This is a genomic window from Psychrobacillus sp. NPDC093180 (assembly GCF_044754065.1).
Taxonomy (GTDB): domain Bacteria; phylum Bacillota; class Bacilli; order Bacillales_A; family Planococcaceae; genus Psychrobacillus.
In genome coordinates, this window is record NZ_JBIVOJ010000019.1 from 1 (window position 1) to 57671 (window position 57671).

The window sequence follows — 57671 nt, forward strand, 5'->3', positions numbered from 1 at the left end:
TACCCGCACTACCAGTCAGCTATACACTTCCGCCACTACGGCATGTTAGGGACTTTCACCCGTTAGAGAAAAGCGCTGCCAAGCGCACAAAAGAAAAGAATGAGCGATATGCTCATTCTTTTTTCTGTGCTCGAAGACGTGCAATCTTCTTCTTCGTTTCTTTGAAAAGCTCGTCCAATTGCTTAAAGGCTGTATAATTATGTTTATTGTTTCGAATAAAAGTAAAGCGCTCCGCAAAATTAATAGGAGCTGCCTCCCCTTCTCTATCTACAATTACTTCTAGTAGCTGAATTCCCTGCTCCATCAGTTGCAATCTAGCAGTATCTTTTTCTTTAAAGAGTACTACTAACTGAATTTGCAAATCATTCCACTTGTCAAACTCATTATGCAGTGACAATTTTCTTCATCCTTTTTGCACCTTCTCGACAAACAGATAACAAAGGACATTCAGGACAATTTGGATTTTGAGCCTTACAGTGATAACGACCAAAGAATATAAGCTGGTGATGTGCCTTTGACCATAATTCGATCGGTGTTTTTTTCATGAGTGTTTCTTCGACTTGGAGTACTGAATCTTTCCATCTGCACAGTCCTAATCGTTTTGTCACCCGCTCTACATGTGTGTCTACTGCGATAGCGGGAATATCGAAGGCAACAGAAACCACGACATTCGCCGTTTTGCGACCGACACCTGGAAAAGTCGTAAGTAGATCTCTATCTACCGGTACTTCTCCATCATATAAATCAATCAGTTGTTGACTTAATGCTTGAATGTTTTTTGCTTTGTTGCGATATAGTCCAATGGATCGGATATCGTTTTGTAATTCTTCAATTGAGACGGCTAAATAATCTTCGGGCTTTGTATATTTTTGAAATAAGTCTTTTGTTACTTTGTTCACTAGTACATCTGTACATTGAGCGGATAATAAGGTTGCAACTAATAGCTCAAATGGATTTTTATGAACGAGTTCACAATGCGCATCTGGGAACATTCGCTCCATCTCATCTAGGCAATAATGCCATTGTACTTTTGTAAGCAAAATTCTTCCACCTACTCTCTTTCTTCTAACCAGTTATAAAAGGAAACTTTTGCAGTCCTTGTTGGCAATTCCATTTGTTTTTGAACTGGTATTTGCTGTCTAAATTGTGCAGACTGATTTTCGGCTGCTTCTACTGTCTTAATATTTTTCTTTTTCCATTCAAACAAAATCCGATCAATATAACGCAGGCTAAGTTTTTGCGATAACACCGCTTCTTTTAATGCTAATCGAATTAAAGCAGCTGAGTGCTTATCTTGGTCGAACCACATACCAATTGTTTCGTATTCCATTGGTGATAACAGCCTGCTAAATTCTTGTTCAAATAATTTATAGATTTCGCCTTCTTCTTCTTTTACCTGCTCGTTTTCGACTCGATTTTCTTCTTGTTCCACATGATCTACTAAAAGCTCCCATAAATGATGGAAAGCATAATATTCATAGTGAACCCCATCTGCGTCCATATGCTGATCAATTTGCACAAGCCCTTTTTGGACGAGACGTTGTAAGATAGTGACTACTTTATTTTCATTGAAATGCGTACGATCTGCTAAGTTTTGTGGCGTTGGAAAATGATTTCCTGCTTCTCCATAAGCGATTAAATGCAATAAAAGAATCGCTTCTTCATCTTTAATATTAATCGCTTTGTAATGACTAAAAAAAAGCTGGGAAATGGTTACATTTCCCTGCTCAGTCCAGATACGGAGTCGATCTCGCTTTTGCATACCCATCGTCTCCTTTTTCTTAAATTGCAATGTGAATAAATTATTACGGATATAAACGGTTTAACAGACGTGGGAATGGAATCGTCTCACGAATATGCTCCACTCCACTTAGCCATGCTACTGTACGTTCTAAACCTAGTCCAAATCCAGAATGCGGTACAGAACCTTGCTTGCGAAGATCTAAATACCAAGCATAAGCAGCTTCATCTAAACCATGCTCTTGTATACGTTGTTTTAAAAGATCATAATCCCAAATACGCTCGGAACCACCAATGATTTCTCCATATCCTTCTGGAGCGATTAAGTCGGCACATAATACAACATCATCGCGTGTTGGATGTGGTTGCATATAGAATGGTTTAATCCCTACTGGGTAATGTGTGATGAATACTGGTTTATCAAAACTTTCAGCAATTGCTGTTTCATGAGGAGCACCGAAATCATCTCCCCACACAATGTCATCGAACCCTTTTTCATGTAAAAGTTTAATCGCATCATCATAAGTAATACGAGGGAACGGCGCTTGAATATTTTCTAATTTCGATAAATCGCGACCAAGACGCTCTAGCTCTATTTTACAGTTTTTCAAAACAGCTTGCGCGATAAATGCGACATATTGTTCTTGTATTTCTAAGTTTTCTTCTAGTTCACAAAAAGCCATTTCTTGTTCAATCATCCAGAACTCGATCAAATGACGACGTGTTTTCGATTTTTCTGCACGGAAAGTTGGTCCGAAAGAAAATACTTTTCCAAGTGCCATTGCGGAAGCTTCTAAATATAATTGACCAGATTGAGAAAGATATGCATCTTCGTCAAAATATTTCGTATGGAATAATTCGGACGTTCCTTCTGGAGATGATCCTGTTAAAATCGGCGGATCTGCTTTAATATGACCACTATTATTAAAAAACTCATACGTTGCACGAATAATTTCGTTACGGATTTTCATAACTGCATGTTGTTTTCTTGAACGTAACCATAAATGACGGTTGTCCATTAAAAATTCAGTTCCATGCTCTTTTGGTGTAATAGGAAAATCAACAGCAGCTTGGATAACTTCAATTTCTTTTACTTGTAATTCATAACCAAATGAAGATCTTTCATCTTTTGTTACTTCTCCAATTACATACATAGAAGTCTCTTGCGTTAACCCTTTTGCTTTTTGGAAAATATCTTCTCCCACTTCTTCTTTTACTACTACGCCTTGTACAAAGCCAGAGCCATCACGCAATTGTAAAAAAGCAATTTTTCCGCTTGAACGCTTGTTAGCAAGCCATGCGCCAAGTTTAACTGTTTCGCCTACATGGTTAGACATCTCATTAATCATTATTTTCTTCATAGTTTCCTCCACAAGTCAAAAGTTTAGTTATAAATTTGAGATTTTCTTCCACCAATCTCCATTATCAAATAGTAGATATACATAGTTGAGATTGTTTTTTTCGTTTACATACGTTATTTCCCATACAGGACCAACTTCTTCTACGCCGAGCTTTGCATGCAATAATTCGCCATTTTTTTCATTACTCATTGCAAGTTCGATTGCTTTCTCTTTCGATATGCCATCCTTTAATTTTACTTCCATTATCGCGTCATCTGTTTTTTTCTCTGGAAGAAAGAACGCTTTTTCTTCTCCCTTTGCTGTTTTACCGATAACGGTATGGAAAGTATTTGTACTATTATACACATAGGAATCATCTACTTGAGCGAGTAAATGGTTTTTCGTTACATAAGTTTCTGCGTTTTCATTTGCTTCTTTGAATGGTATTTTCGCTTGAAAATAAATAAGTAAACTAAGTATCACGGTTAAGCTTAATGCAAATACAACGATAAATAGGAGCCATCTTTTAAGTACCATATGTTAAGTCCTATAAATTGTAAAAACGCACTTTTCTTGGTCTTCTTTATCAAGTGCCAAGCCAAACATCAAATCTTGCTGTTTTAATGTTCGATTTAATGCATCTACTAGTTTGTATAAGTCCGATTGATAATTGACAGTCACAGTAGATAGCACTTCAATTTTGTTTTCCATATTTCTACCCGCTTTCTAAATCTCATCCTTCATTAGTATACCAATTTTCAAGCTCTAAGACCATATTTTCGAGCGTAACTTTCTTAACAGGAATATTAGGAATTGCCTGTAAAAAGTCACTTCCATAGGATTTTGTTTCTATTCTTCTATCTAAAACGATAAATACTCCTTTATCATTCGATGAACGTATTAAACGACCGAAACCTTGTCTAAATCGTAATACGGCTTCTGGCAACGAATATGCGGTAAACGGATTTTGACCGTTAACACTAAGCAATTCTGCACGCTTTTTATATAAAGGATCATCTGGTGATGAAAATGGCAGACGAACCATAATAATAACCGATAGAGCATCTCCCGGAACGTCCACTCCTTCCCAAAAACTGTTCGTGCCAAATAAAACAGATTTCGAGAAGCGTTGAAATGATTTTAATAGACGCATTCTACTTCCTGAAGTCATCCCTTGAGCGAATAACATATAGTCTTCAAGTAAATTAGTATCTTGAATGATTTCTACTGTTTTCCTTAACATATCTTGAGATGTAAATAAAACAAAGCATCTGCCTTCCGTTATAAGTACAGTTTGAACAATTGCTTCAGCCACAGCCTCAATATAATCACTTTGAGAAACTTGCTTAATATCTGGCATATCTTCCATGATCAATAGCTCTGCTCCATTGTAATAATCAGCAGCCGCTCTATATTGCTGAATCGGAATATTCGTACTTAACCCTAATTGAGACGTTATAAAATGACGATTAGATGGCACAGTGAGCGTACCAGAAGTCCAAATAACTGCACCAGATAGTCTCAATGGGTCAACTGCTTCTTTAATATCTTTTTGGTAATTTAGCGGTCTTTTAATAATGGTCAAACTGCCCGGAATACTTCTTGTATCAATTTCTAACCATTTAGCTTCCACCGCTTCATCTATTAAGAAGATTTCATCCCATTCGCTTACTTTAATCTCAAGCTCTCTTATCCAATATTCCCACTCGTTTAATAGCACAATAGCTTGATCATCCAGCTTATTTTTTGCATAAGTAGCTAATATTGATTTGGCAGAGAATATATACGTTTGCATCGCTGTAGCAACTGCACGGAAAATCGAAGTGTCCAAGCTCAAATCTTCTAAGATCGCCGTTCTTTTTGTACTTTTTGAATAGCCATTTGTAGGCGGTATAGCATCTGTAATAGATGAAATAGCTTGATCAAATGTCTCAACTACATCTACATATTGTTTTTCCAGACGAATTCGCAGCGCTAAAGGTATATGTAGAAGTGCCAGCCTACTTAGCAGTTGGTCCGTATCTAGTGTTCCAAACTGGCCTAATACATATTTCCATGTTGTATAAGAAAAAACGCGTTCTTTACGGGACATACTTGCATGAATGACTTGATGAGCTTCGTCTATAATTGTTGCACAGCCGTGTGCCAATAATTTTTTCTCTCGTTCTCGGTCTGCCATAATCATGGCATGATTCGTTACTAAAATATCACATTTTTCGCTTTTACGAAGCGCTCTTTCATAGAAGTCTAATTCCCGCTCTTCCAATACTTTCGAAAGCGACGTTTTTCTAATCTTATCTACGAATAATTGTCCACCGCCAGAAACATTTAACTCTGTTAAATCCCCTTCATCCGTTAACGTCAGCCAAACTAATATTTGCATAATCGTAAATGTTTCGTCGTACGATTCATCGTCTAGTTGTACATGCTGCCAGAATCGATACAAGTCTATATAATGTTGCATTCCTTTTAGTTTTGCTACACGTATTGGGGTACTTAAAATAGATGTTAATTTCGGGATTTCCTCTAACACTAGCTGGTCGATTAAATGAGTTGTATAAGTACTTATAACGACTGGCTTTTGATGACTCAGCCCGTATATGGTAGCAGGTAATAAATACCCTAAAGTTTTACCGATGCCAGTCTCTGCTTCACATACCGTTTCTGCTTTATTATCTAGCGCATGTTGAATTTCGTCCATAAATGCAAACTGCCCTTGTCTTTCTTCAAAGCGGGAAAGTCCTTTTTGAAACAAGTCAATTTTTAGCTCTTTTGTTCGTGGATAAGAAATCGATATATGACTTGCAATATGTTCTTTTTCTACTTCTTTTAATGGTATTCCTCGGTACATCAGATAGTTAGTAGCATCATATTGCTTTCTTTTCTCCGCTAATACATCAAAAAATAAAATCGATAAATTTGATTTTAACTGAAAGGATCTTTTATGTAATAATTCGATTGTTTTTATAGGCAAGCTTTCTAACCGCTCGATACATTTCAATAATAAATAGGCAGTAGCTAACGCATCGTCGTCCGCCCGATGTGCTGCCTCTAATGGTATATGTAATTCGGTTGCAATATCTTGCAGTTTATAGCTATACAGATTCGGAAACATAAGTTTAGCAAACTCTACTGTATCCATCGTCTTGCATACAAGCTTTGGAAGCCCTACACGTTGTAATTCTTTCTGCAAAAAGGGCAGGTCAAAGTGAATATTATGTGCAACAAAAATATGATCTTGCAGTAAATCTAACACTTTTGATCCGATTGTTTCGAACAATGGTGCATGCTGTACATCTTTGTCTTTAATTTTCGTTAAATCTTGTATAAAAAAAGGGATTGGTTTTTTCGGATTGATAAAGGTTGTAAACGTATCCACTATGTTGCCATTTTCAATAAATACAATTGCAAGTTGAATAATACGGTCACCACTCGTCGATGAATGGCCTGTTGTTTCAATATCAACAACTGCATATTTATGATTTTCCATTATTCCTCAACTCGCTATCCATTATGTTCTAAAAAAATTGTACCACATTCGGGAAACAGAAACGAAAAATATGCGAAAAAGAAAAGTAGGTTTTTTAATGATTTAGGAATAGATAATTCCATAAAATGGTTAAGGGCAACTAACCTAATGTTGAAAGCAACCAGTTGAAGTCTGAAAGCAACTAAATCAACTCTGAGAGCAACCAAAATACTCGTGAGAGCAACCAGCTGGTTAAAAAGCAAGTTTACTTAGATTGAGACGAGGATAACTGTTACAACGTTGCGCAAATGGCCGACAATGTTGCGCGTTTGAAGAAAAACGTTGCGCATATGCATTTCAACGTTGCGCGTTTATAAATCGTTGTTTACCATACGCCGCATTATTCTATAAAGTAAATCTAAAAAGCTCCCGAAATTTGATCTTCGGGAGCCTACTTTAGCAATATTACATTACTGTCGCTTCTGGTTCATAATGAATTATCTGTTTAATGGTGTTGTCTTCATTCATTATCGCAACAGTTGGTTGATGGGTTGACGCTTCTTCGTTCATCACATAGGCATACGATAGTATGATCACAATATCTCCTCGTTGTACGAGACGAGCAGCTGCTCCGTTTACACAGATTACTCCGCTACCTCTTTCTCCAGCAATAATATACGTTTCAAAGCGGGCCCCATTATTATTGTTAACGATATGCACTTTTTCATTTGGCAGCATGCCTACCGCATCTAAAATATTTTGGTCAATCGTAATACTTCCAACATAATTTAAGTCCGCTTCGGTTACAGTTGCACGGTGAATTTTACTGTTTAACATCATTCTTAACATAGCTTACACTTCCTTTACATCTACAAGAATATTATCGATCAAACGCGCTTTTTCAAAGAATACAGCCGTTGCAAACAAAAGCTGGTCCGCATGCTCTGAAACTTGCTGCAATAACGGATATGCTACAACTTCAAAATAATCTATTTTACCAGATGTATTTTCCACGATATGGGCTTTTCCTACCTCAATTGCTTCAGCCACATTCTTTGTTTGCTTCCAGTGCTCCGTTGCTAATGTAAGGGCTTGGTTTAAATGAATAGCCTCTGCTCTTTCCACTTCACTCAAAAATACATTTCGAGAGCTTTTCGCAAGTCCATCTTCTTCACGAACTGTGGGAACGCGAACAATTTGAACCGGGAAATTATATGCTTGCACAAATGTTTCGATGATGGCTAGCTGCTGCGCATCTTTTTGACCAAAATACGCATTTGTTGGTTGGATAAGATTAAATAATTTCGTGATAACTTTTAATACACCGTCGAAATGACCTGGTCTACTTTCTCCACATAGTTTGGTAGAGAGCTCCCCTACTTGAATTGTAATCCCACTTTCAAATGGATACATTTCTTCTGGCGTAGGGTTAAATATAAGATCTACACCAGCTTCTGTTGCGATTTTCAAATCGCGCTCAAAATCTCGTGGATATCTATCTAAATCCTCATTTGGTCCGAATTGGGCCGGATTGACGAAAATGGTCGCAACTACGAATTCATTTTCTTTTCTTGCTCTATTTAATAATGCTTGATGACCTTCGTGTAAATAACCCATAGTTGGTACAAGGCCGATTGTTTGATGTTTATGTGCTTCTAGAATAGTTTTTAACTCATCGATTGTTTGAACTGTTTGCATGAGTGGTGCCTCCGTACAATTGGTTTAGTTGCTCTTCTTTCATTGTAAAGGAATGCTCTAAAGCAGGAAAAATTCCGCTTTTCACTTCTTCCACATATTGCTGGATACCTGCTGCGATCGGTTCCCCGACATTCGCAAATTCCTTTACAAATTTCGGAATATGATGCGTGCCGTATTTTACTAAATCGTGAAATACCAATACTTGACCGTCGGCTGTAGCACCGGCCCCGATACCGATAGTCGGGATGATTAGCTCTTCCGAAACTTTTGCAGTTAGCTGATGCGGAATACATTCTAAAACGACGGCGCAAGCACCCGCTGCTTCACATTTTTTTGCGTCTTCTATTAATTTTTCTGCCGCTTCTGCAGTTTTTCCTTGTACTTTATATCCTCCAAGCACTCCTGCCGATTGAGGCGTTAAACCGAGATGCGCTACAACTGGAATTCCTGCTGAAGTCAGCTTTTCAATAACTAATAGAACATCGTCTGCACCTTCGACTTTTACTGCCTGTGCTCCTGTTTGTTGCATAATTTTCACAGCATTCCCAAGAGACTGATCTAGTGAGCCATGATACGTACCAAAAGGCATATCCACTACTAAAAACGTATTCGGTGCCCCTCTTCTTGCTGCTTTTCCGTGATGGATCATATCATCCATTGTAACTAATACAGTAGAGTCGTATCCTAGCACAACCATTCCAACAGAATCTCCAACCAATAGCATGTCGATTCCCGCTTCTTCCGCAAATTTGGCAGTCGGATGGTCATACGCTGTCATCATCGTAATCTTTTCTTCTTTTTTCTTCATTTCTACAAAATTACTCGTCGTTTTCAATGAAATTCCTCCTCTTTTTAAGTGGAGAGAAAACCAACTAAAAAGCCCTCTATTCCAAAAGTGAACAGAAGGGCAGAAAATGTAGATTCATAGGTTTTCTCCGTCCCTGTCATATGCAGATCAAGGCAGACTATTCAATTATTTGCTCGCCTGAAACTGGTGCAGTTCAACAAAGGATACTGCCCAACGGTTATAGAATAACAGAAAATGAGTTTGGCGTCCAAGTGATTTTACTTAATCTAAAATTTGAATACATAAATGGAAAAAGACCAATATATGTTCAACCAATTAAAAATGAGGTGAAAAAATGAATACCATGTTACTAACATTCATATCCTTAAGTTCTTTTCTTTCCTTTCAACCACTAGCATCCAACCAAGGATTATTAGACTCTGAAATCTTCTCTTTTCAAGTCGAATATCCGGATAACCAGAGTAAAACTTTTGCAAGCGAGGATGAGTTTTATGCCAAGTTAGATAAGAAGCTCTACACGGAATATGAAAATGCAGCTTACAGTATGCGAAAAAAGATTTTCTTTCATGAGGTACCGGATGCAGAATTAATATTTCGTACGAAAACAAATCTACCCGGAGAAAAATGGAACATTTCCAGCTTTCCTTTTATCCATCCTAATAGGCAAGTATATTTTCTGGCATCTTTTCAACAAAACGAAAAGGAAGAATTTCATAAATATACTATAATAGACGCAGAAACAAATACCGTACTTCTTGGTGGGAATCACTATCATCTTTATGATAACCCATATAAATAACCTTTTTGGCCTGCCTTTCCTAACGCGAAAAAGCTCCCGAAAATATATTTTCGGAAGCTGCTTGGTCTATTTATTCATTAAATGGATATCTGCCGAGTAAATGCCGCGTATTTCGCCATTATCTAGTTTAAGCTCTAGCACGCCATCATTGGTAATGCCCATTGCCACACCCTCTAAAGTCTCGCGTAACATATTGGCGCGAATTCGTTTACCGATAGTACAATTATAGCTTTCCCAAAGTAATTTAATCGGCTCGAAGCCATTTTCCACATATATATCTGCGTACTTCTCCAAATAATATAGTATTTTAGCAACTAGCTCCGCACGGTTCACTTCCTGTTCAGTTTCCATTTTTAATGAAGTCGCAATGGATTGAATCGATTCATCGAATGCCTCTAAATCTTGGTTGACATTTACGCCGATACCGATAATTATTGCTTGCACACGGTCCATATCTGCTTGAAGTTCGGTCAAAATGCCAGTCACTTTTTTGCCTTTGATCAATAAATCATTTGGCCATTTGATTGCTGGAGAACAATCTGTCATGTCTTCTATGGCGCGTGTAATCGCAACTGCTGATACTAATGTAAATTGAGCCGCATACTGAGGACTGATTTCAGGGCGGATGATCACACTCATCCATATTCCTTTACCCGCAGAAGAATCCCACGGACGTTCTAGTCTACCGCGACCTGCTGTTTGCTGTTCGGTAATGATGACTGTTCCATGAGCGGCATGATCACTTGCTTTTTCGGTTGCAATCGTTTGTGTAGATTCACAAACAGGATAATAAATTATATTTCTTCCAATAGACTTCGTATCTAAATAAGAGGAGATACGTTCTGACGACACAATGTCGGGTATAGACTGCAAAACATACCCCTTTTTCTTAATTGCCTCAATTACATATCCGTCTTCCTCAATGCCTTTTAAGTGTTTCCAAATCATCGTACGGGAAATGTTTAATTCGTCCGCAAGCTTCTGACCTGAAATTGGTTCACCATTTGCATGAATAAGTTGGGAAAGTATCTTTTCTTTTATGGACATGTTCACGAAAAAATCATTCCTTTATCTGTTTATATTGTCAAATCATCAAGACTTTAACCTTATCTTAATGATGAATAATCCTTTGTCTCATGCACAACCTATTTCCGTGTATGAAAAAATTTCTGCTGTTATCCATTACACATTATTTAAAAAACAAACGGAAAAGAGGAACACTAATTGTATTACTACAAAGAAGAATTAATAAATGTTATCGCACCAGACCGACCAGATCCCGCAGCTGCTAAAGTATTACAAGAGACATTAGGTGGACATTACGGTGAAATGAGAACGATGATGCAATATTTTTTTCAAAGTTCAAATTTCCGCGGGAAAGAAACTCAATATAGAGACTTAATTCGTGGGGTTTTCCTGGAAGAAATCGCTCACGTTGAACTTGTCCAAAACACCATCAATCAATTACTAAATGATTCAGGTGAATCTGCTGTTCCGGGTAACGCTGGTATTGACGGGGCTCCACTAAACGACGCCGTAAGACATGCAAACCCTCACCACTTTATTATTGGAGCACAGGCTTCCCTTCCTGTTGACGCAGGTGGTATGCCTTGGAACGGATCTTGGGTCTATGCACATGGAAACTTGATCGCAGATTTAATGGATAATCTTGTACTTGAATCGACTGGTGTACTGCAAAAAACCCGTATTTATGAAATGAGTTCCAATAAAACACTTCGAGAAACGCTTGGTTTTCTAATCGTCCGTGATAATGCCCATCAAAATGCCTTTGCTAAAGCCCTAGAAACACTCGGTGTAGATTGGGGTAAACTATTCCCAGTTCCGAATTACGATATAAATAAGTATCCAGAGTGTAGAAAATATGTCGAGATGGGTTATCATAATGCACAATTTAACTTTAGATTGGACCCTACTCGAATCGGTGAAATCTTCCAAGGCCAAACTCCTAGTAGAAATAATGAAACACTTTCCGTAATAGATCCTCCAGCAGGTTTTCCGGTACCATTAATGCCCGAAATGCCAAATGAACATAGCCCTGGTCTTCAAGATATGAATAACTAACTATTTCATTAGCTCCCTAATTGCCTTCGGTGATTAGGGGGTTTTTAATTTAATTCAAGCATACAAAGAAATTTTATCGCTATTTTTAAAATAATCAAAAAGTTATAGTTTTATATGGTATGCTAGTATAAATGATTTTTTAATCAATTTTTTATCTAAATAGAAAGTACTAGTTTTTTCTAATAGAGGTGAAATATGGGCGTACTATCTGAATGTGAATATAAAAAAATTTCTATGGGGCATATTTTTTATCGTTTTATGGATGAAAAAGCTTACATGGATAATATTTTTTCTTTTATTCAAGCTGGTATTGAAAATAAACAACAAATACTTATTATCGAAAATATGCGAAACCTACCAAAGGTACAAGCATTTATTGATGCGTCTTTTAAAGAGAATAAAAATTCTAATATTAGGTTGGTTAATAACTATGAGTATTATTTATCTAAAGGAGATTTTAGTACACACAACATCGTTAGCCATTTTGCAAAAGATCTTTCCTATTTAAATGATTGTAAATCAACGATTCGGACTTGGGCACATGTAGAATGGTCTTCATCAAAACCAACTGAAGAGTTGGTCAAAGAATTTGAATGTGTTGCAGATAACTTTGTAAAAGATTCAAAAATACTTTCTGTTTGTGCATATCCATCTGCAAGGCTAAACTCAAATTTAAATTTAGCACTTGAGGAATTTCATCAATATGTTATGACTGACAGTACTTTATCTTTATCGTCCATCTATCGCAATCTTTAACAAAGTTTCGACTGCCGTTTTACATATTTATACAAATAATATACTTAAGTAGTCTAGAAGGAGTCTATCCCCCTTCTGTATCATTTATAAAATTCATTGGATAATAAAAGTTTAAATAGCTAGTGACAAGAAAGCGATTCAACAGATTGTAATCTCTTTCTTGTCACTTGCCCGATCATCCATTGTTTAAATTAAATTTGAAGGTCATCGTCAATATATTCCTGAAAAAACCATTCCATTATCTCAGCCTTATCATTGACCAACTTATCGTTTACAATCATCACTGTTATCTTTTCCATAGCTTCCCGAATCCATGGACCTCTTTTCTTCTTTGTCCACTCCATTAGATCATTGCCATTTACGACTACTTCTTTCGTGGATGAAATAGGAAGCGTAGCTTTTGTTTGCTGAATTTGTTCTGCTGTGTATACTACTTCCATGTTTAATAGCTGCCTAGCATAGCTTGAAGCGGCAATAAGCACCTCTTCTGTAAACTGAAAAAAGCTATAAAGATTCCAGCAGCCTTTTTCTAGCTGTTCAAGTGCCTCTAACACCTGTTTCACATGTGTTTTTTCTGCGTTTGAGCATTTATAATAAGACAGAAGAGATTCAACTTCAGCATGTGGCTGCATAATTGCAAAAAAAGCCCAGCCGTTTGCAGTGTTACCGAAGCTCGAAAAACCTCTCCAGCAATTTTGATACGTTTCCCAATCGCCGGGAAAATTATTCGCCAAATGACTGGAAACAAATAACTCCATGCCATTCCCCACAAAGTCACTGATCCAAATTTTTTCTAGTTCCACTTTCACACGCTCCATGGAAACATGTGCAACCAAATGATGCAACGATTGAATGGCTTCCATTGTTTCTTTTTCAAGAGAATAATTCAGTTGCGCGGAAAAACGAATAGCTCGCAGCATGCGAAGTGCATCCTCTGCAAAGCGCTGCGCTGGATCTCCCACAGCTTTTATGATTTTATTTTCAATATCTTCCCTGCCGCCAAAATAGTCGATCAGCACGTCCGATTTGGTTAGTGCCATTGCATTCATTGTGAAATCACGACGCTTAAGATCTTCCTGAAGTGAACGAACAAACGTAACGGCATCCGGTCTTCGAAAATCGGTGTATGTAGTTTCGGATCGAAACGTTGTTACCTCAATAGTCTCACTTAAAACGACAAGGACGGTACCATGTTCGATACCTACATCAATTGTATGCGGAAATAACTGTTTGACCTCATTCGGTGTAGCATTCGTTGTCACATCCACATCATTTGCATCCACTTTTCGAATAAAATCACGGACTGCACCTCCGACAACATAAGCTTCAAAACCAGCATTCTCAAGTTTCTCAATTACTTTATAAGCTTCTGGCCACCGAGTTTTCATCATCTTATTTCTTCGCCACTCTTTCGTACATCGCTTCGTACTGTTCTACTATTTTTTTCGAACTAAATCGTTCTTCGATAAACATTAACGAAGTTTCCACCATTTGTTTATGTAAAATAGGATCTTGCAGCAATCGAATCCCATATTCCGCTACTTTTTCAACATCCCCAAGCTCTGCTAAATAACCGTTTTCACCATGAATAATTACTTCAGGGATACCTCCGACATTGGTGCCAATACATGGTACTTCACACGCCATCGCTTCTAATAACACTAAACCAAATGATTCCTTTTGTGACAGAAGGAGCATTAAATCCGAAATAGCATAGAGCTCTGACAAATTTTCTTGTTTTCCAAGAAATAGTACATCGTCTTCAAAAGAAGTTCCTTTTACATATTCCATTACTGGATGTTTTTCAGGGCCATCCCCTACTAACAGAAGTTTTGCCGGCATTTCTTTACGGATCAGTTCAAAACTTTTCACGATATCTGGAACGCGCTTCACTTTTCTGAAGTTAGAAACATGAATGACTACTTTTTCATCGGGACGGATCCCTAATAATTCTTTCAAATTTCCCGCATCTTTTTTGGAATATTCTTGTTCATCAACAAAATTGTAGATTGTTTCAATTTCTTTTTGTGGAGCGATTAGTTCCATCGTTTGACTAACTAATGAATGTGATACCGCTGTAACAATATCCGATTTTTCAATACCATACCGAATAGCTCCAGATAAGGAAGAATCATCTCCTAAAACAGTAATATCTGTTCCATGCAAGGTCGTCACAATACCTATATCCGATTTTGCCATATCCTTTGCCAAAATAGCACATACAGCATGGGGCATTGCGTAATGCACATGCAGTACGTCTAATTCTTCATCAACTATTACTTCTGCCATTTTATTTGCCAAGGCAATATCATACGGTGCATATTGAAACACAGAATAACTATTTACTTCTACTTGATGAAAAGTGATGGATGGATACATTTTGTTCAAACGAAAAGGCATACTGGAAGTGATGAAATGTATTTCATGTCCTTTTTCCGCAAGCATTTTACCAAGTTCTGTGGCGATTACACCGGATCCTCCTACAGAGGGATAACAAGTAATACCAATTTTTAATTTACGCATATAATCACTTCCTTAACGAGCACGTCTTTCTTCCAATAAACGCCAATCTAAAAATCCTTCTTCAATTCCTTTTAATAAAATCTCCGCTGTTCCCATATTCGTTGCAAGCGGAATCTGGTATACATCGCAAAGACGGATAAGTGCAGATACATCCGGTTCATGTGGCTGCGCAGTTAAAGGATCTCGGAAAAAGATAACCATATCCATCTCATTGTTTGCGATTGCCGATCCGATCTGTTGATCTCCACCGAGTGGCCCAGATTTATATCTAAAAACTGATAATCCAACCTCATTAATAATGCGCATTCCAGTCGTTCCTGTTGCAAATAATTCATGCTCTTCTAAAATAGATTTATAGGCCGTTACAAATTGGACTAAATCTTCTTTTTTCTTGTCATGTGCTACTAATGCAATTCTCATACCTTCACTCCTATAAAATAATCTCTTCTAAGCCGTATATAAGTGTATTTCGCTTCATTACTTCATGAATCGACAAAACTACACCCGACATGAACGAAGTACGATTGAACGAATCGTGACGCAGTGTGAGGAGTTGCCCATCTCCACCAAGCAAAACTTGTTGGTGTGCGACTAAACCAGGCAAACGGACACTATGAATATGCATCCCCTCAATATTAGCTCCCCTTGCTCCAGCAAATATTTCTTCTTCCTCCGGGTGACCCTGTTCAAATGGATTTCGAGTATCTTGAATCATTTGCGCGGTTTTAATCGCCGTGCCGGACGGAGCATCTACTTTTTGATCATGATGCATTTCGATTATTTCTACATCTGGTAAGTATTTTGCTGCTGTTTGAGCAAACTTCATCATAAGAACCGCCCCAATGGAAAAGTTAGGAGCAATAATACATCCAACTTGCTTTTCTTCTACCTTGGTGCGTATCTCGTCTAATTGTAAATCAGTAAAGCCCGTAGTACCAATAACTGGCCTTACTCCATATTGTAGAGCAGTCATAGCATGCCCATAAACAGCTGTGGGAATCGTTAAATCCACCAACACATCCGGCTCCGTTTGTTCAATAAGCTCCTCCAGCGAGGTAAAAATAGGAATCATATCTCCCAAATATTCTTCTTCTTTTTTATGATCTAATAAACCGACTAAAAGAAATTCCTCGTTTTCAATAACGGTTGCTACCGCTTCTTTCCCCATTCTACCTCTTGGTCCTGCTATTGCTACTTTGATAACCATAGTTAGTCCTCCTTTTTAGTCCATCGATCTTTATCACGTGTATTGTATTTATGTAAAACGTTTTGTAAAGATTGCTGTAAATCTATACCCTCCGCATTGGCTAAACATATTAGAACAAAAAAGAAATCTCCCATTTCATCGGCAAGTTCTTTCTCTACTTCTGTATGCTTCTTTTTCTTCGTGCCATACTTATGTTGAACTTCTCGTGAAAGCTCTCCGAGTTCTTCCGTTAATCTCGCTAAAAGTTCCATTGGAGGAAAGTATCCTTCTTTAAATTGACTTATGTATGCATCGACTTCATGCTGAAGTGCAGATAATGTTTTCTTTTCCGACATATTTTTCACTCTCCTCTCTTCATCGTAATAAATTTACACACCAGTTGTCAAAAGCTATTAAATAAAAGATAATAACTTTAGTATGGACTATTGAAAGAGGTGGGACAATGGGGCTTGGCTTAAAATTAAAAAATATTATTATGATTGTAATTGGTTCTGCCATTTATAGCTACGGATTTGTTCATTTTAATATGCAAAATGAACTCGGAGAAGGCGGTTTTGCAGGGATCACGTTAATCTTATTTTTCGTTTTTAAATGGGATGTAGCTTTGATGAACTTGTTATTAAATATTCCGATGTTCATCTTAGGGTGGAAGCTTTTAGGTAGAAAAGTGTTTATGTATACAATCATCGGCACTGTGGCTGTCTCTATATTTCTGAAAATATTTCAGATTTACGAAGTACAAATTGGGCTACAAGATGACATGTTTCTTGTTTCTTTATTTGCAGGGGTATTTGTCGGGGTTGGATTAGGTATCATTTTCAGATTTGGTGGAACTACTGGTGGCGTAGATATTCTTGCGAGACTTGGGCAAAAGTATCTCGGCTGGAGCATGGGGAAAACGATGTTCATGTTCGATGCAATTGTCATTTTAATTTCCTGGCTCACGTTCTTAGATATTAGATCGGTGATGTATACGCTAGTTGCAGTTTTTGTCGGAGCACGTGTGATCGATTTCGTACAGGAAGGCGGCTATGCAGCGCGTGGAGCATTTATCATATCTGAACATCAAGATGCGATTGCAAACCGTATAACGAACGAAATGGATCGTGGAGTGACTGTGTTAAAGGGTTATGGACATTACACAAAGAAAGAACGAGAGATTTTATATTGTGTTATTGCTAAGAATGAAATCGTTCGCCTTAAATCGATTATTACAGCAGTCGATCCGCATGCTTTTGTATCTGTAACGGAAACGAATGATGTGATGGGTGAAGGATTCACCCTTGATGAAGAGAAAAGGCCGATTGATTGAGAATTTGCTAGAACAAAACCTGTATTATATCTTTCTCAAAGGTCTTCGGACAAATTTATCGCTATATAATTAACGTTGGTTCTTTAGATAGGCTGGTCATGACTATAGTCACGACCAGCCTATCTTTTATCGGTAATCTTATGGTGTATTTATGTCCTGCGTCCTCCTTCAACTATATGAATAAGGTTAAGATCTTTTGGGTAATAAGTGAAAAGATACTTTCTAATAATAAAGTAAGCACCTGAAGATGAAATTTCAGGTGCTTTATCGCTGCTCTATCCAATAGTTGCTAACTATTTTTCTGGCTTAGACTCTTTTATAAGGAGATGAAAAACAGCTCAAATGTCTTCTTAATATAATCTAGATACATACAGCGAAGGCGCAGGTGGCTATTTATTTGTAAAAGTGGTTTTCGTAAAATGGTAATATATTGGCGCACTGTCATCCAGTTAATGGCTAAGAGTAATCAATTATGAAGGAAAGCAACCATTTCTTTTCGAAAAGCAACTAAATCAGTATTAGAGCAACCAAGTTCCTGGTGAAAGCAACTATCTTCAATAGTTTCCAAACCAACAAAAAAAGGATTGCTCAACATCTATTGAACAATCCTTTTTCTTTATTTTAATCGTTTCTTGACATACCTGTGTAGATTAATACTAAACGCAGTAATTCAAGTACAGCGACTGCTGTAGCTGCAACATATGTTAACGCGGCAGCACTTAATACTTTCTTCGCATGACGCTCTTCTTCGTTACGAATAATTCCTAACGAAACCATTTGGTCCATTGCGCGATTCGATGCATTAAACTCAACTGGCAGGGTTACAATTTGGAATACAACACCAGCAGCTAATAACAAAATACCAAGTAACAATAATCCGCTCATAGAAGCAAATATCCCAATCATCACGAAAATCCATGATGCGTGAGAAGAAATATTCGCAATAGGTACTAGTTTATGGCGTAAAGTTAAGAAGGAATAAGCTTCTTTATGTTGAATCGCATGTCCAACTTCATGTGCAGCGATAGCAGAACCTGCAACGGAAGCTTCATGATAGTTATGGGAAGACAATGCGACAATCTTAGTCATTGGGTTGTAATGATCACTTAAAAAACCGCTACTTTCCACTACCTTCACTTCATATAAACCATTTGCATCTAAAATAGTTCTTGCTACTTGTGCACCTGTCATACCTGAAGTGGAGCCTACTTTTGAATATTTTTTATACGTACTTTTTACTTTCATTTGTGCATATATCGGCAATAACAAAATTATTGCAAAATATATGATATAAGAAATCACGAAGCATTTCCCCTTTCTTATCTATACTTATTATTTTAATAGGTTATCCATTCTCATTCAACTAATTCGCTTTGACCTTTTTTGATAAACAACAATCGCAATGCTAATACATGCTATCGATAGCCAGAAAGTAAAATAGCCAATTTGGCTAGCATATTCGCTTAAACTACGATATACGGGCATCTGGCCGAACACATAGTCGATAACATCGTTATGCAATGTCCAAACTGCCGCAATAAAAATATGTACGAATGTAAATCGGTAAAAAGGGATATAAAGAATAGCCTGTAATGCCATCGCAAAATGAGAAACGACAAGCATCCATCCCATCCATCCAATGGAACCAGTCTCCATATATGTCCAAATGTTCATGACAACTGCCCATACTCCGTATTTAACCAATGTAATAAGCGCAAGCGCCTCTATTAACTTCCAATTTTTCTTCATTAACCAACCAAGTAATGCAATTGTAAAAAATAAGCTAGCTGTTGGACTGTCGGGAACGAAAAGAAGAAATTTAGGTTCTGTTACAGAGAGCTGGCTTTCATACCAAATATACCCGTAAATGGTTCCTAACAAATTCACTATGAACAATAACCACATAAACGACTTATTAAAAAGCACTAACTTCCCATACGCTATCAGCTCTTTCATCAAAACGCTCCTTTATTGGGTAAGTAAAAAAAGAGAGCCAGTTACCTGACTCTCTTAACTTTTATTATATCTAGCTTGCATGAATTATTATTCCGTTGGTTGAAGCGTTGTAATAAACTCCGCTAATTTGTGAAGCTCTTCTTCCGTACCTTGGTAAGTGCCACCTGGCATCCCACCTAAACCTTCATGTGCAATGTTAACGATTTCATCAGCAGTATATTCTAAACCAATTAACGGCTTACCTAAACCACCTTCGAATGCATTACCATGACAGCCTATACAAGACGATGCTTGGTATAGTTGATAACCTTCTGAAGTTTCATCAATTTCAACTGCAACTTCTTCTCTAATCTCACCATATGCTTTAGCTTTTTCCCAGTCATGGTTTACAACAGATTCCCATGTTAAGAAAATCATTGCAGCGATTGCTAAAAGCATAAAACCAGTTGGTAAAGGACGTTTAAATGGACGTCTTTCTTTACTTGTGTCTAGGAATGGTACTAATAGAAGTGCACCAAAAGCTAAACCTGGCATGATAATTGCTCCGATAACGTTAAACGGACCTGAAGCAAACTCATATTTTAATAACTGGTATAAGAACAAGAAATACCAGTCTGGTACTGGAATATAGCCAGTGTCCGCTGGATCAGCAGGACGTTCCAGTGGAGACGGATGTGCTACAGTTAGAACTAGATAACCTACTAAGAAAACAGCACCGACTAACCATTCCTTCAATAAAAAGTCTGGCCAGAAAGCTTCTGTTTTACCCGGATACTCAGAATAGTCTTTCGGAGTTTTCTTTGGTCTGCTAGCTGGATCTGTGACACGTGAGTCACCAACAAATTTCATACCTTTACCGCGATGCATAATGTCCCCTCCTTTTAAGAATTATCTGTGCCACTTACCCATTATAGTGGTCCAGAAATACCTTGACGACGAATCATGATAAAGTGTGCTGCTAGTAAACCAAATAATGCAGCTGGTAAGAAGAACACATGAATCGCAAAGAATCTTGTTAAAGTTTGTGCACCGATGATATGCTCATCACCAGCAAGTAATGTTTTGATTATTCCACCGATAAATGGAACTGATGCAGCAATTTCGATACCTACTTTTGTTGCGAACAATGCTTTCATGTCCCAAGGTAGTAAGTATCCTGTAAAACCTAAACCTAACATAACAGCGAAGATTAATACTCCAACCATCCAGTTAAGTTCACGAGGTTTTTTATAAGAACCAGTAAAGAATACACGTAATGTATGTAAGAACATCATAACAATAACAAGCGATGCTCCCCAGTGATGCATCCCACGCACGATTTCACCGAATGCTACTTCATTTTGAAGGTAGTAAACAGATTCCCATGCATTTTCAATATCTGGTACATAATACATAGTTAAGAACATACCGGATAGAATTTGGATTACTGTAATGAAGAATGTTAATCCCCCGAAACAATAAACAAATGCAGAGAAATGGTGTGCAGGGTTTACGTGTTCTGGTACTTCGTGGTCTGCGATATCACGCCATATAGGTGTAATATCAAGACGTTCATCCACCCAATCATAGATTTTATTAAGCACTGATGTCGTACCCCCTTACTTTTAAACTAATGTGTTAGGTATAGCTTTTCCAATTTCTAAGAAACCGTCATTTTCACGAATTTCAAATTGATCCAACGGACCTAGAGGTGGTGTTTTTGGAACGTTCTCTCCATTTTTCTCATAACGACCATTGTGACATGGACAGAAGAATTGATTTTTGTGAGCTGGGTCACCTTCCCAGTTTACAGTACAACCTAAATGCTTACATACTGGAGAAAGTGCAATAATTTGATCTCCTTCTTTATAAACCCATGCAGCATTTGTTATATCAGACTTGTACCATGCATCCACTTGTTCAAAAGTGAAATCTACACGCTCAGGAACCTCCGTAATATCGGCAATTTTCTTCTCCGTTAATACGAAATCTCCACCTTCTGATTTTTGCAATACAGGATCAATTGCAAAACGTACCATTGGCATAAGCATCCCTGCCGCCATGAAACCGCCAACACCTGTTAATGTATAACTTAGAAATTGACGTCTTGATACTTTATTGTTACTCATCCTTTTCCCCCCTCTTACTTAAAGGTCAGTCCAATGGACATACTTGCTTGAAATAATAATACTAGGACATATCCATGATATATCAATAAAAAAGGAAGGTCAATATTCCTTTGACATGAATTATGAACTTTGTGAACATTTCATGCAACAATTTGTCACTAATTCGCCCATTTTTTCGCGAAAATTGGAATGAGCTGTCGTAGTTGATCTTCCAACACAGAAATTCTCATTTTTTGATCCATCGAATCTAGTGGGACAGATGGAGTCCAAATTACGTCATGCTCATCCCCCATTGTACTCCACTCTCGATCTGAAGTAATGAAAAATATGTATTTAAACTCTGCTTTTAATAGTTCCTCTTTCCAATTTTCTAACAATGACTGCTTGTCCTGCGTCTTTGTATAAGAGAAGGAAGGAAATAATACAATCCTTCCTTTAAACTGATTTTCAATTAAGTTAGCCAAAGATAATGTATAATCTGCTGCAGATGCAGCAAAGCCAAATCCATGCTCTGAACCATCTATAACAATTAGTGGGATGACTGCTGTATCTATATATTCTTTTTGTGCTTGAAATACTGCACTATCTTTTCCGTTCCAATGCATGGTTATCTCTCTCCTAATTTCCTCTTTGTTGTAGTTGTTTCCACAATGCTGAAAGCTCCAGAAACTTTTCCTTGTTGTTTTCATCAATTGCTTCATCGATTTGTTTTTTTAATTGCTCCACTTGAAAGGAATGAAGGCTCTCTGCTACCATATCCTCCGCAATTCTTTTGTCCTTTTCACTAATATGCAAATACTTTGGCATAAAAGGATTTTCTTCTAACACCGCTAAATACTCTGGGCTAGGTGGCAAGGTTTGAAAATTCAATTGAATATACATATCTTCTTCTGGGTGTAGACGTAGATCATGAAATGACTTTTCCGCATCTGCTGTCATCACACTGCCCTTATAAAAGCGAAATGGGATACCAGAGGATGTTGTAACCGACATAATCATCGCTCTAGGACAATAGTGAGCTTCCTCTACAAAATGGACATTATTCAACAGTGTTTCGTGACTTATCAAGTAATTCAAAATCCAGACGCACTCTCTTCTTTTCATTTGATATTTCTTTAAAAACCAGCGAACAAATTCTTTTTTCTCCCCAACTGAAACAGAAGCAGTCACGTAACCTCTCCTTCCTTTTTTTATTCCACTAAGTCTAACCAAGTACTATTTTCAGGCTGTAATTTTTGCAGTATCGCTACTACTTCCATTGCTTCGTCTCTTTTCCCTTCTTCTAGCAGGAAATAGACGTAGTTTTCTAAAAATGCAGCATCCTCTTTATGTTCATTATATGCTAGCTTATAAAATGCATATGCTTCATCGTACAATTCTAAACGCTCATAGCTTTTCGCGATAAATGGATACATAGAAGACCACTCAAAGTGTTGTTCCTTCAACGTTTCATACAGTTCGATTAACTCCTCATCCATCTCTTCTGTCGAAAATAAGGAAGAAAGAATAAAAATGGCATCCATGTATTCAGGATCCAGAACAATTGCTTCTCGTAAAAAAGATTCCGCTTCTTTCACTCTACCCAATTTAAGCGCAATTTTACCCGCAAATAAATAATATTCTTTCTCAAATTCATCTCTTGCTATCCCATCTGTGATTGCTTTCAATGCTTCTTCATTTTTCTCGAGCATTGCATAAGTTTCCGCAAGCAGCATATACCCTGAGAAATAGTCTGGATCTATTTCAAGTAGGCTTTCTAAATGCTTTATTGCAGTTTCATAATGTTGTACTTGGAAGGAAGCATATGCTGCATGAAATAGGATATCCGGAGCTACTTCCTTTTCTAACGCTTCCGCGTAGTAAGGAATCGCTTCCTCATAAGCTGCTCCTGCACTATAGATTTCCGCAAGCTTGAGCGATAAGTCCACTGCAGGAATTGCATCTTGCTGCGGAATTAAATCTTCCATGATCCTTGCAGCTTCTAAATATCTACCAGTTTCGAACAATAGCTCCCCTTTTGCATAAAGAAGTAATGGCTCATTTGGCATAATGCCGATTGCTTCATTAATCTTTTGCTCAGCGACTTCGTATAATCCAATCATTTGATAATAATCAGCTAGTGTTAGAAGTGCTTGTGGATATGCTTCACTCGATTTATCGACTTTTGTAAGCAGTTCTAGGGCAGCATCCTCCTTATCCATTTCTAAATAAAGCTGTGCCTGGTCAATTTTCAGCTGATTTTCTTCAGGAAATAAATAATGTAGATGTTCTAATACATGTACCGCTTGCTGTAAAAAACCATACTGAGCTAATAAATCCGCAAGTTCGTATTGCTCATCTGGATTACCTTCCAATAAAAAAGCTTCCAACAGTTCTCCTAATTTTTCTAAGTCTCCCTCTTCCATTGCACGGATAAAAGGCATCATTTTTTCCATATCATCACCATACTTTCTCTATGTCTTTATCGTACAAGAACTATCGAATATGAACAAGAAAAAAACTCTCCTAATTGATGGAGAGCTTTTAAAATTTCTTTAAAGTTAAATCCTAGTTGAACATTCTCCCTTTTTATGTAAATACAAATGTAATTTTGCTACGCTTACATTCGCAAGGGAGAAGTGCTCTATTAGATTAATCCATTTAACGATCAATCATAGCTTGAATTGTCTTACGATGGCTTGTAAATCCTCCGCCATTTTGGAGAGACTGGTTGCAGAAGCTGTAATCTCTTCCATTGAAGCAAGTTGCTCTTCGGAAGCAGAAGCTACATTTTGTGTATTAGAAGCGGAATATTGCGCAATTTTGGCCATTTCTTCTATAGAAGCGTCCACCTCTTCTACACCTGCGGACATTTCTTCGGAAATAGCGGAAACTTCTTGTATTTGTGCAGTAACTTGTTCGATGGAAAGTAAAATTTTCTCAAAACGCATTCCTGTCTCATCAACTATTACTTTTCCGGCAGCCACTTCTTTTGTTCCAACTTCCATTACGTTTACCGCTTCACTTGTATCGGCTTGAATCTGATTGATGATTCCTGCAATTTGGTCTGCCGAGTCTCTGGACTGTTCTGCAAGCTTACGAACTTCATCCGCTACTACTGCAAAGCCTTGTCCATGTTCTCCGGCACGAGCGGCTTCTATCGCTGCATTTAAAGCCAGTAAATTTGTTTGGTCAGCTATTCCGGTAATAACCGCAATAATATTGCCAATTTCCTGTGAGAGGTTTCCTAATTTTTTTATACTTAAAGCAGACTCTTCTACTGCATTGTGGATGGTGTCCATTTGGTGAATCATTTGGCGAAGTGATTCATTTCCAAGGTTAGCTTCTTTATTTGTCTCAATTGCCGATTCGGAAACGGTGGATGAAGTCTCTGCTACTCGTTGAATTCCGACAGCCATTTCTTTCATAGCTTCGGATGATTCATTGGCAGTCACCACCTGTGTTTCCGATCCACTCGCTATATCTTGAATAGATGTTGCAATTTGTTCGGTTGCTTGAGAGGTCTGTTCCGCACTTGCTGTTAGTTCCTCTGCGGATGCTGCTACATGATTTGAGTTCATACTAACTTGCTCAATTACCGTACGAAGATTTTCAGCCATAAGATTAAAGGAACCGACTAAATCTCCTATTTCATCTTTGTTTTTCACTTTAACCATTTCACCAGAAAGGTCCCCTTCTGCCATTTTTTTAGCTGAGTTCGCTAATGCTACAACTGGGTTGGAAATAAGACGACCTAAAATAATAGCGATGGCAATTCCAACTAAAACTGCAATGACTCCTATAGCTAAGACAAGCATAATTGTATTTTTGACCAATAAGGTGTTGTTAGCTCCACCTTCGTTTAGCAAATCATTTTGAAAGTCTGAAAGTTTAGCAACTGCCTCGTCAAGTTTGACTACTATTTCTTTTCCTTCCGTAGAAACAAGTGCCTCATATTCCTCGAATTTCTTCTGTTTTCTTAAATCGAATACCTTCTTTGAAAACTGTTCATACTCAGCTTGAACCTGGTTTATATCTTCTAACATCTCAATTGCTACTGGAATTTTAAATTTGGATAATAAGGCATCGTACGCTGTTTTATAATTAGATACTGCAGTAGTATGCTCTTGGAGGGACCGTTCGTCTCCTAAAATTAAATACCCCCTCATCGCAATTATTTCTTGTTTGACCGCTACCTGCAGTTCCCTTATTTCAACAGCTTTCATTGCTTTATCGTCCAATAAATCTGTATATGAATTATTTACAGCAGTAATTTGGCTGTAGCTAATCCCAATCATAATGATTAATAACAGTAAAACTGCAGAAAATCCTCCAATCAGTTTTTTGTTAATCGTCCATTTCATAGTAAAACTCCTTAATACTTATATATTTTTTCAACTGATTCAAACCTAATGTATACAACTAAGTCTAAAGTCTTGAAAATGCACCTTTATCAAGTTAGCACAAAGAACTACAAAAGGGAAGTTCATTTACGATTTTTTAGTAGATTAACCCGTAAACTAGTATGTATTTAGACACAATTGCAGTAAAATTAGTGGATTTTGCAGGTAAATGGATAAATACAAGACCTTATCATCGTGTGGCAACAACACCATGATGAGCGGCATCTGGCTTCACTATTACCCAATTAATGGTTAAGGGCAATCAAACAGTCATTGAAAGCAACTAATTCTGTTCTTAAAGCAATCAAATCAGCATAAGAGCAACCAAATTACTAGTCAAAGCAACCAATCCCCAAAATAACAAGTTTCTTTGAATGAAACAAACAGGACTATAGTCCGTTATTTATAAACATTGCGCAAATCGATCCTAAGGTTGCGCGTAGTGTGAGAACATTGCGCAAATGCCATATAACGTTGCGAGTACCGACTGGAACGTTGCGCTTATTATCAGGCGGCAGTCTTCTCCAAACAAATAGAACGGCTAATTTTTACCGTAATGTATCGAGCCGCAGTCATAAGACTCACTGTGTGCAATACGATTGGGCTCCTGATTCTAGCAAAAGCGTAGGCTAGCAATTTACTTAGTGGCATCTCTGTTACTTTTCCAAACTAAAAAACTCTCCTATTTGAGGGAGAGTTTTGAATGATTTTTCACGCACAGATCCTAGTAAATAGAATGCAAATAGACCAAGGACCTTTTCTCGGTCCTCGGTCTATAAAAATTTCTTGTTTAACTGTTTCGTACACTATCCAATTGTTCAAAAAAGGTCGGGTAAGAAACGGCAATGCATGCTGGATCATCTAATGTAACAGCACTTGATGTTATTAAAGAAGCGATAGCCGCCATCATTCCAATTCGGTGATCTCCATAAGAAGTCAGGTCGCCACCATGAAGAGGGGTTGGCCCTTCCATAATCATTCCGTCCTCTGTTGCTGTGATGTTTGCTCCGAGCTTTTTCAGTTCATTGACAACCGCATCGATTCGGTTTGTTTCTTTTACTTTTAACTCTTCTGCATTTTTAATGATCGTTTTTCCTTCTGCCTGCGTTGCTAGTAAGGCAATGACTGGAATTTCGTCAATAAGTCGAGGAATTAAATCTCCGCCTATTTCTGTTCCTTTTAGGGAAGATGCTTCGATTTCAATAGTCCCCATTTCCTCATGGCTATTATTTTCGGAATCATTAATCGACATTTTTGCTCCCATTGCTTGAAGCACATCAATAATACCTGTTCTTGTCCCGTTTAGCCCAACATTCGTTAACGTTAGCTTACTATTAGGTACGATGGCTCCCGCAACTAAAAAGAAGGCTGCAGACGAAATATCGCCTGGTACAACGACATGCGTTCCAGTAAGCTTCTGTCCGCCTCGTAGACGAATCGTTTTGTTATCAACCGAAATTTCCGCTCCAAAATGTTGGAGCATCTTTTCCGTGTGATCACGAGAGGTTTCCATTTCTTCTACGACTGTTTCTCCTTCTGCATGTAATGCAGCGAGCAAAATCGCAGACTTCACCTGTGCGCTTGCAACGGGCATTTGGTAGTGGATTGCTTTCAATTTTGTTCCTTCCACCGCAATTGGTGTAAATTGTGCATCCTCTCTGCCGATAAAATGAGCGCCCATCTGCTTTAACGGAGCTGTTACCCGCTTCATCGGACGTTTTTGAATAGACTCATCTCCGATTAACACAGACGAAACATTGGAGCCTGCTAAAATACCGAGCATGAGTCTAGTAGTTGTTCCTGAGTTACCTGTATACAAAATCTCACTCGGCTCTTTCCATGCACCAATTCCATCACTTTTGACTTGAACGCTTTCTCCATCTACCGTTATTTCTACACCAAGCTTAGAGAAGCAATCAATTGTTGCTAAGCAATCATCACTTTGTAAAAATCCTTCTACAGTGGTTGTCCCTTCGGCGATAGCCCCAAACATAATGGAGCGATGAGATACAGACTTATCACCAGGAATTCGCAACGTACCTTGTAATGATGGCTGTGCATAATCTAATATTTTTCCCATAACGATTACCTCCCTAAGAAATATACGTTTCAAATGTTGTATTGTTCGCAATACATTCGACTGCTTTTGCACGATCTTCCATCGTCTGAAAACTAATGACCAAAATACCAAAAACGTCCACACGTGTTTCGACAATTCGAATGTTTGTAATACTAATACGATCTTTCGCTAAATATCCTGTGACTTCTGAAATAACCCCTGGATAGTCAGGTACGTCTACATATAAATCATATACAGCGAACATTGCACCTTGCTCATTAATCGGCAACTCATCTCGCACTTTTTTAGCAGTCCGAAAATAAGTTTCAATGTCTTCTGCATCTGATTGTAGAAGTAGGTTTTGCAGTTTTATCATTTCATCGATCCACGCTTGAAGCTGATGACTTAACTCATACCGGTTTTGAAGCGTAATGTCTCTCCACATAATCGGGTTTGACGAAGCGATTCTCGTTAAATCGCGGAACCCCCCTGCCGCAAGCTGCTTCGTGAACGGAAATTGTTCATTTTCAAAAGCAAGCTGATGTACAAGTGATGCTGCTACTAAATGCGGGAAATGACTAACTACTGCCGTCATATGATCATGCTCCTCTGCACTCACTTGCACGACTTTTGCTTTTGTTACTTCCAACAAGCTCGAAAGTCTGTTTACTTTATCTGTGCTCTCATTTGGAAAAGGAGTTAGCAAATAATACGCATTTTCAAATAGATGCGCTCTTGCTGCTTCTACCCCACTTTTATGTGAACCAGCCATAGGGTGTCCACCGATAAAAGTGATGCCTTGCTCTTTTAAAGTTCTAGCAGCTTTCATGATTTCATTTTTTGTACTACCCGTATCTGTTACAATGACCTGTTCTTTTAGTGGCCAACCTGCCAACTCGTTCATCAAGCGAATGGTTTCATTTACAGGAGTTGCGAATATAATGATATCTGCAAACGCTGCAGCGTCTTTCATATAAACTGCCATCTCATCGATGACACCAATCCTTTTCGCTGTTCGAAGTGCATGCGTGTTGGCGTCATAACCAATAATTTTTACATCGTTATTTCTTTTTAAACCAAGCGCTAGTGATCCGCCTATTAAACCAAGTCCTATGATGAAAACCGTTTGTTTCATTATAAAATGCCTTCCTCGTGTAAAACTTCGTCTAATTTTTGCAATAACTCTGCGTTTTGCTCTTCCGTTCCAATCGTAATTCGAAGATATCCAGGTTTCCCAAGCGCATTTCCGCTACGAACGATAAATCCACGTTTCATCAGTCCTTGGAACACAGCATCACTATCTGCCTTCACTTCCATGAATATAAAGTTTGTATGAGAAGGATAAAAATGTAGATTGCGTTCTGCACAGTATGCTTCATATTGTGCTTTACCAGCATTATTTTTTTCTCTACACGATTCGATAAATGCTTGGTCCTCTAACCCGATGATTGCGACTTCTTGGCTTAATACGGTGTTATTAAATGGCTCACGCGTTGGCTCTAATTGACTGATTACTTCTTCTGAGCCAATTGCATAGCCTACACGGAAACTAGCTAAGCCGTAAGCTTTAGAGAAAGTGCGCATGATTAATACGTTAGGGTGTTTGTCTAGTAATTGAATAGAGTCTTCATATGTTTCATCTGTTATGTATTCTGTATAAGCTTCGTCCAGCACGATTAATACATCATTCGGTACTTTTTCTACAAATGCTTTAATTTTATCGCTAGCAATAAGTGTTCCTGTTGGATTATTCGGATTACAAATCCATACGATAGCGGTATTTACATCCACTGCCTCCGCCATTTTATCTAAATCATGCTCTCCATTTTCAAGTAAAGGAACCGTTCGAACTTCTGCACCTTCTACAATCGCATTATGCTTGTATTGACCAAATGTTATATCTGCAACTACTGTATTTAAGCCTGGTTGTAGCAGCGCTCTTGAAACGATTAAAATATTTTCGTCTGAGCCATTTCCAAATAGTAATTGTTTTTCTGAAACGTTTAGATACTTTGCAACAGCCGTGCGTAGTTTAGATGCATAACCATCCGGATAAATAGCGTAGTTGATATCGGCACTATCTAAGTACGCTTTAACTTTAGAAGATGCTCCGTATGGATTTTCATTCGATGCAAGTTTCGTTACCTTACTTAAGTTGAACATTTTTTTTACTTCGTCTGTTGTTTTTCCCGGTTGGTATGCTTGTAATCCAGCAATTTGTTTTTTGAATTTCATCACATAGGTCCTCGTTTCTATAAGTTATTTCACTAAGTCTGGTCTTAATGTAACTGCATGGTTTAAATAGATGTGCTCGATATCTTGTTGTTTTTTTTCAGTGTTTATATGCATTAAAAGCCTAACGCATTTTTCTAGCGCATTTGGTACATCCATTTCATGTGTGCACATTACTGGTACATAGGTCCATCCTTCTAGGCTTCTCACTGCTCTCGCAGGAAATGCGGATGTTATGTCTGTCGTTGTTGAAATAATGACCGATGCAATATCCTCGGGCTGTACATCATTTGCTTTAGCCATTTCTTGTACAAGACGGCTTGTTTCTAGCAATACTTCTTCATTTGAATCGGCTGTTACCGTTGTTGCACCTCTTACTCCCCTGATCATCTAATCACTCCTTGATCCACTTTCTCAGCTGCTCGTCGCAATGTTGTACATCGCTCATCGAAATTACTTGTACAAAAGGCTCTCCAATTACTTGAAGCAATGCAAAATGGAGCTCTCCATTCGTTGTTTTCTTATCCTTTAACATAAACCCTGCTAATTGCTCAAACGAACATTCAAGTACATGCCCAAAATTGTATCCTAGTCTAGTAGCAAGCTCATATACTTTTTTGGCATAGCCTGCTTCTACATTCCCGTGCAATTCACTCAACATTAAAGCGGGAATCATACCAATCATCACTGCTTCACCATGTGTAATTTTACCGTACCCAACAGTTGCTTCGATCGCATGTCCATATGTATGACCAAAATTTAAATATTTGCGGTACGATTGCTCTTTTTCATCGAGTTCCACAATACGCGCTTTGACACGAATCCCTTTTTCTAGCCATTGTAATAATGTTTCATTGTCGATAAATTCGATATTAGGTAATGAAAAAAACTCATCCACCCACTCAGCATCGCTTATTAGTGCATGTTTAATCACTTCTGCGAGTCCCGAACGAACTTCCGCTTCTGGCAAAGTAGCTAGAAAATGAAAATCGTAAATGACCGCTTGTGGCTGATAAAAAGCACCGATCATATTCTTGCCATTCGGATGATTAATGGCAGTCTTTCCACCAACCGCACTATCATGCGCTAAAATAGTTGTAGGTATTTGATAAAATGGTATGCCGCGCATAAAAGTAGCCGCAACAAATCCCGTTAAATCTCCTACTGCTCCTCCACCTAACGCAAACAGCGCCGAGTTTCTCGAACAATTTTCTTGTAGTAAAAATGTTTGCACATCAAAATATGCATCGAAATTTTTACACGCTTCTCCATTTGGCACAATATAAACTTTAAATGGGAATGAAAAATGCTTGCGAACATATTGTTCATGTAGACTCCAAACATGCTCGTCCGTAATAATCACTAACTGATCGGCTTTTTCTAAAGCAGCCTTATACTGTATACAAAAATCTTTTAATATATTTTCTCCTAAATGCACTTCATATGAAGCATCGGTTGTTTTTACCGGGATATTCACGACTTAAAACCCCTTTGTATAAGCTCGATGTCTTTCTATTTCCGCTTTTAATGAATCCATTTTATCGCCATTGAAAGTATCTAATACCGCTTGCGCAATTTCCCATGCAATGACCGCTTCTGCAACTACAGACGCTGCAGGTACCGCACAGCTATCAGATCGCTCAATACTCGCTTTAAACGGTTCTTTTGTATCTATATCAACACTTTGTAATGGCTTATAAAGCGTCGGAATAGGTTTCATAACCCCTCTTACGACGATTGGCATTCCTGTCGACATACCGCCCTCTAAACCGCCTAAACGATTCGTATCACGTGTATACCCTTCTTCTTCACTCCAGGAAATCTGATCGTGAACTTGACTACCAAATAAATTCGCCATTTCAAATCCTAATCCAATTTCTACACCCTTAAATGCATTAATACTCATCATAGCCATTGCCAGTTTCGCATCTAATTTGCGATCATAATGGACATAGCTCCCGACACCTGCTGGCATTCCTGAGATAATCACCTCTACCACACCACCGATTGTATCACCCGCTTTTTTCGCATTGTCGATTGCTTCCACCATTTTTTCAGAAGCTTCAGAATCCAAACAATAGACAGGATCTGCTTCGACAATTTCACGAATCTCTTCGATCGATTTGCCATTAGCTAAACCTAAGTCCGCTTCGATCCCACCGATTTTCGTTACATGAGCAACGATGGAGATGCCTAATTCGCTTAATAATTGTTTTGCCACTGCTCCTACTGCAACTCGTACAGTCGTTTCACGTGCCGAAGAACGCTCTAATACATTGCGCAAATCACGATGACCGTATTTCATCCCACCAACTAAATCGGCATGTCCTGGACGTGGTCTTGTAATTTGTCGTTTAATATCCTCTGGATCAATATCTTCACTTAATGGTTCAATGCCCATAATATTCGTCCAATGTTTCCAGTCATCGTTGTTTACGACAAGACACACCGGTGATCCTAATGATTTTCCGTGGCGTACACCTGCAGTAATGGCTACAGTATCCTTTTCAATCTGCATTCTTCTTCCACGACCGTGGCCACCTTGGCGACGTTTCAATTCTTTATTTATCTGTTCACTTGTAATTTCTAATTGGGCTGGTAACCCTTCTATAATTGCTGTAAGTTGTGGTCCATGTGACTCACCTGCTGTTAAATAACGCACAACACTTTCCCCCTTCAACTCGCTAAAGTATTTATATTCCACTATAACATAGAATCTTTCTCAAAGTAAGAAGAAAACTGTCTATTTTTTTAGACAGTTCATTTCTTCCGATAAAAAAACGTGTCTTCCGTTTCCAATCCATAATTCCCTGGATTGAAAATTTGTTCAGTACTACCGACGAATAGGATGCCACCCGGCTTAAGAGAATTACTAAAGTTTTTATATATTTGATCCTTCGCTTCCTCTGTAAAATAAATCATGACGTTGCGACAAATAATTAAATCGAAATTCTTCTCATATGTATCCTTTAATAAATTGTGTTTTTTAAATGTGACGGTCCTTTTTATCGCATCGTCCACTTTATAAAAGGCTGCTTGTTTCTCAAAATATTTCGACTTCACATGAGCTGGAACTTCCGCAAGCGATCGCTCCGGATAAATCCCCACTTTCGCCCTTTGAATGGCATTTTCATCTAAATCTGTTGCTAGTATAGAGATTTGAGAGAGCGGTTGGTGATGAGATAGCACCATTGCAGTAGTATAGGGCTCTTCTCCAGTCGAACAAGCGGCACTCCATATTTTTAATCGTTTGTTCTCTGCTAATAGTTTAGGAAATATCTTTTGTTCTAGGACATCCCAGCGTTTCGCATTTCGATAAAACTCAGACACATTTATTGTCATTCTATCTAAAAACTCATTCAATAGATTTCTGTCTTTGTCTAATGCTTGAAAGAAATCGACAAAGTTTTTATATCCTTTTTTTTCATATAAAGAAGTAAGGCGTCGTTTCATTTGGGCTTCTTTATACGCAGCAAGATCAATTCCCGTTTTTCTTTTAACGGAATCTACAAATTTAATATAATCTGGCAACTGACATCGTTCCTTTCCAAAGACCTATGTATAGTATATCGCAATCAGTCCATTTCGAATATAGAAAAAGACAGACAAATGTGAACACTTGTCTGTCTTTTTAAAATTGGATTCAAGAATTGTCCAGCTGTACCGCCTAGCTTCTCGGGGTCAAATAACCTTCCCTCCATGAAGTCAAAGAGCGACTTCTTGTAGGAAAGAACATTTGCCTGTCGAAGCTGACACAGGCGGCTTCACTTTTCTCGGGGTCCAGCTGCACCGCCTAGCTTCTCGGGGTCAAATAACCTTCCCTCCATGAAGTCAAAGGGCGACTTCTTGGAGGAAAGAACATTTGCCTGTCGAAGCTGACACAGGCGGTTCCGCTTTTCTCGGTGTCCAGCTGCATCGCCTTGCCCCTCGGGGTCAAATGGGAAAAAGCTGTGGTGGCTGAAGAGCTGCCTCCTCGCTTTTCCCCAATTGCCTGTCGGAGCAGACATAGGCGATTCCGCTTTTCTTATTAGTTAATCCAGTTGTTAGCGTCTTTAGCGTATGCTACTAGTTCTTCTTGTTTGAAGAATAGACCGATTTCGCGTTCAGCGCTTTCTGGTGAGTCAGAACCGTGGATGATGTTTTTACCAACAGTTACTGCGAAGTCTCCGCGGATAGTTCCTGGAGCTGATTCTTTAGGGTTTGTAGCACCCATCATAAGACGAGCTGTTGAGATAACGTTTTCCCCTTCCCAAACCATAGCGAATACTGGTCCAGAAGTGATGAATTCTACTAATTCACCAAAGAATGGGCGTTCTTTGTGCTCTCCGTAATGTTGTTCAGCTAATTCAGTTGGGATTTGCATTAATTTTGCTCCAACTAATTGATATCCTTTTTTCTCAAAACGACTTACGATTTCACCGATTAGGTTACGTTGTACGCCATCAGGTTTTACCATTAAAAATGTTTTTTCCATGATTAACACTCCTCAAATAAATATAATAAGCTTAAGTGAAACTTCCATCAGTCGGGGTTCTTTCCCCCTATTTATGGATAGTTGAACCAATCGTGGTTTTACAGGCTGCAAGTTTATGTTGGATCTTACAACTGTTAAACCGGGATAAAATTCTCCACCGTTAAAAATAGTATCACTATGAGCTATCTTTTTCAATTAAAACTTACGCTTACTCATAAACAATGCGATATTTTGCAATGATTTTTTAGCAGAGTTCGCAGGAAGTTGTTTTACTTCATTCAAAGCTTTTTGTAAATATAAATTACTTACTTGTTTTGCCTTCGTAATTCCTTCCGAATTGCGAATTTCTTTTAATAGATTTTGTTGATCGTCGGAAGAAATAGTTCCATTAAACATCGCATGAAGTAACGGAGCTACTCCCGGCTCATTTTTTGCGTAAAGAACTGGTAATGTAATATTCCCTTGCAATAAATCGCTTCCAGCAGGTTTCCCTAATTGCTCATCTGTTGAGACAATATCTAATATATCATCGATAATCTGAAATGACATCCCAACGTAATAGCCAAAAAGCTTTAAATGTCTTACCGTTTTAGCATCCGTTCCTGAAGCAATGGCTCCAAGCTCACAACTTGCAGAGATTAAGATAGCGGTTTTGCGCTTTATTCTTCTTAAATAATCTCGCACCGTTTGGTCTAAGAAACGCTTATCTTCCACTTGAATAATCTCTCCGATGCAAAGTTCAATCATGGTGTGAGATAACACTTCATGTGCATATGTATTTTTTACTTCTGTTATGTATTCCATCGCCTTTGCAAAGAGAAAATCGCCTGTATACATGGCGACTCGATTATTCCACTGTGCTTTGACTGTTTCTCTACCTCTTCTTGTTTCTGCATCATCTATTACGTCATCATGCACAAGGGACGCCATATGTATGAGCTCTACTGGCACAGCAACATTTTTAATGGATTCAATCGAATAATTTCCGAACTTCGCTGCAAGTAGAACAAAGACGGGGCGAATTCGTTTTCCTCCAGCGAGAAGTAAATGAAGAGAGGCTTCATTCAATAAGTGAGAGGAAGAATTCACAGCTACTGCTAGCTCTTTTTCTATGACTTCTAAATCCGACTTTAAATCGGAATAAAGTAATTTCAACTTCATCTTATCCACAGATCCAAACCTTCTCCCACTTAAATATCTTTTTTGAAACCAATATGTCTTGCTGCAGCACCGCCACTATATGGTTTACTTGTTACATTCTTCATACCAACTTGTTCAAATAATTTCTTAAGCTCCGCTCTATTCGGAAAGTCTTTCGCTGACTCTTGTAACCAAGAATACTCTTTATAGCTTTTCGCAAATAGTTTACCGAACAGCGGCATTATATAGCGGAAATAAAAACGAAATCCTGCATTGAAAATTTTGGAATCTGGCTGTGATGTTTCTAAACAAACAATCATACCACCAGGTTTTGCCACACGATTCATCTCACTAAGTACTTGCTTGTAATCAGGTACATTTCGAAGACCGAAACCAATTGTGACGTAGTCGAATGTGTTGTCCTCAAAAGGTAACTCCATGGCATTGCCTTGTAATAATTCAATTTGAGGAATATGCTTTACTTTTTCTTTTCCGACATTCAACATATTTTGACTGAAATCTAGTCCTTTTACATTGCCAGTCGGTCCAGTTGCATTTGCTAACGCAATCGTCCAGTCGGCAGTACCGCAGCATACATCTAATGCCGAGCTGCCTGGTTTCACTTGCATCGCTTTCATCGTGTCACTACGCCATATTTTATGTTGTTGAAAACTGATCACAGAGTTCATTGAATCATAGTTATCTGATATTTTTTCAAACACTTCATGTACATGTTGCTCTTTTGATTTTCCCACTGTTTAACCTTCTCTCAACTGCGTTTCCAGCGAACATTTCGTTACTCGTTCTACTATTGCATGTTTCACATGTTCTTTTAATAATTCCGAAGAACGAACATCTTGTATTAAACTGTTTTCTATTTTTTTTATCTCCGTTTGAAGTAAGTTTACATTCGATTTCAAAACGGATGACTTATCGATATAAAAAGTAGCTTCCATTCGTTCATAAGCAGCCATCTCTTTTTTCAATGAAGCTAGTAATAACGCTTCTTTCATAAAAAATACATAGTCATGGAAAGAATAGTATTCCATAAATTGTTCGATGGGTTTACTTTCTATCAGTTGAACGGACCCGATCAATTGTTCAAACGTATAATTTTGTTGATCGTAGAATCTCGTTTTATGCTCGGTAATAGAAGCGACACATTCTGACAATTGTCGAATTAAATCTATCTTTTTATCTTTTGCTAGCAACTGATAGTATTTCCCGCTGTAATAGTCTCCTGCCAGCACTTGTAATTGCTGTTCTCTCGACGTTGCATTTTGTTCTTTCACTAAATCATGTGCAGCAAGTGCTGAGAAGATAAGAGAAATGGCGATAACAGAAATTCGTTCTGACTCGTCCCAATCCTCTCCATTGAGTAGTGGTAAAAGTGTAAAAAACAAACGTTCTTCGTCAATGATTGGAGTCCCTGTATAGTTTAACAAAGTACTTTGCCGAGTTTGCATGAGAATATCGCTTTTGTATTGATTTACCTGTTGTGTGATCATTGTTTCGTTCATACACTTTACTCCATTTCCCAACCGCGCTTACTTTACTTTAGTGTAGGTCTTTTATTTTTTTGATTCACTTTGAATGACACCGTTTGCAGTGTGAATCGATGCTTTTCCTCTTATTTTCATAGCGGAAGTGTGCTCTGTGAACTGGGCAATCATCACTTCACCAGTATCTAGTTTTTCAGAATGATGGAACTTTGTATCCGTGCCACGAGTAAGCCCAATAACATGCACACCATCTTCTTCTGCTTTTATCACGATAAAGTCTGAACTAGACATTATTTATTCTCCTTTATAGAACAATCTTTTTTCATCATACCATATTCTAAAACATTCTCCAAAGCGGTTACTTCATCTGTATGAAAGATAATATTTCGGAGCGTTTAACTTCGTCTGTTTCTAAAATTCCTCTAGCAACTGCTGTTACCGTTTTTGCACCTGGTTTTTTAATGCCGCGCATCGTCATACACATATGCTCTGCTTCAATGACAACATATACGCCGTGTGGATTTAGCATTTCCATTATATCTTCTGCAATGCTAGATGTAATTCTTTCTTGGAGCTGTGGTCGTCTTGCCGTTGTTTCTACAGCTCTCGCCAATTTGCTCAAGCCAGTTACCACTCCATCGCGTGGAATATATGCTACATGTGCTTTTCCGTAAAATGGAACGAGGTGATGCTCACACATGGAATAGAAAGGAATATCCTTAACTAACACAAGTTCTTCATGATCTTCGTTAAATACCGTTTTAAAGTATTCTTTTGGATCTTGATGCAATCCTTCAAACATTTCTGCGTACATTTTAGAAACTCGCTTTGGTGTTTCAAGCAATCCTTCTCTTTCTGGATCTTCGCCAACAGCCTCTAAAATCATTTTTACTGCTTCTTCTATTTTTTTCAGATCGACATTCGTCATCTGTTAACCCCCTAGACCAAACTATATATACCATTAGCATCTTAGCATACGAATCGAATATAATAAATATTTTTAACTATGTATCGTCGTTATTTCTTTTTTCCCTACGCAATAATTGAAAAGAACGGCTACTATGAAGCAAGCTTCACAATAACCGTTCTATGTACTACAACATCAGTTATTTAACTGCGTCTTTAAGTGCTTTACCTGGTTTAAAAGCAGGCACCTTGCTAGCAGCGATGTCGATTTCTTCACCTGTTTGAGGGTTACGTCCTTTACGTGCTGCACGTTCACGAACCTCAAAGTTACCAAAGCCGATTAATTGAACTTTACCTCCATCTGCAAGAGCAGATTGAATTGATTCAAATACAGCTTCAACAGCTTTAGATGCGTCTTTCTTAGAAAGTTCTGCAGCTTCCGCAACAGCGTTTACTAATTCTGTTTTATTCATACCATTCACCTCCTCTCAAAGGAAGATAGCTTTAACTCTGTAAAAAGAGTATCACAACAGAAATGGCTTCGCAACACTATTTACACGTGTTTAGGGAAGATTCCTCAAAAAAAGGTGATTTTCATAAAATAACAGGACTTTTCGCTTAGTCGCGAAAAGCCCTGTATCATATTTACAGTATGAATGTTACCATTCCTCGGTCGCCTTCGTTTACCATTCGTTCGATTGTTTGACGCATTCTGTTCTTCGCAACTGCCGAAACGCTTTCTGTTTTATAACGCAAACTCTCTTTCATCACTTCGACTAAAGAGGTGCCAAAAACTTGTGTTTGCCATAGTGCATCCCTATCGTGCAAATACCCATGCTTTAAATCTTTTAATAATTGCTGACTATGGAATTCAGAACCAATAAGCGGAGCAAATTCTGCCTCCATATCGACACGAATTATGTGTAGGGAAGCGGCTTTTGCCTTTAAACTAACCCCGTAGAAATTATTTTGTTTAATAATTTCTGGTGCAGAAGGTTGAAAATCTTGAATGGTCGGAAGCGATACCCCGTATCCATGGGTTTTAGCTGCTTCCAGCGCATCTGAAAATTTATTGTATGCTTTTTTCGCCGTAGATGCATCTTTGACAAATAAAAGCCAGTCTTTTTTAGATTGAATTGGTTCTTCTAACCACTCATCACACACTTCTTGGAACACTTCAGGCTTTAATCCAATTTGAATACAAGCCGATCCTCTTCCTGGATTTGCTTCTACTACTTCCGCCGATTGTATAAACGGAACTTGTTTGAATCGCGTAGCAAGCTCTTTTACATCCTTCATTTTAGAAACAATTTGTAACCATTCGTGTAAGGATGAAGTGATGGCATTGTTCACAAAATGATCCGGTTCCAGTACATCTGTCCAATCGGGCTTCACAACCTCGATATCGGTGATCGGAAATTCATAAAGTGCTTGTTGGAGTATGTACTGAATTTCCTCCGCGGTCATTCGGTCCACAGCCACTGCTATTACAGGCACTTCATGTTTTTTCTGTAGTTCTTCACTCAGGTGAATGGTGTCAATATGACCAGGGGTTTTGCTATTTAAGACAATAACAAATGGTTTACCAATTTCTTTTAACTGGGAAATGATTTGCTCTTCTGCTTCTTCCGCTGCTTTTCGCGGGATATTATTTACTGTGCCATCTGTAGTTACAACAATACCAATCGTTGAATGATCACGGATTACTTTGTCTGTACCAATTCGTGCCGCTTCTTCAAATGGAATTGCTTCACTATGCCAAGGAGTATGCACTAGTTTCTGTCCATCTTCCCCCGAACCCGTGTTGATCCCATCAATCATGTAGCCGACACAGTCCACTAACCGAATCTGCAGTCGTAATTGGTCTTCTCCAAGATGAATATTCGTTCCATGTGCTGGGACAAATTTAGGTTCTGCGGTCATAATTACATTGCCTGGAGAACTTTGCGGAAGCTCATCTTGCGCTCGTATTCTTTCGGTTTCTTCTTGGATGTTCGGTATGACTACGAGCTCCATTACTCGTTTGACAAAAGTAGATTTCCCTACCCTAACTGGACCTACAACACCAATATACACATCTCCATTAGTTCGCTCTGCTATTTGTTCATAAAGTTGATTTGACATGGATAGTCTCCTTTCTTCGCAATCTAATATATGTACCGAAAAAACGTTTCATGCATAAAGCATAAAACGTTTTTCTGTGTACAGATTAGCGTATATACAAGATAGTATAGGGAAACTGCGTGGTAATGAGTCGAATGAAGTGTCCGCTAGGATTTCCGCCGGGTGAGCGATGAGCCATTCTCGAATCGACTGTGTGAATCCAATAAATGGCTAAGGGCAACAGATTGTTCATTGAGAGCAATCAAATCTACCTGGAAAGCAACTAAATCAGCATAAGAGCAATCAATTCACCCTTGAGAGCAACCAGATTGATTGTGAAAGCAACGATCTCTTAAAAATGCATGATTATTTGGAGCGAGACGCAGATAACTACTAACAGTATCCCCTATATTGTGAAGTATTTTGTTGCACTATCCAATTAATGGATAAGGGCAACCATTCGGTCATTGAAGGCAACCATTTCTATTCGGAAAGCAATTAAATCAGCGCGAGAGCAACCAAATTGATGATGAAAGCAACCATTTCTCAATATAGCAAGTTTACTTCCAGCGAGACGCCGATAACTACTAAGGGATCCCCCATTTCTATGAAAATAGGGAGGTGACAAAGTCACCTCCCTAACTAGTATTAATATAACAATCATTTAGCTCTAAGCGTCCTGAATCCTACTTAGCAGGAGTGAGCATAAATACAGGTTCGTTATTCTCATCTACCGTATATGGTAGCGAATATGCAGGAACAATGGCAAAATTATCCGTAATTAAAAAGCGTATGTCATCTCCTGGTTTCACTTCTACCTTATTTTCTTGAAGCAGGCGGTGTAATTCGATGGAATAGTCTACATACACTTTCCCATCTCCAGTAGCCACTAGAGGCAATTGCGTGTCGGAATAAGGGCTTTGTACGGATAACTCGTTTTTATAGCCCATTTTCTTGTAGTCTAGTTTATATACACCTTCCGCAATAATTTCTGCTACAGGTCCATATCCATTGATTCCTTTACGATAGTTAATGTCCCGTATGGCATCTGCAAGGCGCAAATCTACTAATTTAACTGTAGGATTTTCTTCCACGTCCATTAAGACATATTGGTAAATTCCTCCCGCTTCATAGGAGTTTGCTGGTACTTTTCCCATATATGCAGGTACTACTTTTTTAAAATCGATTGGGTATTTGATATATTGATCCGTTTCCATATCACGTGTTTTTATCGGTAGTAATCCACCAGAATCTTCTTTAAAGCTATTGACTGCATTTTGGACAGCATTCAATTGATCTTCATATGGCAATAAATTCTCTGGCTCATATCCACTTTTATAACTACAACCTGCTAATACTAGTATTCCTATTGTAAGAATAGCTAGTAAACGTAATTTTTTCATATGAATCTCCTTACTAAGCTTTTGTTGGATTAAAAATAATATAAATCATCGTGATGAAGCCTATAAATAACAATATGTATGCGATTAGACCAAAGATAAATTTCAAGAAAGCGTTTTTAAATTTTGTTTTTACAAAAAACATAAAAAGCATGGCTAAAAACATAGAACCCATGGAACCAAATGATATCCACATTTTATCCATTGACGACACTAACAATACAGGTAACACAAACTTTCCCACCTTTCTAAATACGCCTTGGCGTATGTTCGTCCAGATTTTTATCGAGCTCAGATCCTGCACGATGCTGGTCAGTTAGCCGTTGTCACACGATGTGACGCTCTTAGGCCAACTTCCTCTTTTAAAACTTCTCTTAAACATCTGTGACATTCAGCCAACAAGATGTTGGTCACTAAGAGGTTGAGACTCTCGTCAGAGTTCCTCAAAATTCAGCGGTGATACACAGACCTCAGTTGAATTCAGTTAAATTATAACATTTCAAAAAAGAGTTGCTATTAAACAACTCTTTTCTTTGTGACAAATTTAGAACGATTTATAATCATCCAACTCATGCTTTTTCGTGCGATGCATCAAAATATCGACTGCTTCTTTCGGATGAATACCTTCAAACAACACAGAATACAAGGCTTCCGTGATCGGCATATCTACTTGTTGCTCTTTTGCTAGTTGATAAGCGGCTTTCGTCGTACGAACACCTTCTACGACCATTCCCATCTCATCTAATACCGTTTGGAGACTTGCACCTTTACCGAGCATATTACCAGCTCGCCAGTTTCTAGAATGGACACTTGTACATGTCACGATTAAATCGCCCATGCCAGTTAAGCCTGAAAACGTATAGGCATCTGCTCCTAAGCTGATGCCTAGTCTCGTGATTTCCGCTAGCCCTCTTGTAATAAGTGCAGCCTTTGCGTTATCTCCATATCCGAGACCATCTACGATTCCAGCAGCTAAGGCAATTACATTTTTTAGCGCTCCACCTATTTCTACACCTACCACATCATCATTTGTATAGACACGGAAAGAATTATTCATAAATAGATCTTGCACTTTTTCTGCAGCTTCCATTTTTTCACTTGCTACAGTAACCGTAGTAGGATGCTGTAAAACCACTTCCTCCGCATGACTAGGACCAGATAACACAACAATTGCATCTGTAAAATCAGCAGGAAGCTCCTCTTCTAGCATTTCTGAAATGCGCTTTAATGAATCGGGTTCAATCCCTTTAGAAACATGTACAAATAATTTTTTCTCCATTAAAAAAGTCTTCATATCACGACAAACTTCTCGAATCGCTTTTGTTGGTACTGCAATTATGATAGTAGATGCATGATGAATCGCTTCCTCAAAATGACTAGTAGCTTTTAAATTGCTTGGTAACAAAGTATTCGGTAAATACTTTTTATTTGTATGATGATCGTTAATTTCTCTTGCTTGATCTTCCCGATGTGACCATAAAAGACAATCATTATTGTTATGGGCGAGCACCATTGCTAGCGCCGTTCCCCAGCTACCTGCACCAAGTACAGTTACTTTCTCCATTTAATTACGCCCCTTTACACTCAAGTTCTTGCGCGAGTAATGATGCGTATTGGAGTCCCTTCAAAATCAAAGGATTCACGAATACGGTTTTCTAAAAAGCGCTCGTATGAGAAATGCATCAACTCTGGTTCGTTTACAAACACAACAAATGTTGGTGGTTTAATCGCCACTTGTGTTGCATAGTAAATACGTAATCTTTTCCCTTTATCAGTTGGCGCTGGATTACGAGCTACAGAATCCTCAATTACTTCATTTAATACAGAAGATTGAACACGAAGTGAATGGTTTTCGCTTACGGTATTTATAATTGGAAACAGGCTATTCACTCGTTGCTTTGTTTTTGCGGAAACAAAAACAATAGGCGCATAGTCTAAAAATTGGAAATGCTCGCGAATCGATTTCGTCATTTCATTCATTGTTTTATCGTCTTTTTCTATTGCATCCCATTTGTTCATCACGATGATAACTGCTTTACCGCCTTCGTGGGCATATCCAGCAATTTTCTTATCTTGTTCTTGAATACCTTCTTCTGCGTTTAGTACGACTAACACAACGTCTGAGCGTTCGATTGCCTTTAAAGCACGAAGCACACTGTATTTCTCAGTCGTTTCATATACTTTTCCTTTTTTACGCATTCCAGCTGTATCGATCATGACGTACTCTTGACCATCAACCGAATACTCTGTATCAATTGCATCACGAGTCGTTCCAGCAATATCACTGACAATAACGCGTTCTTGTCCTAAAAATGAATTGATCAAAGATGATTTACCTACATTCGGTCTGCCGATTAAAGAGAACTTTATCACGTCTTCTCCGTATTCCTGCTCTTCTACATTAGGGAAGTTTTTCGCTACTTCGTCTAGTAAATCTCCTAGCCCTAATCCGTGAGATCCTGAAATAGGAAATGGCTCCCCCATCCCTAATGTATAGAAATCATAAATCATTTCACGCATATCCGGATTATCAATTTTGTTTACTGCCAAAACAATTGGCTTTTTCGTTTTATACAAAATTTTAGCAACATACTCGTCTGCTGCTGTAACGCCTTCTCGTCCATTTGTTAAGAAGATAATTACATCCGCTTCATCCATTGCGATTTCTGCCTGTTGTTTAATCTGTTCTAAGAAAGGTTCATCGCTTAGTTCGATACCGCCTGTATCAATAATATTAAATTCATGTGTTAACCAATCGGCAGAACTATATATACGATCACGTGTTATACCTGGAATATCCTCCACGATAGATACACGTTCTCCTACGATACGATTAAATATAGTCGATTTGCCGACATTTGGCCTACCAACGATTGCTACTACTGGTTTTGTCATTACTTTTTCATCCTTCCAACTTCGTCTAAGTTGTATTATACAACAAAAAGACAAAAGCAGGCGACTTCTTTGTCGAAGTCACCTGCTTTGTGAATTATAAGACTATTTTATAAATATCAATAAATGATTATTTTAGCCCAATAAAGAGCACAAAAAAGAAAGGAAGGAATAGGGGACTTTTTGTTCTTCGGTCAAGTTCATCTCACTTATTTGGCTGTATACGGATGAAGAAACAATTGTTGCTCGTGTTGGAGAAGGTATCATTTCTACTATCTGGTCGAGTCAGTCAATAAATCTTTAATTTTATCAAGTCGATAAGTTTCTTCTATTGCTAGTACTTCAATATTTTTATTAGAAATGCTATCACTCTTACAGTCAAATTTTGACGTTATTGCTATATTCCAAAATTGTCCGCTTCATACCAAATAACTGAGATTAGTATAAAGCGTTCCTTACTTGAAACGTATAAAATTAATAAAGACCAGATGCACTTAAAGAGCATCTGGCCTTTATATATCTTATATTATTTCGTAAAGTCTTTTAGCTTGTCTCCAAGCACATCGCTGATAGAGAAGCCTCTGGATTCTTCAGGTAACTGATAATCCGACAAATCGAACGCTTCTTCATTTTCGATCAAATCTTTAATACTTAGAGAAAGTCTTTTTTCACTGCTATTAACATCTAGCACTTTAACTTGTACTTCATCGCCTTCTTTTAGCACTTCTTGAGGTGTGCCAATATGTTTGTGGGCGATTTGTGAAATATGAACGAGCCCTTCTACACCTGGAAGCACTTCTACAAATGCTCCGTAAGAAACAAGTCGTTTTACTTTACCAGTTAACACAGTTCCTTTTGCAGCTTTTTCTGCGATTTCATCCCATGGTCCAGGCAATGTATCTTTGATAGACAATGAAATTCTTTCCGAATCACGATCAATCGATAATACTTTAACTTTTACTTGCTGTCCTTCTTTTAAAACGTCCGCAACATTATCTAAATGCTCGTAGGAAACTTGTGAAATGTGCACAAGACCGTCTACTCCACCGATATCCACAAACGCTCCAAAGGATGCTAAGCGTTGAACTGTACCATCTACTACATCTCCTGGCTGGATAGCATCTAATGTTTTTTGTTTGTTAACCGATTTTTCACCTTCCACCACTGCTTTATGGGAAAGGATTAAACGATTTTTATCTTTTTCTAATTCAACAATTTTAAAGGTTAAAACTCTTCCTTTATAATCATCAAATGATTCAACGAAATGGTCTTCTATTAGAGATGCAGGGATAAATCCACGCACACCTAAATCGACTACTAGTCCGCCTTTCACTACTTCTTTTACTTCTGTTTCAATAATTTCTCCTGATTGGAATTGCTTTTCAAGTTGATCCCATGCTTTCTCGGCATCCACTTTTCGTTTAGAAAGAACAAAATTAGCTTCTTCCACTTTTGTAATCATAAGTTCCAGTTCATCACCGATGGAAACGGCGTCGGATGCTTTTTCAATATGCAAGCTAGATAGTTCACTAATAGGAACGATACCATCAAAAGGTGCACCTTCGATTGATACAATCACTGATTTCTCATCTACCTGTGCAACCGATGCTTTTACTAGATCTCCCTCTTTAAACTCATGTGTGTCGTTTAAGTTCATTTCTTCTGACATATGATATTCCTCCTTCACAACGTCTCTTATCTATTTTATGCGAACTGGCACAGAAATACAAAAAGAAGCACTTTTGAAATGGAAAAAATCTAATTATTTCGTTTTATATTGCTCCAATAATTCCGCAATATGATCCATAATTACTTCTGTTACCTCTTCTGCGGATGCTTTTCTTTCACGGTATGGCTGCATATCAATCACATCCCCGTAAACTACCTTTAAGCGTTTAAAAGGTTTATATGGCCCAATAATTGCACAAGGAACAACATTGGCCTCTCCTCTTAAAGCAAAAAAGCCTGCTCCACTAAATCCTTTCCCTAGTTGTCCATCTTTACTTCTCGTTCCTTCTGGGAAAAGACCAACTACTTCACCGTCTTTTAATAGTTTAATAGCGCGGCGAAGCGCATCTCGGTCGCTCATCCCTCTTTTTACAGGAAATGCACGGACACCAGGCAATATACTTTTTAGAATAGGCAAATTGAATAACTCTTCTTTTGCCATAAAATTTACTGGTCTTGGAGCATTTATTCCAACAACGGGAGGATCTAAATTATCGATATGATTACTGCATAATAAAATGCCTCCCTCTTTAGGAAAGTTTTCTGCGCCAATCACTTCAAATCTGTAAATTGGTTTTAGAATGCCATAAACAACTGTTTTTGCAAAGGAATAAAGATACATATTACACCATCCTTTCTTTTGCTAACTGCATGATTTGTGCAGATACTTCTTCAATTGAAAGAGAAGTCGTATCAATATAGATTGCATCCTCTGCTTGCGTTAAAGGCGATGCTTCTCGTTCACTATCGAGTTTGTCCCGAAGAGCGATCTCTTCTATCAATTCTTCTAGACTTGTAGGAATTCCTCTTTTTTGGTTTTCTAAATATCTTCTTTTTGCACGTTCTTCCACACTAGCAGACATGAAAACCTTTAGTTCAGCATTTGTTAATACATGCGTTCCAATATCACGGCCGTCCATGACGATCCCACCGTTTTTCCCCATCTCCACTTGTCTTTTGACCATTTCTTCTCGCAAATCTGCATGTGCAGAAACTGCGGAAACGGAACTTGTAACTTCTTTGGAACGAATTTCATCTGTTACTTCCACATTGTCCAAAAATACTAGTTGTCCATTTTCAGAAGGTTTTAAGTCGATTGTAGTGTCATGTAATAATTTAGTTAATTTTTCTCCGTCTTGCAAATCTATGTTTAAGCGAATGGCTTTATACGTAATCGCGCGATACATTGCTCCTGTATCCACATATGTATACCCTAATAATTCTGCTGTTTTTTTAGCTATTGTGCTTTTTCCGGCAGCTGCCGGTCCATCGATTGCGACTTGAATTCTTTTTGTCATACTTTTGCCTCCACTCTATTCGAATCTATTTTACCATATAACTTAAAAAGCGTAAGCGCCTATGTCTGCATGAAGTGGCAAGAGGCTGTTGCTTGGTTGAAATTAATAGGATGTCGCACGTAATAAAGATAATGTGTAATAGAGCGTGGAATGAAGTGTCCGCTGAGATTTTCTCGACAGCGCGGACGCTTTCCGCCGGGTGAGCGATGAGCCTTCACCCGGCAGGAGTCGCCGCCTGCCGCGAAAATCAATGAAATTCATTATCGTTACCAACCCGCTATTATTTGTCCATGTTGTGCAACTGCTCCATTACGCTCTGCGTTTTAATAAGAACGTTGTGCATTTTTGTTGGGCCATCTTCTCCAGCTAAATAGCTCGGATATATTTGCCGTAGCGCGCAGGGCCCCATGAGCCGCAGTCATGAGACCCATTCGTGTGCAACACGAAGTTGGCTCATGCAAAGTGCGGCAAGTGTGGAGGCTAGCGGTTACTATACGACGCTTTCTCTCAATAATGCGTTCGATTTATTAAAATTACTTAACCTACTAATGTTACAAAAAAGTTTTACACTTTCCAAAGAAAAAAAGCCTGTTTATACAGACTTTTAATCCCTGCCTTTTTTCCTAAGCATAACTTGCCGTTCAAAGCAATAACGGACAATCAGTTGCTTATCCACTTCATCTGTATCAGAAAATTGCAATGATGCCAATGTAATCGAATCTCTTTGGAAAATTCGAATCGCCTTAGCTGTTGTCGATACATATTTAATATCTCCATTATTAAAAGGAAGCGGTATCAATAAAGAAACCTCATCATCAGCGTTAAATGTCACCGGACGATTCAACACGACAGCAGTCCCACCGGCACTAATATCATCGGTCACAAATTGATACCTTTCGTCTTCAAATTGTACCGATATATCAAGCCTCGCTGCAACCCGGACAAAATCTCTACGTTGTATTTTGATAATTTCTGTATCTCCTCGATAAGAAAGCTTAATCATTGGGATTTGCCCTTTTTTCTTGCTTAAAACTTCTGTTTGAAATGCAAATGCGGCTTTTGACTCCTCTGTAAAAGAAACACGAAGCTGTGTTCCGTCCATAAGAAAAACGGTTCTACCTGTAATTGTATCTACTGGATAATCAACATAAATCGAGTGATCATCGCTGTCTATAATTTTACATCGATATTTTTCTGCTTCTTCTGAAGTGGATGGCTCTAAAGTGAGTACTGTTCCAAGTTTAATATTCATAAGCAACCCTCATTAAGTGTCATAATATACTTATTATGACACTTAATGAGGCATATTTCTATCTAAAGTTATGTTTAAGGTAATTTTTCCGTGTGTAATATTTCATGTGTTTGGGCATCTATATATGTTCTATGTGTGCCTATTGAATCATTTCTTGTTAACACTTCATAGGCAAGACGTTGTTGTAGCTCCTTGTTCTCTACATATGCCAATCTTTCTTCTTCAATTGTGAAGTCACCTGAAAAGATCTCTTTGTAATCGATTGGCACAACCTTTTGATCTCCAATATTTTCTTTTTGAATATATTCCATTGCATTTAAACCTAAAAGTTCCCCATTATCTTTTGCGATTTTCAGATGCATGCCATCCGCATAGATGAGTGCATCATTTTTTGCATCCACACGGGCAAAAGCTAAATGCCAGGCAATATGGTTTTCTCGATATTCTACCATTTCTGTGTCTGTATAGCCGAAAGATTTCATATAAGTACTTGCTTTTTCTTTCATTGTTTCTGCACTTATCGTTGTCTTATCGAAAGGTCGCTCCAATAAATAGGAAAGTAAATGACCACCTTTTTTAGTGAAATCTGCATACCCTATTCTAATCCCTTTATGGAATTGAACGTGGTAGAAAGGATACGGTGCATCTTCTGCACTTTCTGTTATATGAATTGTCGCGTCTTTCAACTCCGGAAATAGCTTAGCGAAAGTTTGTTTTACTTGCTCCACTGTTACTTCTGAGTCTTTAATATGTTGCAAATCTTTCTTTTTTTGTTTGTCCGTTTCACTTGCTGTCATAGGAAAGTCACTTTCTGTGTAAGCTTTTACTGAATCTCCTAGTGCCTTCCAGTTTTTATCATTTTCTTTATTGGCTTTATTGTTTACAAAGGATGCAACGATATAATCCTTTTTGCCATCATTTCTATTTGTAAAAGCCCATTGGTCGGATAGAGATAGTAAATTACCTCTTGCATCCTTCATGCTTTTTTGCCATTCCTCGACCGGTATTTTACCTTCCTTTACTAGAGAAGCACTATTTCCGATTCGATTTAAATAATTCATCCAAACAGTAGAGGTCTCATGATCTATCGGCAAGGAGGATATTGAATCACGAACATCGGAAGATAGTCTCCACACGTCTTCCAAAGGCTGATCGAGTGCCTCTTTATCCTGAAAGAGTAAAGTTTGATCAATGGATTCACTCAATGTTACTAGCTTCTCGGAAGCAGAGGTTAATTGATTGGAGTATTGACTTGCCAAGGCATTTTCTAGCCGAGTATTTTTAGATTGAACGTTAAAATGGTACACAAGGAATACGACTGCGGCAGTAGCGACGATTACCCATATAAATTTTTTCATATGATCTCCTTATGCACAGAAAATATGCTGTCCGATTGTTTTTATTTGTGGTCTTGACCAAATCCATTTACTCGTTGCTGTCTTTGGATTAAAGTAATAGATAGCATTTTCTGTTGGGTCCCATCCATTTAATGCATCGAGTACCGCTTCTTTTGCACGTTCATTTGGCTCTAGCCAGATTTGACCGTCTGCAACTGCAGTAAACGCTAGTGGCTGGAAAATTACCTCTGAAATTGTATTTGGAAAATCGGGATGTTCTACTCTATTTAATATTACGGCAGCAACTGCTACTTGCCCCTCATAAGGTTCTCCTCTTGCTTCCCCATACACAGCATTGGCAATAAGTTTTAAATCTTTTTCCGAATACTTCGGTGGAAGCTGCATATTGGAACTTTCCGCTTGCTGGTTCTTCACTTGTTTTTCTAAATCCTGTCCACCATAAGTTGTAAAGCTATTTCCTTTTTTGATTTGTTCATGGACGAATTCTTTATTGAACTCAGATACACTTACTAACTTTTTCTTCGTATCCTCTCCTAGCAATCCATCGACCGGAAGGCCATACTTTTCTTGAAAGTTACGAAGCGCCCAATATGTGTTATAACCAAATTTCCCATCTATTTGACTTGTATAAAATCCCGTGTATTGAAGTCTAGACTGTAATTCAATTACATCGTCTCCATAGGCTCCACGTTCAACTATTTGCGTGGAGAAAGCCTGTGTAGGTTGTTCTTCCTGGAAGATCACATAGCTCGCCGTACAAAATATTAAGCTAATTAGGATATACTTTAGTTGTTTCAAACGACATCTCTCCTTTATATCTAGCTTGGATAAGATGTGCGCAAATATACAAAAAAAATCTAGCTACTCGCTAGATTTCTTCTCTTATAAAATATTCATGCTGCTCCATTCTTTTATGACGCGATAAAATATGAGCTTTTTTTGCTTTCGATAAACCAAATAACCATAAAAATAACATGAAAGGTACGATTAACAGTAATTCCAAACCTTTAATGATCAAAATGCTATTATAAATAGTATGTAAAACAAAGGAGGCTATAAAAGCATACATAATTTCATTTTTAGCTTTTTTAGATGCAGCAAATTTTGCTCTTCCTAAATAATAGCCCATAACTACACCAAATAAGGCATGACTTGATACTGGTAATAATGCACGGATAAATGCCGCATCCATGCCAAAGTTTAGTAAAAACAAAATATTTTCGACAGTCGCAAATCCGAGTGCAACACTAGCACCATACAAAATCCCATCATATGGGTCGTCGAACTCTATATGTTTGTATATAGCTATAACTAATATTAGCCATTTAAAAAATTCTTCCAAAGCACTGGTAATAAGTGCTTGATGAATAAACAAAGATGTAAATAGCTCTTCCTCTTCAATCACATGTTGAATAAATAAGATGGGAAATGTTAAGATGGCACCATATATAAAAGAATGTAATAATAATTTGGAAGGCTCTTTTGCGATTTCTTTTCGTAAATAAAAATAACTTAAAAGTGCAAGTGCTGGCGCAATTGCAACGGAAAGCAGTATGAACATATGCGTACTCCTTCCAATAGATTATCTTTATTATACATCTTTTTATCGATAAATTGTAAAAATTACGGAGGTTTTATTGTGAAATCTATTTTACTTATCCATACAGGTGGAACTATTTCTATGCAAGTACACGCGGATACCGGTGCTGTCGTTCCCGCGGAGAATAATCCTCTTATTTTAGAAGGCGAAAAACTGAAGCAATTTGCCAATATTATAGAAATAGAAGCTTTCAATTTGCCATCACCACATATTACGCCAAAAGAAATGCTCAAACTGAAACAAATAATAGAACAATATATGCGTGAACAAACGATTGACGGAGTAGTAATTACCCACGGAACGGACACATTGGAAGAAACCGCATACTTTTTAGATTTAACTCTTAATACTTCTATACCAGTTGTCATAACTGGCGCAATGCGTTCTTCCAATGAAATAGGATCAGATGGCCTATACAATTTAGTTTCTGCTATAAAAGTTGCCTGTTCAGATGAAGCAAGGGACAAAGGTGTTTTAGTAGTATTAAATGATGAGATACACACTGCGGAGAACGTTACTAAGACGCATGCCAGCAATGTAAGTACATTTCAGAGCCCTCAATATGGTCCGATTGGCTTTATCTCGAAAAGTATTGTACATTTTCACCATACGCCTCTACATCGTACTGTATTGCCTATCGATGGTATTTCAAAGAGAGTTGGACTCTTTAAAGTATACGCGGGTATGGAGCCGGATTTGTTGGCAGCATCCATTGAATTAGGATATTCGGGTATTGTGTTGGAAGGTTTGGGACAAGGAAATGTTCCTCCTAGTCTAACTCCAATCATAGATGAAATTCTAAAAAAAGAAATACCAATTGTTATTGTCTCAAGATGCTTTAATGGGATAGCCCAAGACGTATATGGTTACTTAGGTGGCGGGAAGGGATTAAAAGATTTAGGGGTCATGTTTGCCAATGGTCTAAATGGACAAAAGGCAAGACTAGCGCTCCTCGTCGCGTTGCATAATACAGATCCCCGTGATGCTATGAGCAAAATTTTTTCTGTCTAATTAGTGTGAAAAATAACGGCATATTACATTCCCAATTCCACTTTTTCGCTGTAAAAAGCGCAAAGATTTTATCTTTCTTTGCGCTTTTTTTCTATTTCTTTTGCTATTTGTTCTCCGTGGAAACGACCATTTTCAATAAATATTTCATTGGCATTGTTACCTGCAGCAATAACCCCCGCTATAAATATTCCTTCTATATTGGTTTCCATTGTTTCTGCATTGTATGTAGGCCGGCCAGTGGTAGGATCAATTTGAATCCCCATATGCTTTAAAAAACTATGATCCGGATGATAGCCGGTCATTGCGAATACGAAATCATTTTCTATTTGAAATTCCCCGTTTGGTCCTTTTAATGTGACTTTCTGTTCACCTATAGATATTACTTCTGTGTCAAAATGCATGTCGATTTCACCATTTCGAACGAGCCCCTCAAACTCTGGCAACACCCATGGTTTTATACTTGGAGAATAAGTACTTCCACGATACACAACCGTTACATTCGCTTTTGCTTTGTTTAACTCAAGTGCGGCATCAATTGCTGAGTTTTTGCCTCCGATGACTAATACTCGGTGATCAAAATAAGGATGCCCCTCCTTAAAATAATGGCTTACTTTCGGCAAATCCTCTCCTTGTATGCCGATAAAATTCGGATGATCATAATAACCAGTTGCAATAATGACGTAAGTTGAATGGTATGTAGATTTTGAAGTTTGGACGATGAAATGATCACTTTCTCTTTCCACCTGACTAACATATTCATATTTGTTCACTTGTATGTTTTTCAACTTGGCAACTTCTCTGTAATAGACCAATGCTTGGTTGCGCTTTGGTTTTCGTTCTTCCACGATAAAAGGAACATCTCCAATTGCTAGCTTCTCGCTTGTGCTAAAAAATGTTTGGTGTGTGGGATACTTATAAATTGCTTCCACAATATTTCCTTTTTCGATCACTAATGTTTGTAAACCAATATTTTGCATGGAAATAGCTGCTGCTAGCCCACATGGTCCTCCTCCAACGATAATGACATCCACTTGTTGTACCACTTGTAAAAACTTCCTTTCTCTTTCAAACGGTTTTTTTATTCACCGTACAATGTAATTACATGACACTCCGATTTTGCACCTAATCGAAGAGGCACACCTGTCGTTCCAAAACCATTACTAATAAGCTCCGCACTAAAATCTTTTTCCTTAAAAGTACCATTTTCATAAATACCAAATGGCCCAAACCGAATTTGGCCACCATGAAGATGTCCCGCTAAGAACAAATGCGGATTACTTACTTTTTTAGCGTTATTAAAATATGCTGGCGCATGAGTGATGAAGATAACTATATCCTCTTCTCTTACATCTTGAAACGCTTCATATATATTTACTTTACCACTAAATCCATCGTTGACTCCAACGAGGCGAATCGGTGTACCAGCAACAGTCCGTTCAACGGATCGGTTCACCAACAGCTGAACATCATTTTTTTCTAATATGCAAATTAAATTTTGCTCTCCCACTTCCCGGTCATTATTGCCAAAGACGTAAAAAACATCTCCCAATTTTTTAAGCTGCTCGATATTATGCTCCGTTCGTTGTAAAGGAACCCCTTTTTCGGTGAGATCCCCTCCGATAATCACGATATCTACTTTGCCCATAAGCGAGTCAATGAACTTACTATCTATTTTACGACGGTGAATATCTGAAATAAAAAAAAGATGCACCCGGGAACCAGGCCTCATTTCTTTCACCGGAAGCTCATGGGTTTTTACATTAACTTGAAATGCCAAGTAGAGCATGTAAAGTAAAAGGCAGACTGCCAAACCGGCTACTAACAAAAGAAAATATACCAACGAAAAACCTCCTAATCATAAAGTGAATCTTCAAACAGTGGGGATTTTTCGACGCACAGGACGTGCTAGTGAGAATGTTGCGACATGGACGTCGCGCTTTTAGTCCCCGTCATCCCCCACTGTTTGTTAGTTGTGTCCCACACGATGTGGGTCAAACAGAAGTTGCAAACGCTCTTTTATTTTGCGACGAGCTTTGCGCAGGAGCAACACGATGTTGCGTACTTAGTCTGGGATCATTTCATCTTGCAAAACAAGTACAAAAGGACAGGGAAGTCCCCCCTGTCCTTTCAAGTCTACACTACCTAAACTTATGAATCGTCTTTTCGAAAACAGAACCTTCTATATCTATATATGCAGCGAAGATTCTAAGTGACCTTCTTTCGATACATTTATTAAGGCAGGATTAACTTTTGACCTGCTGAAATAGCATTGGATGATAGACCATTAGCAGATTTAATTTTTTCAACTGCATTTGGGTCCTTGTAATAATTGACTGCAATACGGTATAGTGTTTCATTTTCTTTAACAATATGAGTTCTAGATGGAGTTTCCTTTTTTGGTTGTTCCACTTTCGGCTCTTCTACTTTAGGTTTTTCCACTTTAGGTTGCTCTGTCTTTGGTTGTTCTACTTTCGGTTGTTCTACTTTAGGCTCTTCCACTTTTGGTTCTTCCTTTACGGGTGCCTCTTCTTCTTTTTTGTCTTCTTCTGAAGCTTCTTTTTCTTCTTCCTCTTCTTTAGGGCTATTCGTAATTGTCTTCGTTTCCACTTGAATAATGCCCGCTTCCTGTACCTCTTCTGTATCCTTCGGTGTGTAAATAAACTGCACATATAGAAAAATGCAAACCGGTATTAGAATAAAAATAAAAAATAAAGTCGGTAATAGGATGTTTTTCGATTTTTTCTTTGCTTTTTTTCCAGAATTTGATCTTCTACGACTTCTTAGCTCTACGTTTTCGTCCTCTACATGGATGGATTGTCTATGTTCATCTATTTTCTTTTGATAGTCGTCTTGGTTCATATTTTTCAAACTCCATTTCTGCCATTATATCTACTACTATTATGCCGAATTTTGTTGAAAAAGTAAACTTCTCGCCTGCATTACGAATGTAACAGTTCATCTAATTTAATCTTCCAATTCATTTCTTCCTTTTGTTCGAATGGTTGTTCTCTGGCAATCAGAATTTCTTGTAAAGGTAAAGTACACTTAGAGCAGCAATACTTTGGCCGCTTTGTCAGCTCTTCATCGAAGTAACGTAATAGTTGCTCTCGTATGCATGTTTCATTTTGTAGCATCGTATATAAAGCGAGTATTTCAGCCCATTTTTTTTGTTTAATAGTTTGAAATAATTGAATTGTCTCATGCTCCTTTAACTCCTCTTTCCAGTAATCCAATATTCTCGTGGTAGTTTCCGGTAGCTGCAATTGTATATTCTCGGATTCATATGCAAGGCGAATATCCGCTTCTTCTGGGAAATCTTGCATCGCGACATAGAAAGCCTGCTCCACATCCGTAGCTGTAAATAGCAAGGAGGCAATAGACTGCGCTCCGTCCCGTGCAGCCCTCCCCACTTCTTGCATATAGCTTGCTATGGACGTCGGAATATGGTCATGTATGATTTGTCGAATATTATCTTTATGTATCCCCATTCCAAAGGCATTTGTTGCACAAATCCAATCCAGCTGCCCTTGTTGAAACTGTTGTTGGACTAAAATACGATCATCCTGCTCCATTTTGGCATGATAGTAAGCGACTCGAATCCCTCTTTTTTGTAACTCATGTGCGTACATCTCTGTTTTTTTACGGGACTGTGTATACAAAATACCAGGACCATTGGTGGACGTAACTCTACCGATTATCCAGGCAAGCTTTTCTTGCGCATCTTTAACTTCAATCGCTTCATACGCAATGGCAGGTCGATCAAGGGAATGGATATACTCAAACGGCTCCCTCATTAATAATGTCATTTTAATATCTTCCACTACTTTACTAGTTGCCGTAGCAGTTAAAGCAAGGACGTTTGTTTGCCGGAATTGCTGCAGCCATTTGGCAATTCGTAAATAGTCCGGCCGAAAATCAAATCCCCATTGAGAAATACAATGGGCTTCATCCGCAACGATATAGGCTATACGGATAGTGGAAAGTGCATGATTAAAACGGTCGTTTTGCAGCATTTCCGGGGAAGTGAATATAAATTTGTAAGTAGACAAATTTCGAAAAACCATTTCCTTTTGCTCAAAGGATAAAAAAGAGTTAATCGCAACAACTCTTTTTTCACCTAACATTTTCAATTGCTCCACTTGGTCTTGCATTAAAGAAAGTAAGGGAGAAACAATGACGACTGAGCCTTCCATCAAATATCCTGGCAATTGATATAATAATGATTTACCCATACCAGTTGGTAATATGGCAACGACGTCTTGTCCTGCAATGACGTTTTCTATTATTTCTTTTTGCCCTTCCCTAAATGAATCGTAACCAAATTTACGCTTTAATATTTCAGTTAACTTATCCATTTATTTCTTCTCCTTTAGTTAGCGCTAATCTAATTTGAAAATAACTTAAATCAGGAAGTTCCTCGCGAATGATTTTTAATTTTTTCGTTTGTCGTTCCTGTGCAATATGTAAAACTTTTTGAACTTGTTCTGTTGAAATAAAGGCTTGAAGAGGAAAAGTTGGATCTGCTGAAACAATTTC

Annotated in this window: 61 protein-coding genes (1 of these 61 running past the window's edge); 5 read left to right on the forward strand and 56 right to left on the reverse strand. The window is 38.1% G+C overall.

Features of this window, described 5'->3' with window-relative positions:
* Positions 1 to 112: 112 nt before the first annotated feature.
* The 10 genes from ACIP9W_RS20730 to panB all read right to left on the reverse strand — a co-directional run bounded on the left by ACIP9W_RS20730 (position 113) and on the right by panB (position 9082).
* The gene (locus tag ACIP9W_RS20730) at positions 113 to 397 is read right to left on the reverse strand and encodes a YpoC family protein (RefSeq protein WP_400793053.1); all 285 of its coding nucleotides are present in this window, start codon (positions 395 to 397) and stop codon (positions 113 to 115) included.
* Positions 384 to 1040, reverse strand: coding sequence for an endonuclease III (gene nth / locus ACIP9W_RS20735; RefSeq protein ID WP_400793054.1), 657 nt, complete (start codon positions 1038 to 1040; stop codon positions 384 to 386). Before nth ends, ACIP9W_RS20730 begins: the two co-directional genes overlap by 14 nt.
* 11 nt (positions 1041 to 1051) lie before the next feature.
* Positions 1052 to 1762 (reverse strand): DnaD domain protein, encoded by a 711-nt coding sequence (locus ACIP9W_RS20740; RefSeq protein ID WP_400793055.1) that lies wholly within the window; start codon positions 1760 to 1762, stop codon positions 1052 to 1054.
* A gap of 43 nt (positions 1763 to 1805) precedes the next feature.
* Positions 1806 to 3101: an asparagine--tRNA ligase gene (asnS, locus tag ACIP9W_RS20745; protein ID WP_400793056.1), complete on the reverse strand. Its 1296-nt coding sequence runs from the start codon at positions 3099 to 3101 to the stop codon at positions 1806 to 1808.
* Positions 3102 to 3128: 27 nt separating this feature from the next.
* Positions 3129 to 3617: a cell wall elongation regulator TseB-like domain-containing protein gene (locus tag ACIP9W_RS20750; protein WP_282245858.1), complete on the reverse strand. Its 489-nt coding sequence runs from the start codon at positions 3615 to 3617 to the stop codon at positions 3129 to 3131.
* Between the two features lie 3 nt (positions 3618 to 3620).
* Positions 3621 to 3791 carry a YpmA family protein gene (locus ACIP9W_RS20755; protein ID WP_093273022.1) on the reverse strand — a complete coding sequence of 57 codons (171 nt, stop codon included), beginning with the start codon at positions 3789 to 3791 and terminating at the stop codon, positions 3621 to 3623.
* A gap of 22 nt (positions 3792 to 3813) precedes the next feature.
* Positions 3814 to 6570 carry an ATP-dependent DNA helicase DinG gene (gene dinG, locus ACIP9W_RS20760; protein ID WP_400793057.1) on the reverse strand — a complete coding sequence of 919 codons (2757 nt, stop codon included), beginning with the start codon at positions 6568 to 6570 and terminating at the stop codon, positions 3814 to 3816.
* Positions 6571 to 7014: 444 nt separating this feature from the next.
* A complete protein-coding gene (panD, locus tag ACIP9W_RS20765; RefSeq protein WP_400793058.1) occupies positions 7015 to 7398 on the reverse strand; it encodes an aspartate 1-decarboxylase in 384 nt (127 codons plus the stop codon).
* 3 nt (positions 7399 to 7401) lie between these two features.
* Positions 7402 to 8247 carry a pantoate--beta-alanine ligase gene (gene panC / locus ACIP9W_RS20770; RefSeq protein WP_400793059.1) on the reverse strand — a complete coding sequence of 282 codons (846 nt, stop codon included), beginning with the start codon at positions 8245 to 8247 and terminating at the stop codon, positions 7402 to 7404.
* The gene (panB, locus tag ACIP9W_RS20775; RefSeq protein ID WP_400793060.1) at positions 8222 to 9082 is read right to left on the reverse strand and encodes a 3-methyl-2-oxobutanoate hydroxymethyltransferase; all 861 of its coding nucleotides are present in this window, start codon (positions 9080 to 9082) and stop codon (positions 8222 to 8224) included. Before panB ends, panC begins: the two co-directional genes overlap by 26 nt.
* Before the next feature lie 307 nt (positions 9083 to 9389).
* On the opposite strand from panB, the gene ACIP9W_RS20780 reads away from it, so the two are divergent.
* Positions 9390 to 9854: a hypothetical protein gene (locus ACIP9W_RS20780; protein WP_400793061.1), complete on the forward strand. Its 465-nt coding sequence runs from the start codon at positions 9390 to 9392 to the stop codon at positions 9852 to 9854.
* A 66-nt stretch (positions 9855 to 9920) separates the two neighbouring features.
* Here ACIP9W_RS20780 and ACIP9W_RS20785 read toward each other — a convergent pair whose 3' ends face one another.
* Positions 9921 to 10907, reverse strand: a complete 987-nt coding sequence (locus ACIP9W_RS20785) for a biotin--[acetyl-CoA-carboxylase] ligase (protein WP_400793062.1) — start codon at positions 10905 to 10907, stop codon at positions 9921 to 9923.
* A 171-nt stretch (positions 10908 to 11078) separates the two neighbouring features.
* On the opposite strand from ACIP9W_RS20785, the gene ACIP9W_RS20790 reads away from it, so the two are divergent.
* Both ACIP9W_RS20790 and ACIP9W_RS20795 read left to right on the forward strand, forming a co-directional pair.
* Entirely contained in the window at positions 11079 to 11936 is an 858-nt protein-coding gene (locus ACIP9W_RS20790) for a manganese catalase family protein (protein WP_400793063.1), read from the forward strand.
* Between the two features lie 195 nt (positions 11937 to 12131).
* Positions 12132 to 12692, forward strand: a complete 561-nt coding sequence (locus tag ACIP9W_RS20795; RefSeq protein WP_400793065.1) for an MEDS domain-containing protein — start codon at positions 12132 to 12134, stop codon at positions 12690 to 12692.
* A 191-nt stretch (positions 12693 to 12883) separates the two neighbouring features.
* Here the strand turns inward: ACIP9W_RS20795 and ACIP9W_RS20800 are convergent, their stop codons facing one another.
* The 5 genes from ACIP9W_RS20800 to ACIP9W_RS20820 are packed head-to-tail and all read right to left on the reverse strand — an operon-like array spanning position 12884 to position 16757.
* Positions 12884 to 14083 (reverse strand): CCA tRNA nucleotidyltransferase, encoded by a 1200-nt coding sequence (locus ACIP9W_RS20800; protein ID WP_400793066.1) that lies wholly within the window; start codon positions 14081 to 14083, stop codon positions 12884 to 12886.
* A 1-nt stretch (position 14084) separates the two neighbouring features.
* Positions 14085 to 15215: an N-acetyl-alpha-D-glucosaminyl L-malate synthase BshA gene (gene bshA, locus ACIP9W_RS20805; RefSeq protein WP_400793067.1), complete on the reverse strand. Its 1131-nt coding sequence runs from the start codon at positions 15213 to 15215 to the stop codon at positions 14085 to 14087.
* A gap of 12 nt (positions 15216 to 15227) precedes the next feature.
* A complete protein-coding gene (gene mgsA, locus ACIP9W_RS20810) occupies positions 15228 to 15635 on the reverse strand; it encodes a methylglyoxal synthase (protein ID WP_142537195.1) in 408 nt (135 codons plus the stop codon).
* Between the two features lie 10 nt (positions 15636 to 15645).
* Positions 15646 to 16422 (reverse strand): 4-hydroxy-tetrahydrodipicolinate reductase, encoded by a 777-nt coding sequence (gene dapB, locus ACIP9W_RS20815; RefSeq protein ID WP_142537196.1) that lies wholly within the window; start codon positions 16420 to 16422, stop codon positions 15646 to 15648.
* Between the two features lie 2 nt (positions 16423 to 16424).
* A complete protein-coding gene (locus tag ACIP9W_RS20820) occupies positions 16425 to 16757 on the reverse strand; it encodes a nucleotide pyrophosphohydrolase (protein WP_282245880.1) in 333 nt (110 codons plus the stop codon).
* 107 nt (positions 16758 to 16864) lie between these two features.
* Here ACIP9W_RS20820 and ACIP9W_RS20825 point away from each other — a divergent pair, with 107 nt between their 5' ends.
* Positions 16865 to 17734 (forward strand): YitT family protein, encoded by an 870-nt coding sequence (locus tag ACIP9W_RS20825; protein WP_400793068.1) that lies wholly within the window; start codon positions 16865 to 16867, stop codon positions 17732 to 17734.
* Between the two features lie 621 nt (positions 17735 to 18355).
* Here ACIP9W_RS20825 and ACIP9W_RS20830 read toward each other — a convergent pair.
* From ACIP9W_RS20830 to prsW, 35 genes are all read right to left on the reverse strand, one after another.
* A complete protein-coding gene (locus ACIP9W_RS20830) occupies positions 18356 to 19033 on the reverse strand; it encodes a zinc metallopeptidase (RefSeq protein ID WP_400793117.1) in 678 nt (225 codons plus the stop codon).
* Between the two features lie 60 nt (positions 19034 to 19093).
* Entirely contained in the window at positions 19094 to 19690 is a 597-nt protein-coding gene (gene lhaT / locus ACIP9W_RS20835) for a lipoprotein heptaprenylglyceryl N-acetyltransferase LhaT (RefSeq protein ID WP_400793070.1), read from the reverse strand.
* A gap of 87 nt (positions 19691 to 19777) precedes the next feature.
* On the reverse strand, positions 19778 to 20557 hold the full coding sequence (locus ACIP9W_RS20840) for a menaquinol-cytochrome c reductase cytochrome b/c subunit (protein WP_400793072.1): 780 nt from the start codon (positions 20555 to 20557) through the stop codon (positions 19778 to 19780).
* Between the two features lie 41 nt (positions 20558 to 20598).
* The gene (qcrB, locus tag ACIP9W_RS20845; RefSeq protein WP_282245117.1) at positions 20599 to 21273 is read right to left on the reverse strand and encodes a menaquinol-cytochrome c reductase cytochrome b subunit; all 675 of its coding nucleotides are present in this window, start codon (positions 21271 to 21273) and stop codon (positions 20599 to 20601) included.
* 21 nt (positions 21274 to 21294) lie between these two features.
* Positions 21295 to 21798 (reverse strand): QcrA and Rieske domain-containing protein, encoded by a 504-nt coding sequence (locus tag ACIP9W_RS20850; RefSeq protein WP_282245119.1) that lies wholly within the window; start codon positions 21796 to 21798, stop codon positions 21295 to 21297.
* A gap of 158 nt (positions 21799 to 21956) precedes the next feature.
* Positions 21957 to 22403, reverse strand: a complete 447-nt coding sequence (locus tag ACIP9W_RS20855) for a DUF2487 family protein (protein ID WP_400793074.1) — start codon at positions 22401 to 22403, stop codon at positions 21957 to 21959.
* A 13-nt stretch (positions 22404 to 22416) separates the two neighbouring features.
* The gene (locus tag ACIP9W_RS20860) at positions 22417 to 22968 is read right to left on the reverse strand and encodes a ReoY family proteolytic degradation factor (protein WP_400793075.1); all 552 of its coding nucleotides are present in this window, start codon (positions 22966 to 22968) and stop codon (positions 22417 to 22419) included.
* 20 nt (positions 22969 to 22988) lie between these two features.
* Positions 22989 to 24233 carry a tetratricopeptide repeat protein gene (locus ACIP9W_RS20865; RefSeq protein ID WP_400793076.1) on the reverse strand — a complete coding sequence of 415 codons (1245 nt, stop codon included), beginning with the start codon at positions 24231 to 24233 and terminating at the stop codon, positions 22989 to 22991.
* A 216-nt stretch (positions 24234 to 24449) separates the two neighbouring features.
* The gene (locus ACIP9W_RS20870; RefSeq protein WP_400793077.1) at positions 24450 to 26141 is read right to left on the reverse strand and encodes a methyl-accepting chemotaxis protein; all 1692 of its coding nucleotides are present in this window, start codon (positions 26139 to 26141) and stop codon (positions 24450 to 24452) included.
* 829 nt (positions 26142 to 26970) lie between these two features.
* Positions 26971 to 28260 (reverse strand): 3-phosphoshikimate 1-carboxyvinyltransferase, encoded by a 1290-nt coding sequence (aroA, locus tag ACIP9W_RS20875; protein ID WP_400793078.1) that lies wholly within the window; start codon positions 28258 to 28260, stop codon positions 26971 to 26973.
* A gap of 13 nt (positions 28261 to 28273) precedes the next feature.
* Positions 28274 to 29374, reverse strand: coding sequence for a prephenate dehydrogenase (locus ACIP9W_RS20880; protein ID WP_400793080.1), 1101 nt, complete (start codon positions 29372 to 29374; stop codon positions 28274 to 28276).
* The gene (gene hisC / locus ACIP9W_RS20885) at positions 29374 to 30474 is read right to left on the reverse strand and encodes a histidinol-phosphate transaminase (protein ID WP_400793081.1); all 1101 of its coding nucleotides are present in this window, start codon (positions 30472 to 30474) and stop codon (positions 29374 to 29376) included. The genes ACIP9W_RS20880 and hisC overlap by 1 nt, the downstream gene beginning before the upstream one ends.
* Positions 30475 to 30498: 24 nt before the next feature.
* Entirely contained in the window at positions 30499 to 30861 is a 363-nt protein-coding gene (aroH, locus tag ACIP9W_RS20890) for a chorismate mutase (protein WP_400793082.1), read from the reverse strand.
* 4 nt (positions 30862 to 30865) lie between these two features.
* Positions 30866 to 31948: a 3-dehydroquinate synthase gene (gene aroB, locus ACIP9W_RS20895; protein WP_400793084.1), complete on the reverse strand. Its 1083-nt coding sequence runs from the start codon at positions 31946 to 31948 to the stop codon at positions 30866 to 30868.
* A 3-nt stretch (positions 31949 to 31951) separates the two neighbouring features.
* The gene (gene aroC / locus ACIP9W_RS20900; RefSeq protein WP_400793086.1) at positions 31952 to 33133 is read right to left on the reverse strand and encodes a chorismate synthase; all 1182 of its coding nucleotides are present in this window, start codon (positions 33131 to 33133) and stop codon (positions 31952 to 31954) included.
* Between the two features lie 98 nt (positions 33134 to 33231).
* Positions 33232 to 34002: a CheR family methyltransferase gene (locus tag ACIP9W_RS20905; protein ID WP_400793087.1), complete on the reverse strand. Its 771-nt coding sequence runs from the start codon at positions 34000 to 34002 to the stop codon at positions 33232 to 33234.
* A 496-nt stretch (positions 34003 to 34498) separates the two neighbouring features.
* Positions 34499 to 34945 (reverse strand): nucleoside-diphosphate kinase, encoded by a 447-nt coding sequence (gene ndk / locus ACIP9W_RS20910; protein WP_142537214.1) that lies wholly within the window; start codon positions 34943 to 34945, stop codon positions 34499 to 34501.
* A 195-nt stretch (positions 34946 to 35140) separates the two neighbouring features.
* On the reverse strand, positions 35141 to 36115 hold the full coding sequence (gene hepT, locus ACIP9W_RS20915; protein WP_400793088.1) for a heptaprenyl diphosphate synthase component II: 975 nt from the start codon (positions 36113 to 36115) through the stop codon (positions 35141 to 35143).
* 20 nt (positions 36116 to 36135) lie between these two features.
* On the reverse strand, positions 36136 to 36840 hold the full coding sequence (locus tag ACIP9W_RS20920; protein ID WP_282245142.1) for a demethylmenaquinone methyltransferase: 705 nt from the start codon (positions 36838 to 36840) through the stop codon (positions 36136 to 36138).
* A gap of 3 nt (positions 36841 to 36843) precedes the next feature.
* Entirely contained in the window at positions 36844 to 37605 is a 762-nt protein-coding gene (locus ACIP9W_RS20925; protein ID WP_400793089.1) for a heptaprenyl diphosphate synthase component 1, read from the reverse strand.
* A 51-nt stretch (positions 37606 to 37656) separates the two neighbouring features.
* The gene (mtrB, locus tag ACIP9W_RS20930; protein ID WP_282245146.1) at positions 37657 to 37878 is read right to left on the reverse strand and encodes a trp RNA-binding attenuation protein MtrB; all 222 of its coding nucleotides are present in this window, start codon (positions 37876 to 37878) and stop codon (positions 37657 to 37659) included.
* Between the two features lie 67 nt (positions 37879 to 37945).
* Entirely contained in the window at positions 37946 to 38515 is a 570-nt protein-coding gene (folE, locus tag ACIP9W_RS20935) for a GTP cyclohydrolase I FolE (protein ID WP_282245148.1), read from the reverse strand.
* A 178-nt stretch (positions 38516 to 38693) separates the two neighbouring features.
* Positions 38694 to 38966, reverse strand: a complete 273-nt coding sequence (locus ACIP9W_RS20940) for an HU family DNA-binding protein (protein WP_282245153.1) — start codon at positions 38964 to 38966, stop codon at positions 38694 to 38696.
* Positions 38967 to 39138: 172 nt separating this feature from the next.
* Positions 39139 to 40617 (reverse strand): stage IV sporulation protein A, encoded by a 1479-nt coding sequence (gene spoIVA, locus ACIP9W_RS20945; protein WP_400793091.1) that lies wholly within the window; start codon positions 40615 to 40617, stop codon positions 39139 to 39141.
* A 665-nt stretch (positions 40618 to 41282) separates the two neighbouring features.
* Positions 41283 to 41999 carry a hypothetical protein gene (locus ACIP9W_RS20950; protein WP_400793093.1) on the reverse strand — a complete coding sequence of 239 codons (717 nt, stop codon included), beginning with the start codon at positions 41997 to 41999 and terminating at the stop codon, positions 41283 to 41285.
* A gap of 13 nt (positions 42000 to 42012) precedes the next feature.
* Positions 42013 to 42228 (reverse strand): DUF2768 domain-containing protein, encoded by a 216-nt coding sequence (locus tag ACIP9W_RS20955; protein WP_229677319.1) that lies wholly within the window; start codon positions 42226 to 42228, stop codon positions 42013 to 42015.
* 312 nt (positions 42229 to 42540) lie between these two features.
* Positions 42541 to 43560, reverse strand: coding sequence for an NAD(P)H-dependent glycerol-3-phosphate dehydrogenase (locus tag ACIP9W_RS20960; protein ID WP_400793095.1), 1020 nt, complete (start codon positions 43558 to 43560; stop codon positions 42541 to 42543).
* Between the two features lie 20 nt (positions 43561 to 43580).
* Positions 43581 to 44891 carry a ribosome biogenesis GTPase Der gene (gene der / locus ACIP9W_RS20965; RefSeq protein WP_400793097.1) on the reverse strand — a complete coding sequence of 437 codons (1311 nt, stop codon included), beginning with the start codon at positions 44889 to 44891 and terminating at the stop codon, positions 43581 to 43583.
* Positions 44892 to 45414: 523 nt separating this feature from the next.
* Positions 45415 to 46557: a 30S ribosomal protein S1 gene (gene rpsA / locus ACIP9W_RS20970; RefSeq protein ID WP_400793098.1), complete on the reverse strand. Its 1143-nt coding sequence runs from the start codon at positions 46555 to 46557 to the stop codon at positions 45415 to 45417.
* Between the two features lie 93 nt (positions 46558 to 46650).
* Positions 46651 to 47238: a lysophospholipid acyltransferase family protein gene (locus tag ACIP9W_RS20975; RefSeq protein WP_400793100.1), complete on the reverse strand. Its 588-nt coding sequence runs from the start codon at positions 47236 to 47238 to the stop codon at positions 46651 to 46653.
* A gap of 1 nt (position 47239) precedes the next feature.
* A complete protein-coding gene (cmk, locus tag ACIP9W_RS20980) occupies positions 47240 to 47914 on the reverse strand; it encodes a (d)CMP kinase (protein ID WP_400793101.1) in 675 nt (224 codons plus the stop codon).
* Between the two features lie 604 nt (positions 47915 to 48518).
* Positions 48519 to 49166, reverse strand: coding sequence for a flagellar brake protein (locus tag ACIP9W_RS20985; protein WP_400793103.1), 648 nt, complete (start codon positions 49164 to 49166; stop codon positions 48519 to 48521).
* A gap of 74 nt (positions 49167 to 49240) precedes the next feature.
* The gene (locus ACIP9W_RS20990; RefSeq protein WP_400793104.1) at positions 49241 to 50524 is read right to left on the reverse strand and encodes a PepSY1/2 domain-containing protein; all 1284 of its coding nucleotides are present in this window, start codon (positions 50522 to 50524) and stop codon (positions 49241 to 49243) included.
* 9 nt (positions 50525 to 50533) lie between these two features.
* A complete protein-coding gene (gene sleB, locus ACIP9W_RS20995) occupies positions 50534 to 51298 on the reverse strand; it encodes a spore cortex-lytic enzyme (protein WP_282246298.1) in 765 nt (254 codons plus the stop codon).
* Positions 51299 to 51392: 94 nt separating this feature from the next.
* A complete protein-coding gene (gene prsW / locus ACIP9W_RS21000; RefSeq protein WP_400793105.1) occupies positions 51393 to 52085 on the reverse strand; it encodes a glutamic-type intramembrane protease PrsW in 693 nt (230 codons plus the stop codon).
* A 75-nt stretch (positions 52086 to 52160) separates the two neighbouring features.
* Between prsW and ACIP9W_RS21005 the strand changes: the two genes are divergently transcribed.
* On the forward strand, positions 52161 to 53135 hold the full coding sequence (locus ACIP9W_RS21005) for an asparaginase (protein ID WP_400793118.1): 975 nt from the start codon (positions 52161 to 52163) through the stop codon (positions 53133 to 53135).
* A gap of 68 nt (positions 53136 to 53203) precedes the next feature.
* On the opposite strand, the gene ACIP9W_RS21010 is transcribed toward ACIP9W_RS21005, so the two are convergent.
* The 5 genes from ACIP9W_RS21010 to ACIP9W_RS21030 all read right to left on the reverse strand — a co-directional run.
* Positions 53204 to 54178: a YpdA family putative bacillithiol disulfide reductase gene (locus ACIP9W_RS21010; protein ID WP_400793107.1), complete on the reverse strand. Its 975-nt coding sequence runs from the start codon at positions 54176 to 54178 to the stop codon at positions 53204 to 53206.
* Positions 54179 to 54213: 35 nt separating this feature from the next.
* Positions 54214 to 54975: a metallophosphoesterase gene (locus ACIP9W_RS21015; RefSeq protein ID WP_400793108.1), complete on the reverse strand. Its 762-nt coding sequence runs from the start codon at positions 54973 to 54975 to the stop codon at positions 54214 to 54216.
* A 392-nt stretch (positions 54976 to 55367) separates the two neighbouring features.
* Positions 55368 to 55994, reverse strand: coding sequence for a LysM peptidoglycan-binding domain-containing protein (locus ACIP9W_RS21020; protein ID WP_400793109.1), 627 nt, complete (start codon positions 55992 to 55994; stop codon positions 55368 to 55370).
* An 80-nt stretch (positions 55995 to 56074) separates the two neighbouring features.
* Complete coding sequence (locus tag ACIP9W_RS21025) at positions 56075 to 57490, reverse strand: RecQ family ATP-dependent DNA helicase (RefSeq protein ID WP_400793110.1); 1416 nt, start codon at positions 57488 to 57490, stop codon at positions 56075 to 56077.
* Positions 57483 to 57671, reverse strand: the 3' portion of a protein-coding gene (locus ACIP9W_RS21030) for a YpbB family protein (RefSeq protein WP_400793111.1). It continues 846 nt past the right edge of the window; 189 of the gene's 1035 nt are visible here — the last part of the coding sequence; its start codon lies off the right edge, out of view — the gene reads right to left on this strand; the stop codon is at positions 57483 to 57485. The genes ACIP9W_RS21025 and ACIP9W_RS21030 overlap by 8 nt, the downstream gene beginning before the upstream one ends.

Excerpts from the sequence above, each read along its gene's own strand:
- ACIP9W_RS20825 (WP_400793068.1), top strand. The coding sequence starts at position 16,865 with ATGGGGCTTGGCTTAAAATTAAAAAATATTATTATGATTGTAATTGGT.
- ACIP9W_RS20795 (WP_400793065.1), top strand. The coding sequence starts at position 12,132 with ATGGGCGTACTATCTGAATGTGAATATAAAAAAATTTCTATGGGGCAT.
- cmk (WP_400793101.1), bottom strand. The coding sequence starts at position 47,914 with ATGACAAAAAGAATTCAAGTCGCAATCGATGGACCGGCAGCTGCCGGA.
- ACIP9W_RS20865 (WP_400793076.1), bottom strand. The coding sequence starts at position 24,233 with ATGGAAAAAATGATGCCTTTTATCCGTGCAATGGAAGAGGGAGACTTA.
- mgsA (WP_142537195.1), bottom strand. The coding sequence starts at position 15,635 with ATGAGAATTGCATTAGTAGCACATGACAAGAAAAAAGAAGATTTAGTC.
- ACIP9W_RS20780 (WP_400793061.1), top strand. The coding sequence starts at position 9,390 with ATGAATACCATGTTACTAACATTCATATCCTTAAGTTCTTTTCTTTCC.
- aroH (WP_400793082.1), bottom strand. The coding sequence starts at position 30,861 with ATGATCAGGGGAGTAAGAGGTGCAACAACGGTAACAGCCGATTCAAAT.
- ndk (WP_142537214.1), bottom strand. The coding sequence starts at position 34,945 with ATGGAAAAAACATTTTTAATGGTAAAACCTGATGGCGTACAACGTAAC.
- spoIVA (WP_400793091.1), bottom strand. The coding sequence starts at position 40,617 with ATGTCAAATCAACTTTATGAACAAATAGCAGAGCGAACTAATGGAGAT.
- ACIP9W_RS20740 (WP_400793055.1), bottom strand. The coding sequence starts at position 1,762 with ATGCAAAAGCGAGATCGACTCCGTATCTGGACTGAGCAGGGAAATGTA.
- ACIP9W_RS20880 (WP_400793080.1), bottom strand. The coding sequence starts at position 29,374 with ATGAAACAAACGGTTTTCATCATAGGACTTGGTTTAATAGGCGGATCA.
- ACIP9W_RS20820 (WP_282245880.1), bottom strand. The coding sequence starts at position 16,757 with ATGTCGGAAAAGAAAACATTATCTGCACTTCAGCATGAAGTCGATGCA.
- bshA (WP_400793067.1), bottom strand. The coding sequence starts at position 15,215 with ATGCGTAAATTAAAAATTGGTATTACTTGTTATCCCTCTGTAGGAGGA.
- panC (WP_400793059.1), bottom strand. The coding sequence starts at position 8,247 with ATGCAAACAGTTCAAACAATCGATGAGTTAAAAACTATTCTAGAAGCA.
- ACIP9W_RS20800 (WP_400793066.1), bottom strand. The coding sequence starts at position 14,083 with ATGATGAAAACTCGGTGGCCAGAAGCTTATAAAGTAATTGAGAAACTT.
- ACIP9W_RS20925 (WP_400793089.1), bottom strand. The coding sequence starts at position 37,605 with ATGAACGAAACAATGATCACACAACAGGTAAATCAATACAAAAGCGAT.
- ACIP9W_RS20840 (WP_400793072.1), bottom strand. The coding sequence starts at position 20,557 with ATGCATCGCGGTAAAGGTATGAAATTTGTTGGTGACTCACGTGTCACA.
- ACIP9W_RS20985 (WP_400793103.1), bottom strand. The coding sequence starts at position 49,166 with ATGAATATTAAACTTGGAACAGTACTCACTTTAGAGCCATCCACTTCA.
- dinG (WP_400793057.1), bottom strand. The coding sequence starts at position 6,570 with ATGGAAAATCATAAATATGCAGTTGTTGATATTGAAACAACAGGCCAT.
- ACIP9W_RS20960 (WP_400793095.1), bottom strand. The coding sequence starts at position 43,560 with ATGGAGAAAGTAACTGTACTTGGTGCAGGTAGCTGGGGAACGGCGCTA.
- asnS (WP_400793056.1), bottom strand. The coding sequence starts at position 3,101 with ATGAAGAAAATAATGATTAATGAGATGTCTAACCATGTAGGCGAAACA.
- der (WP_400793097.1), bottom strand. The coding sequence starts at position 44,891 with ATGACAAAACCAGTAGTAGCAATCGTTGGTAGGCCAAATGTCGGCAAA.
- dapB (WP_142537196.1), bottom strand. The coding sequence starts at position 16,422 with ATGGTTATCAAAGTAGCAATAGCAGGACCAAGAGGTAGAATGGGGAAA.
- ACIP9W_RS20755 (WP_093273022.1), bottom strand. The coding sequence starts at position 3,791 with ATGGAAAACAAAATTGAAGTGCTATCTACTGTGACTGTCAATTATCAA.
- ACIP9W_RS20870 (WP_400793077.1), bottom strand. The coding sequence starts at position 26,141 with ATGAAATGGACGATTAACAAAAAACTGATTGGAGGATTTTCTGCAGTT.
- rpsA (WP_400793098.1), bottom strand. The coding sequence starts at position 46,557 with ATGTCAGAAGAAATGAACTTAAACGACACACATGAGTTTAAAGAGGGA.
- ACIP9W_RS20940 (WP_282245153.1), bottom strand. The coding sequence starts at position 38,966 with ATGAATAAAACAGAATTAGTAAACGCTGTTGCGGAAGCTGCAGAACTT.
- ACIP9W_RS20950 (WP_400793093.1), bottom strand. The coding sequence starts at position 41,999 with ATGAAAAAATTACGTTTACTAGCTATTCTTACAATAGGAATACTAGTA.
- ACIP9W_RS21020 (WP_400793109.1), bottom strand. The coding sequence starts at position 55,994 with ATGAACCAAGACGACTATCAAAAGAAAATAGATGAACATAGACAATCC.
- ACIP9W_RS20990 (WP_400793104.1), bottom strand. The coding sequence starts at position 50,524 with ATGAAAAAATTTATATGGGTAATCGTCGCTACTGCCGCAGTCGTATTC.
- hisC (WP_400793081.1), bottom strand. The coding sequence starts at position 30,474 with ATGAAATTCAAAAAACAAATTGCTGGATTACAAGCATACCAACCGGGA.
- ACIP9W_RS20855 (WP_400793074.1), bottom strand. The coding sequence starts at position 22,403 with ATGCATTGGAACGGAAAAGATAGTGCAGTATTTCAAGCACAAAAAGAA.
- folE (WP_282245148.1), bottom strand. The coding sequence starts at position 38,515 with ATGACGAATGTCGATCTGAAAAAAATAGAAGAAGCAGTAAAAATGATT.
- prsW (WP_400793105.1), bottom strand. The coding sequence starts at position 52,085 with ATGTTCATACTGCTTTCCGTTGCAATTGCGCCAGCACTTGCACTTTTA.
- panD (WP_400793058.1), bottom strand. The coding sequence starts at position 7,398 with ATGTTAAGAATGATGTTAAACAGTAAAATTCACCGTGCAACTGTAACC.
- aroA (WP_400793078.1), bottom strand. The coding sequence starts at position 28,260 with ATGGGAAAAATATTAGATTATGCACAGCCATCATTACAAGGTACGTTG.
- ACIP9W_RS20975 (WP_400793100.1), bottom strand. The coding sequence starts at position 47,238 with ATGTATCTTTATTCCTTTGCAAAAACAGTTGTTTATGGCATTCTAAAA.
- lhaT (WP_400793070.1), bottom strand. The coding sequence starts at position 19,690 with ATGAAAGAGCTGATAGCGTATGGGAAGTTAGTGCTTTTTAATAAGTCG.
- ACIP9W_RS20850 (WP_282245119.1), bottom strand. The coding sequence starts at position 21,798 with ATGAGTAACAATAAAGTATCAAGACGTCAATTTCTAAGTTATACATTA.
- mtrB (WP_282245146.1), bottom strand. The coding sequence starts at position 37,878 with ATGTCTAGTTCAGACTTTATCGTGATAAAAGCAGAAGAAGATGGTGTG.
- ACIP9W_RS21025 (WP_400793110.1), bottom strand. The coding sequence starts at position 57,490 with ATGGATAAGTTAACTGAAATATTAAAGCGTAAATTTGGTTACGATTCA.
- ACIP9W_RS20750 (WP_282245858.1), bottom strand. The coding sequence starts at position 3,617 with ATGGTACTTAAAAGATGGCTCCTATTTATCGTTGTATTTGCATTAAGC.